Origin of the sequence: Streptomyces pseudovenezuelae, assembly GCF_001513955.1 — a bacterium.
Classification (GTDB): domain Bacteria; phylum Actinomycetota; class Actinomycetes; order Streptomycetales; family Streptomycetaceae; genus Streptomyces; species Streptomyces pseudovenezuelae.
On record NZ_KQ948151.1, the window covers coordinates 183,479 to 239,088 of the forward strand.

Annotated in this window: 52 protein-coding genes, 8 pseudogenes and 2 riboswitches (1 of these 62 cut by a window edge); of the genes and pseudogenes, 24 read left to right on the forward strand and 36 right to left on the reverse strand. The window is 68.8% G+C overall.

The annotated features are described in order from the left end of the window. Positions 1–218: 218 nt before the first annotated feature. Positions 219–467 (reverse strand): annotated as a pseudogene (locus tag AQI94_RS43435) (SOS response-associated peptidase family protein); the annotation flags it as partial. Positions 468–588: 121 nt separating this feature from the next. Between AQI94_RS43435 and AQI94_RS32635 the strand changes: the two are divergent. Further along, positions 589–867, forward strand: a complete 279-nt coding sequence (locus AQI94_RS32635; RefSeq protein WP_031048974.1) for a hypothetical protein — start codon at positions 589–591, stop codon at positions 865–867. 120 nt (positions 868–987) lie between these two features. Here AQI94_RS32635 and AQI94_RS32640 read toward each other — a convergent pair whose 3' ends face one another. Together AQI94_RS32640 and AQI94_RS32645 are read right to left on the reverse strand one after the other, a co-directional pair. Further along, positions 988–1,719 carry a dienelactone hydrolase family protein gene (locus AQI94_RS32640; RefSeq protein ID WP_031048975.1) on the reverse strand — a complete coding sequence of 244 codons (732 nt, stop codon included), beginning with the start codon at positions 1,717–1,719 and terminating at the stop codon, positions 988–990. A 158-nt stretch (positions 1,720–1,877) separates the two neighbouring features. Then, positions 1,878–2,276 (reverse strand): VOC family protein, encoded by a 399-nt coding sequence (locus tag AQI94_RS32645; protein ID WP_031048976.1) that lies wholly within the window; start codon positions 2,274–2,276, stop codon positions 1,878–1,880. Between the two features lie 93 nt (positions 2,277–2,369). Here AQI94_RS32645 and AQI94_RS32650 point away from each other — a divergent pair, with 93 nt between their 5' ends. Beyond that, complete coding sequence (locus AQI94_RS32650; RefSeq protein WP_031048977.1) at positions 2,370–3,362, forward strand: helix-turn-helix transcriptional regulator; 993 nt, start codon at positions 2,370–2,372, stop codon at positions 3,360–3,362. A 111-nt stretch (positions 3,363–3,473) separates the two neighbouring features. Beyond that, positions 3,474–3,595 (forward strand): annotated as a pseudogene (locus AQI94_RS46750) (IS630 family transposase); the annotation flags it as partial. 28 nt (positions 3,596–3,623) lie between these two features. On the opposite strand, the gene AQI94_RS32655 reads toward AQI94_RS46750, so the two are convergent. Then, positions 3,624–4,019: an Imm7 family immunity protein gene (locus tag AQI94_RS32655; RefSeq protein WP_031048979.1), complete on the reverse strand. Its 396-nt coding sequence runs from the start codon at positions 4,017–4,019 to the stop codon at positions 3,624–3,626. 176 nt (positions 4,020–4,195) lie between these two features. Between AQI94_RS32655 and AQI94_RS32660 the strand changes: the two genes are divergently transcribed. The 6 genes and pseudogenes from AQI94_RS32660 (at position 4,196) to AQI94_RS45990 (ending at position 9,817) form a co-directional block, all read left to right on the forward strand. Further along, the gene (locus AQI94_RS32660) at positions 4,196–4,597 is read left to right on the forward strand and encodes a hypothetical protein (RefSeq protein ID WP_031048981.1); all 402 of its coding nucleotides are present in this window, start codon (positions 4,196–4,198) and stop codon (positions 4,595–4,597) included. Positions 4,598–4,689: 92 nt separating this feature from the next. Further along, positions 4,690–5,508, forward strand: a pseudogene (locus AQI94_RS43440) (IS5 family transposase). A gap of 635 nt (positions 5,509–6,143) precedes the next feature. Then, positions 6,144–7,382 (forward strand): glycoside hydrolase, encoded by a 1,239-nt coding sequence (locus AQI94_RS32675; RefSeq protein WP_404817943.1) that lies wholly within the window; start codon positions 6,144–6,146, stop codon positions 7,380–7,382. Positions 7,383–8,341: 959 nt separating this feature from the next. After that, complete coding sequence (locus AQI94_RS32680; protein WP_031048990.1) at positions 8,342–8,545, forward strand: hypothetical protein; 204 nt, start codon at positions 8,342–8,344, stop codon at positions 8,543–8,545. Positions 8,546–8,653: 108 nt separating this feature from the next. Continuing rightward, positions 8,654–9,592: a TIGR03619 family F420-dependent LLM class oxidoreductase gene (locus tag AQI94_RS32685; RefSeq protein WP_078902802.1), complete on the forward strand. Its 939-nt coding sequence runs from the start codon at positions 8,654–8,656 to the stop codon at positions 9,590–9,592. A 42-nt stretch (positions 9,593–9,634) separates the two neighbouring features. Beyond that, positions 9,635–9,817, forward strand: a complete 183-nt coding sequence (locus tag AQI94_RS45990) for a hypothetical protein (protein ID WP_031048993.1) — start codon at positions 9,635–9,637, stop codon at positions 9,815–9,817. A gap of 200 nt (positions 9,818–10,017) precedes the next feature. Here the strand turns inward: AQI94_RS45990 and AQI94_RS32695 are convergent, their stop codons facing one another. Next, a complete protein-coding gene (locus AQI94_RS32695; RefSeq protein WP_225890368.1) occupies positions 10,018–10,710 on the reverse strand; it encodes a hypothetical protein in 693 nt (230 codons plus the stop codon). Between the two features lie 381 nt (positions 10,711–11,091). On the opposite strand from AQI94_RS32695, the gene AQI94_RS32700 reads away from it, so the two are divergent. Next, a complete protein-coding gene (locus AQI94_RS32700; RefSeq protein ID WP_062230069.1) occupies positions 11,092–11,898 on the forward strand; it encodes an SGNH/GDSL hydrolase family protein in 807 nt (268 codons plus the stop codon). Positions 11,899–12,260: 362 nt separating this feature from the next. Here AQI94_RS32700 and AQI94_RS32705 read toward each other — a convergent pair whose 3' ends face one another. The 8 genes from AQI94_RS32705 to AQI94_RS44820 form a co-directional block, all read right to left on the reverse strand. Continuing rightward, entirely contained in the window at positions 12,261–12,836 is a 576-nt protein-coding gene (locus tag AQI94_RS32705) for a PadR family transcriptional regulator (RefSeq protein ID WP_031058508.1), read from the reverse strand. A 40-nt stretch (positions 12,837–12,876) separates the two neighbouring features. Continuing rightward, positions 12,877–13,431, reverse strand: coding sequence for a hypothetical protein (locus AQI94_RS32710; RefSeq protein ID WP_037945234.1), 555 nt, complete (start codon positions 13,429–13,431; stop codon positions 12,877–12,879). Positions 13,432–13,955: 524 nt separating this feature from the next. Next, positions 13,956–14,285 carry a helix-turn-helix transcriptional regulator gene (locus AQI94_RS46455; RefSeq protein WP_318658127.1) on the reverse strand — a complete coding sequence of 110 codons (330 nt, stop codon included), beginning with the start codon at positions 14,283–14,285 and terminating at the stop codon, positions 13,956–13,958. Continuing rightward, positions 14,249–15,232 (reverse strand): AraC-like ligand-binding domain-containing protein, encoded by a 984-nt coding sequence (locus AQI94_RS46000; RefSeq protein ID WP_318658130.1) that lies wholly within the window; start codon positions 15,230–15,232, stop codon positions 14,249–14,251. Before AQI94_RS46000 ends, AQI94_RS46455 begins: the two co-directional genes overlap by 37 nt. A gap of 475 nt (positions 15,233–15,707) precedes the next feature. Next, entirely contained in the window at positions 15,708–16,838 is a 1,131-nt protein-coding gene (locus AQI94_RS32720; RefSeq protein WP_225890345.1) for a 2,3-butanediol dehydrogenase, read from the reverse strand. After that, a complete protein-coding gene (locus AQI94_RS32725; RefSeq protein ID WP_031058501.1) occupies positions 16,835–18,175 on the reverse strand; it encodes an MFS transporter in 1,341 nt (446 codons plus the stop codon). The genes AQI94_RS32720 and AQI94_RS32725 overlap by 4 nt, the downstream gene beginning before the upstream one ends. Positions 18,176–18,205: 30 nt before the next feature. Then, entirely contained in the window at positions 18,206–18,739 is a 534-nt protein-coding gene (locus AQI94_RS32730; protein ID WP_031058498.1) for a 2,4'-dihydroxyacetophenone dioxygenase family protein, read from the reverse strand. A gap of 1,055 nt (positions 18,740–19,794) precedes the next feature. Continuing rightward, a complete protein-coding gene (locus AQI94_RS44820; RefSeq protein ID WP_158806449.1) occupies positions 19,795–20,829 on the reverse strand; it encodes a hypothetical protein in 1,035 nt (344 codons plus the stop codon). Positions 20,830–21,155: 326 nt separating this feature from the next. Here AQI94_RS44820 and AQI94_RS43455 point away from each other — a divergent pair. Next, a pseudogene (locus tag AQI94_RS43455) lies at positions 21,156–21,290 on the forward strand (IS5/IS1182 family transposase); the annotation flags it as partial. A gap of 448 nt (positions 21,291–21,738) precedes the next feature. Then, the gene (locus AQI94_RS32740; protein WP_225890346.1) at positions 21,739–22,521 is read left to right on the forward strand and encodes a cytochrome P450; all 783 of its coding nucleotides are present in this window, start codon (positions 21,739–21,741) and stop codon (positions 22,519–22,521) included. A gap of 452 nt (positions 22,522–22,973) precedes the next feature. On the opposite strand, the gene AQI94_RS32745 is transcribed toward AQI94_RS32740, so the two are convergent. After that, a complete protein-coding gene (locus AQI94_RS32745; protein ID WP_031058480.1) occupies positions 22,974–23,690 on the reverse strand; it encodes an SDR family oxidoreductase in 717 nt (238 codons plus the stop codon). Positions 23,691–23,761: 71 nt separating this feature from the next. On the opposite strand from AQI94_RS32745, the gene AQI94_RS32750 reads away from it, so the two are divergent. Then, positions 23,762–24,577, forward strand: a complete 816-nt coding sequence (locus tag AQI94_RS32750) for a helix-turn-helix transcriptional regulator (protein ID WP_031058477.1) — start codon at positions 23,762–23,764, stop codon at positions 24,575–24,577. Positions 24,578–24,978: 401 nt separating this feature from the next. On the opposite strand, the gene AQI94_RS32755 is transcribed toward AQI94_RS32750, so the two are convergent. The 9 genes from AQI94_RS32755 to AQI94_RS32790 form a co-directional block, all read right to left on the reverse strand. Next, positions 24,979–26,397 (reverse strand): RICIN domain-containing protein, encoded by a 1,419-nt coding sequence (locus AQI94_RS32755; RefSeq protein ID WP_031058474.1) that lies wholly within the window; start codon positions 26,395–26,397, stop codon positions 24,979–24,981. A gap of 121 nt (positions 26,398–26,518) precedes the next feature. Continuing rightward, entirely contained in the window at positions 26,519–29,113 is a 2,595-nt protein-coding gene (locus AQI94_RS32760) for an alpha-L-rhamnosidase (protein WP_225890347.1), read from the reverse strand. Continuing rightward, the gene (locus AQI94_RS32765; RefSeq protein ID WP_031058469.1) at positions 29,110–30,006 is read right to left on the reverse strand and encodes a carbohydrate ABC transporter permease; all 897 of its coding nucleotides are present in this window, start codon (positions 30,004–30,006) and stop codon (positions 29,110–29,112) included. The genes AQI94_RS32760 and AQI94_RS32765 overlap by 4 nt, the downstream gene beginning before the upstream one ends. A 6-nt stretch (positions 30,007–30,012) precedes the next feature. Beyond that, the gene (locus AQI94_RS32770) at positions 30,013–30,897 is read right to left on the reverse strand and encodes a carbohydrate ABC transporter permease (RefSeq protein WP_031058467.1); all 885 of its coding nucleotides are present in this window, start codon (positions 30,895–30,897) and stop codon (positions 30,013–30,015) included. A gap of 51 nt (positions 30,898–30,948) precedes the next feature. Continuing rightward, positions 30,949–31,995: an ABC transporter substrate-binding protein gene (locus AQI94_RS32775; RefSeq protein ID WP_234438853.1), complete on the reverse strand. Its 1,047-nt coding sequence runs from the start codon at positions 31,993–31,995 to the stop codon at positions 30,949–30,951. A gap of 38 nt (positions 31,996–32,033) precedes the next feature. Then, entirely contained in the window at positions 32,034–32,246 is a 213-nt protein-coding gene (locus AQI94_RS46010; protein ID WP_225890373.1) for a hypothetical protein, read from the reverse strand. A 323-nt stretch (positions 32,247–32,569) separates the two neighbouring features. Then, a complete protein-coding gene (locus tag AQI94_RS32780) occupies positions 32,570–33,568 on the reverse strand; it encodes a LacI family DNA-binding transcriptional regulator (RefSeq protein ID WP_031058465.1) in 999 nt (332 codons plus the stop codon). Between the two features lie 505 nt (positions 33,569–34,073). Then, a complete protein-coding gene (locus AQI94_RS32785; RefSeq protein WP_031058463.1) occupies positions 34,074–34,724 on the reverse strand; it encodes a response regulator in 651 nt (216 codons plus the stop codon). After that, on the reverse strand, positions 34,721–35,866 hold the full coding sequence (locus AQI94_RS32790) for a sensor histidine kinase (RefSeq protein WP_037945226.1): 1,146 nt from the start codon (positions 35,864–35,866) through the stop codon (positions 34,721–34,723). The genes AQI94_RS32785 and AQI94_RS32790 overlap by 4 nt, the downstream gene beginning before the upstream one ends. A 132-nt stretch (positions 35,867–35,998) precedes the next feature. Between AQI94_RS32790 and AQI94_RS32795 the strand changes: the two genes are divergently transcribed. Both AQI94_RS32795 and AQI94_RS32800 read left to right on the forward strand, forming a co-directional pair. Further along, the gene (locus tag AQI94_RS32795; protein WP_031058459.1) at positions 35,999–36,724 is read left to right on the forward strand and encodes a class I SAM-dependent methyltransferase; all 726 of its coding nucleotides are present in this window, start codon (positions 35,999–36,001) and stop codon (positions 36,722–36,724) included. Beyond that, the gene (locus AQI94_RS32800) at positions 36,721–37,401 is read left to right on the forward strand and encodes a DedA family protein (protein ID WP_031058456.1); all 681 of its coding nucleotides are present in this window, start codon (positions 36,721–36,723) and stop codon (positions 37,399–37,401) included. The genes AQI94_RS32795 and AQI94_RS32800 overlap by 4 nt, the downstream gene beginning before the upstream one ends. Here the strand turns inward: AQI94_RS32800 and AQI94_RS32805 are convergent. The 3 genes from AQI94_RS32805 to AQI94_RS32815 form a co-directional block, all read right to left on the reverse strand. Beyond that, positions 37,371–38,027 carry a response regulator gene (locus AQI94_RS32805; protein ID WP_062230081.1) on the reverse strand — a complete coding sequence of 219 codons (657 nt, stop codon included), beginning with the start codon at positions 38,025–38,027 and terminating at the stop codon, positions 37,371–37,373. The genes AQI94_RS32800 and AQI94_RS32805 overlap by 31 nt on opposite strands. A gap of 70 nt (positions 38,028–38,097) precedes the next feature. Beyond that, positions 38,098–38,403, reverse strand: a complete 306-nt coding sequence (locus tag AQI94_RS46015) for an ATP-binding protein (RefSeq protein WP_031058448.1) — start codon at positions 38,401–38,403, stop codon at positions 38,098–38,100. A gap of 399 nt (positions 38,404–38,802) precedes the next feature. After that, positions 38,803–39,516, reverse strand: a complete 714-nt coding sequence (locus AQI94_RS32815) for a TetR/AcrR family transcriptional regulator (protein WP_031058446.1) — start codon at positions 39,514–39,516, stop codon at positions 38,803–38,805. Positions 39,517–39,644: 128 nt separating this feature from the next. Between AQI94_RS32815 and AQI94_RS32820 the strand changes: the two genes are divergently transcribed. Continuing rightward, positions 39,645–40,319, forward strand: coding sequence for an SDR family NAD(P)-dependent oxidoreductase (locus AQI94_RS32820; protein ID WP_031058444.1), 675 nt, complete (start codon positions 39,645–39,647; stop codon positions 40,317–40,319). A 340-nt stretch (positions 40,320–40,659) separates the two neighbouring features. Here AQI94_RS32820 and AQI94_RS32825 read toward each other — a convergent pair whose 3' ends face one another. The 5 genes and pseudogenes from AQI94_RS32825 to AQI94_RS46020 form a co-directional block, all read right to left on the reverse strand. Then, positions 40,660–41,049: a hypothetical protein gene (locus AQI94_RS32825; RefSeq protein ID WP_078902949.1), complete on the reverse strand. Its 390-nt coding sequence runs from the start codon at positions 41,047–41,049 to the stop codon at positions 40,660–40,662. Beyond that, the gene (locus AQI94_RS32830) at positions 41,030–41,851 is read right to left on the reverse strand and encodes an ABC transporter ATP-binding protein (RefSeq protein WP_031058439.1); all 822 of its coding nucleotides are present in this window, start codon (positions 41,849–41,851) and stop codon (positions 41,030–41,032) included. The genes AQI94_RS32825 and AQI94_RS32830 overlap by 20 nt, the downstream gene beginning before the upstream one ends. After that, positions 41,848–42,861 (reverse strand): iron chelate uptake ABC transporter family permease subunit, encoded by a 1,014-nt coding sequence (locus AQI94_RS32835; RefSeq protein ID WP_031058434.1) that lies wholly within the window; start codon positions 42,859–42,861, stop codon positions 41,848–41,850. Before AQI94_RS32835 ends, AQI94_RS32830 begins: the two co-directional genes overlap by 4 nt. Then, on the reverse strand, positions 42,858–43,946 hold the full coding sequence (locus tag AQI94_RS32840; RefSeq protein ID WP_062230070.1) for an ABC transporter substrate-binding protein: 1,089 nt from the start codon (positions 43,944–43,946) through the stop codon (positions 42,858–42,860). Before AQI94_RS32840 ends, AQI94_RS32835 begins: the two co-directional genes overlap by 4 nt. 54 nt (positions 43,947–44,000) lie before the next feature. Further along, positions 44,001–44,177: riboswitch (cobalamin riboswitch) on the reverse strand. Next, positions 44,175–44,691, reverse strand: a pseudogene (locus tag AQI94_RS46020) (short-chain fatty acyl-CoA regulator family protein); the annotation flags it as partial. (Overlaps the previous riboswitch by 3 nt.) Between AQI94_RS46020 and AQI94_RS43470 the strand changes: the two are divergent. The 3 genes and pseudogenes from AQI94_RS43470 to metE all read left to right on the forward strand — a co-directional run. Further along, positions 44,691–44,897, forward strand: a pseudogene (locus tag AQI94_RS43470) (malate synthase A); the annotation flags it as partial. The pseudogenes AQI94_RS46020 and AQI94_RS43470 overlap by 1 nt on opposite strands. A gap of 23 nt (positions 44,898–44,920) precedes the next feature. Continuing rightward, positions 44,921–45,139: pseudogene (locus tag AQI94_RS32845) on the forward strand (3-hydroxyacyl-CoA dehydrogenase family protein); the annotation flags it as partial. A 197-nt stretch (positions 45,140–45,336) separates the two neighbouring features. Next, a riboswitch (cobalamin riboswitch) is annotated at positions 45,337–45,561 on the forward strand. Positions 45,562–45,729: 168 nt separating this feature from the next. Next, positions 45,730–48,048, forward strand: coding sequence for a 5-methyltetrahydropteroyltriglutamate--homocysteine S-methyltransferase (gene metE, locus AQI94_RS32850; RefSeq protein WP_031058426.1), 2,319 nt, complete (start codon positions 45,730–45,732; stop codon positions 48,046–48,048). 474 nt (positions 48,049–48,522) lie between these two features. Here metE and AQI94_RS46025 read toward each other — a convergent pair whose 3' ends face one another. Beyond that, positions 48,523–48,687, reverse strand: a complete 165-nt coding sequence (locus AQI94_RS46025) for a hypothetical protein (protein ID WP_167364530.1) — start codon at positions 48,685–48,687, stop codon at positions 48,523–48,525. Between AQI94_RS46025 and AQI94_RS32855 the strand changes: the two genes are divergently transcribed. Then, on the forward strand, positions 48,679–49,665 hold the full coding sequence (locus AQI94_RS32855; RefSeq protein WP_051832898.1) for an alpha/beta fold hydrolase: 987 nt from the start codon (positions 48,679–48,681) through the stop codon (positions 49,663–49,665). The two genes, AQI94_RS46025 and AQI94_RS32855, sit on opposite strands and share 9 nt — an antisense overlap. 144 nt (positions 49,666–49,809) lie before the next feature. On the opposite strand, the gene AQI94_RS32860 is transcribed toward AQI94_RS32855, so the two are convergent. The 3 genes and pseudogenes from AQI94_RS32860 to AQI94_RS32865 form a co-directional block, all read right to left on the reverse strand. Continuing rightward, positions 49,810–50,091, reverse strand: coding sequence for a hypothetical protein (locus tag AQI94_RS32860; RefSeq protein ID WP_031058415.1), 282 nt, complete (start codon positions 50,089–50,091; stop codon positions 49,810–49,812). 262 nt (positions 50,092–50,353) lie between these two features. Then, positions 50,354–50,554 (reverse strand): annotated as a pseudogene (locus AQI94_RS46655) (leucine zipper domain-containing protein); the annotation flags it as partial. Positions 50,555–50,559: 5 nt separating this feature from the next. Further along, the gene (locus AQI94_RS32865) at positions 50,560–51,948 is read right to left on the reverse strand and encodes an MFS transporter (protein WP_051832889.1); all 1,389 of its coding nucleotides are present in this window, start codon (positions 51,946–51,948) and stop codon (positions 50,560–50,562) included. Between the two features lie 126 nt (positions 51,949–52,074). On the opposite strand from AQI94_RS32865, the gene AQI94_RS32870 reads away from it, so the two are divergent. The 3 genes from AQI94_RS32870 to AQI94_RS46030 all read left to right on the forward strand — a co-directional run bounded on the left by AQI94_RS32870 (position 52,075) and on the right by AQI94_RS46030 (position 54,923). Then, positions 52,075–52,710, forward strand: a complete 636-nt coding sequence (locus tag AQI94_RS32870; protein WP_031058410.1) for a helix-turn-helix domain-containing protein — start codon at positions 52,075–52,077, stop codon at positions 52,708–52,710. 572 nt (positions 52,711–53,282) lie between these two features. Then, a complete protein-coding gene (locus AQI94_RS32875; protein WP_051832896.1) occupies positions 53,283–53,924 on the forward strand; it encodes a DUF4142 domain-containing protein in 642 nt (213 codons plus the stop codon). 690 nt (positions 53,925–54,614) lie between these two features. Continuing rightward, complete coding sequence (locus tag AQI94_RS46030) at positions 54,615–54,923, forward strand: hypothetical protein (RefSeq protein ID WP_225890348.1); 309 nt, start codon at positions 54,615–54,617, stop codon at positions 54,921–54,923. A 262-nt stretch (positions 54,924–55,185) separates the two neighbouring features. Here AQI94_RS46030 and AQI94_RS46460 read toward each other — a convergent pair whose 3' ends face one another. Continuing rightward, positions 55,186–55,338 carry a hypothetical protein gene (locus tag AQI94_RS46460; protein ID WP_318658132.1) on the reverse strand — a complete coding sequence of 51 codons (153 nt, stop codon included), beginning with the start codon at positions 55,336–55,338 and terminating at the stop codon, positions 55,186–55,188. Here AQI94_RS46460 and AQI94_RS46035 point away from each other — a divergent pair. Next, positions 55,303–55,610 carry the 5' portion of an RHS repeat-associated core domain-containing protein gene (locus AQI94_RS46035; protein ID WP_318658131.1) on the forward strand. The gene runs 181 nt beyond the window's last position, so the window shows 308 of its 489 coding nt (coding positions 1–308); it begins with the start codon at positions 55,303–55,305; its stop codon lies off the right edge, out of view. The two genes, AQI94_RS46460 and AQI94_RS46035, sit on opposite strands and share 36 nt — an antisense overlap.

Consider the following 55,610-nt stretch of genomic DNA (forward strand, 5'->3'; position numbering starts at 1 on the left):
GACAGTTCTTCTTCTGCCCGAGGTCGGAAGGCGGCCCGTTGGGCCGCAGTGGTGATGATCTTGAACGGGCCGGAGCGGGTGTGCGGGAGACGGAGTGAGGCTGGCTCCGTCGCTACGGGGGAAAGCGACGGAGCCAGCCTGAATCCACCGTGCCACACCCGCCCAGACCGCGCTCGTCATCCGCGCGAACTCGACTGCGGCGCTCAAGAGCCGACACGTCACGCGGCGAGTTCCTCAAGCAAGCGGGGCCCGTTGCTGCGGACGCTGTTGACCGCGGCGGAGACGGGCCGGGCATGAAGGTGGCCCTCGGCCGACTGGCCGAGCAGGGCCCGCAACTCGTCGGGATCCTAATGGGCGGGGTCGAGCCAGGCGTCGTAGTGGTCGGGCGTGAGGGCGAGCGGCATGCGGGGATGGACACGGCCGCCCGCATCGGTGGCTTCGGTGGTGATGGTGCAGGTCATCAACCAGCGGTATCACGATCATTGTGTCTTTCCGATGCGTGCGGCACCTTCGACCAATCTCAAACTGCCAGGGTGAGATGAGGTGAGCACCTTGTCCCTCCGGACCCGCTCGTGCTCGGCTGGCTCCATGGCAGCAGAAGAATCCGAGCACACGCAGCTCATCCACCGCTGGCTGGCCGGCGAGGTGGTCAACAACCACGTCGGCATCAAGGTCGTCGGAGGCCCCTCCAACGGCCGAACAAAGATCATGAAACTCGGACCGGGCGGGACGCCTCCCGCCCAATTCCGCACCTCCGGCGGCCGGGCAGGATCCGACTGGCACCTCTACCAGGCAGTCCGCTCCACCGACGTCCCAGTCGGCTGGATTTACTCACACATCGGCATCGCCCCCACACCCACAGACTGAGACAACGCGATTCTCCGGCGGCCGGAGGGCGATGGCGCTTGATGGAAACGGCCACCTCCGACTCAGGAACAGCTCGGGCGCGAAGACCTGCGGAGGGCAGCCTGCGAGTACCAGGCGGCATCAGGCAAGGTGCCGGGCGAAGAACCCGAGCGTGCTCTCCGTCTCGAATCCCGGGACCTCACCGTGTCCGCCGGGGTTGGCGTGCAGTGTCTTCTCGGTCGAGGCGAAGGCGTCGAACAGGGCCAGGCTCTGGGTCCGGGGCACGCGTTCGTCGTCCCACTGCACGAGGAACTCCACCGGGACGGTGATCCGCGCGGCGGTCTCGGCCGACACCTCAGCACCGCTCAGGCCCAGCACCGCCGCCCGGACCCGCGGCTCGGCGGCAACCAGCGGGGCACCGATCACGCAGCCCAGCGACACTCCCCAGTAGCCGACCGGGCCAGTGCCGACATGGCTGAGCTTCTGGACCGCGTCGAGGACCGCCTGCCATTCCGGGACGATCTCACGGACAACGAGCGCCTGGAAGGCGGCGATCAGTGGAGCCAGTCCCCCACCGGCATCGAGCTGGGCCTCGTACTCGGTCGCGATGCGGCTGAACTCCTCATGTGCCGGCCGGTCACCGTGGCTGGGCGCATCGACCGCCACCACCGCGAAACCGCACTCGGCCACGAAACGGCGCGCAAGGCTCACCGTGCTGGAAGCCTTCTTGTCCTGACCGCCCCCGTGCCCCATTGCGATCAGGGGGCGGTCACCGTCGGCACCAAGTGGAGTCCACAGCACGCCGGGGACGTCACCGAGGAGGAAGAGCTGTTCAAGAACTCCACCGGACGACGTCTCAGAGGCAAAGCGCATAGCGTTTCAGGCCTTTCGGGATCTCCGCCGCGGGTTCTCCGCCGCGGGTTCTTCCGAGTGTGACGTGCCGTGATCGCGAGTCGACCACGCAGCACTGGGCGCGGGTGGGCTTCCAGGATCCACGCGTCGAAAGGAGCCACCTTCTTCTCCGAGTGGCGTCAGTGGGCGAACTTCTCGATGGCCGCCGGGGTGACAGGGGTGAAGAAGTTGACGAGGTTGCCGTCGGGGTCGCGGAACAGCAGCGACCGGTTGCCCCAAGGCATCGTGGTCGGCCCGGCGACGAAATCGGTGACGAAGCCGGTCAGGCTCCGGTGAACGCAGTCCACGTCGTCGACGAGGAACTCCGTGATCACGCTGTGCTTGTCCGCGGGGCGGGCTGAGCCCGCGGCGAACAGCGGGACGGTGCGGGTGCCGGCGATCGCGAGGGTGGCGTGGGAGGTCCTGAGTTCGGCGAAGTCCTCGGTGGCCCACGTCGCCCGCGCCCCGGTGGCCCGCTCGTAGAACTCGACGAGGCGCGCCACGTCGCCGGTGATGATGCGGATCGAGACGAAGTCCATGGAAATCTCCTTGGCTGTGGTGGAGGCGTGCAGGTCGCAGGCTAGGAGAGATAGTGGACAGAATCGGTCCTGTATTCGCGTTAGGCTGCGAACATGCCCAGACCGACCGCCCGCGTGCTGACCCTCCTGGAGCTGTTGCAGTCGGGCGGCACCCGGACGGTGGCCGAACTTGCCGACAGGCTCGGCGTCGAGGGGCGCACGGTGCGGCGGTACGTGGACCAGTTGCTCGACCTGGACGTGCCCGTGGAGTCGGTACGCGGCCGCTACGGCGGATACCGACTCGGCCCCGGGTACCGCTTGCCTCCCCTCATGTTCAGCGACGACGAGGCGCTGGCGGTGCTGCTCGGCCTGGTCGCAGGCCGCCGAGCAGGGCTGACGACGACGGAGCACACAGCAGCTGAGACGGCATCGGCCAAAATCCGGCGGGTGCTGCCCAAGCGCATCGCCCATCGGCTCGACACGCTCCTGGAAGCCCTCGCCTTCACGGATCAGCCCGGGGCGTTCGACACCCCGGACGCCGAGGTCCTCCTCGCCCTCGCCGACGCGGTGCGCAACTGCCGACCGGTCTCGATCCGCTACACCGACCGCGACGGACGGCACAGCGAACGCACGCTGCACGCATACGGGATCGTCGCCCACGCGGGCCGGTGGTACGTCACGGGCGAGGACCCCCGGATCGGCGAGGACCGAACCTTCCGCCTCGATCGCATCGCGGCCGTACGGACCCTGCCGGGTTCGTTCGAAGCACCTGACGGTCCCGGCCCGGCACAACGCGTGCTGTCGGCGTTCGCCACGGCCGAGTACCGGCATGAGGTGACTGTGCGCATCCACGGAACCGTCGGGCACATCCGCGCCCACCTTCCCGCCACCGTCGCGACCCTGGAGGAGCAGCACGAGCCCGTGTCGGGCGAGGAGCCGTCGACCGAGCGGTGGTTGCGCGTAGAGCTGCGGGCGGAGCGGCTCGACTGGTTGCCCGCGGTACTCGCCTCACTCGACCGACCGTTCGTCATCGAGCGCCCCGACGAGCTGCGCGACCTGGTCACCGCACTCGCCGATCGCCTCACGTCCTACGCCCGTCAGGTCTGACAGCGAGGCACCGGGGCCTGCGGTGTGGTGGCTTGAAGGTACGCGTGCTGGTTCGAGCCTGGGAAGGTCGGCCACCATAAGGGGCATCCCGGTGTAGGCGGTGCCCACCGCAAGCTGGTCAGAGCGCCGATCGTGCTGGTCGGGACCGCCTGAACACCCACGCCTCCCGCAGGATGCGGGAACCCGTCGCCGAGCGGGCGTGGCTGACAGTGTTCCTGCTCCCCGCCTCCTCACATCCAAACGTGATTCGTCGGAGACGCTTCAGCCGATGCAGGGATCTTCCACTGTCGGGATGCACGGAGACAGCAGCGCCTCCGTGTGCCGCGTGACCACGCCGCGAACGAGCCTGAGCACGCGTACCTCGTTTTCGTGGTCGGGTTCTTCGTCATCGCGAACGTGGAGGAGCCCGTACGAACCCGGGGCAACCACAGCCACATGCTCGAACAGTTCGACAACGTCAGGCGACGAGTGGTGATTGGAGTGGCCACCGAGGTGGATGTACGGCGAGCCGTTCATCCACCTGGTGTCAAGCAAGTACGGGCTGTCGATCTGGGCGATGCGAAGCCGAAGCTCATCGACGATCTGCTGCAGATCAGCCTCATCGTCGTCACAGGCTGCCGTCTCCCTGACCGCGATCCAACCGTGGTACTCGAACATCCCGTGATCGTAGTGCGATGGCCTGCTTCACCGCGGCGATCGCAGCATGATCCGCCGGACAGGCCTTACTGATCGTTTCACAATGAGACCTGCAGGACGGTGCGAGAGCCGAGGCACGTTGACGTGCCAGGGAAAAGTCGGGCAGGGACGCTGGCCGCTGCTGTACAACGATCGCTATGAGCTGGGTGGCTAACGTGATGATCTCGGTCGACGCGGCCGACAGTGCAAGTGCTGAGGCGTTGAGCGAGTGGTTGCGGACGGATGCCCATCGTCGTGGTCAACCAGAGGTGCATGGTGTCGGGTTCTTGAATCTGCTCACCAGTCCCGAGGCCAACCAATGGGGTGGTTGGAAGCACCCCGAGTGCGAGGTGTGGGCGGGCGCTTTGAACCATGCCGACCTCGACGCCCTCAAGCAGCGTGTGTTCGAGATGCCGTGGAGCGAGCCGAACCTGGTGCAACTCCTGATCATGGATCAGGAGGAGGGGTTCTTCCGCATGTGGATGATCAGGGGTAGCGAACTGCGGCAGTTTGCCCCCTTGCAGCCAAACGAGGAAGACGAGGGCTTCTACCGGGGCTGATGAGCTGGGTCTGTCGCTCACGCCGACTTCTCATGCAACGTCAAGTGCTGTTGCTCTTGTACTCGATGATCTAGGTCGGCAAGGTGTCAGATGTGCCTTCAGATCCTGTTCCTGACGACCTTTGGGAGCGGATCGCTCCGCTGCTGCCACCGGCACCCGAGCGGCGCCGCCGTCATCCAGGGCGGTTGCGTGTCCCCGACCGGACGGCACTCGCGGGTGTGATGTACGTGTTGCGGACTGGCGTCGCCTGGCGGGACGTCCCGGCGGAGACCATGGGGTGCTCGGGAGTTACGGCCTGGCGCCGACTGCGCGACTGGACCGAGGCCGGCGTCTGGCCCCGCCTGCACGCCGTCCTGTTGGACGAGTTGCGCCGCGCCGGCCTGCTGGACCTCAACGACTGCGCAGTGGACGGCTCGCATGTCCGAGCGCTCAAAGGGGGGATCATGTCGGTCCCTCGCCTGTCGACCGAGCCCGACCCGGCTCCAAGCACCACCTGATCGTTGACCGGCACGGAACCCCGCTCGCCGTGACGCTCACCGGCGGCAACCGGCGGCAACCGGCACGATGTCACCCAGCTTCTACCCCTGCTGGACGCGGTCCCGCCGATCCGGGGTCTGCGTGGACGGCCCCGCCACAAGCCTCGTCGGTTGTATGCCGACCGAGGCTACGACTTCGACAAGTACCGCCGCCTGCTGTGGAAACGCGGCATCAAGCCCTTGATCGCGCGACGCGGCATCGCCCACGGCTCCGGCCTGGGCAAAACCCGATGGGTCGTCGAGCGCACCTTCGCCTGGCTCCACCAGTTCAAACGGCTCCGCATCCGCTACGAACGCCGCGGCGACCTCCATCAGAGCCTGCTCGAACTCGCCTGCAGCCTCATATGCCTCCGCCGCCTCCGAGCCTCATTCTGAAACGATCAGTTAGGGGCTCCTCGTCGTTCAAGTTCGACCAATGGATCGTGGACGGGTGACGCACCGCCACCCGTGACCGTCAGGCTGTCCGCCGACTGCTCCGCGGCTGATCCGCAGCGCCGGAAGCGGAAGCCGTCGGCCATCGCACGGGCTAATCGACGATGCCGTCAGGCGTTCGCGGACGGGCCAAGGATTCCCCGAAGCCTTGACGTCAGAGAGTGGTGATCCTACGGTCCCTACACCACCTCACGATCGGTCACTCCACCGAAACATTCGAAGAAGAGGGGAGCGCTCCCATGAACTCGCATGTCAGGTCCAGACCCAAGCGGCACACTAGTCTGCCGCCCCGAATTCGTCGCGCCTCCCGCGTCCTTTGGATGTCTCACTGAGACATGCTCGAAACTTTCGGTCCTGACCAAGCGTCATGGTCCGGTGGTAGCCGATCGGGTCGGTGACACATGACCTGGGATGCCGGGCCGGAGAGCACGTAAGCGGAACCACATCGAAGTAGCGAAGCGCAGACCAGAAAGCCCACATCAGCACCACATCCAGATGGAGGAGCAATGTCGGTGCACGGTAGCGATTCCGGCAACACAGGTCCGTTGCTTCCCAGTCGGCGGGCCGTCCTGGCGACCATGAGCGCCCTGCCGGTCTTCGCGGCCGCGCCACCGGCGGCAGGAGCGACCCGAACTCCGTCCCTGACAGCCGCCACCGTGACCGTCGACCCGTCGGTGACCCGGCAGACGATCCGGGGGTTCGGCGGCATGAACCACCCTCTCTGGATCGGTGACCTGACATCTGCCCAGCGCGAGACGGCGTTCGGTAACGGTGACGGACAGCTCGGATTCTCCGTGCTGAGAATCTTCGTCTCGGAGGACAAGGCGAACTGGAGCCGTGAGGTCGCCACGGCCAAGCGGGCGATCGAGCTGGGAGCCACGGTCTTCGCCTCACCATGGAATCCCCCCGCCCAGATGGTCGAGACCTTCGTGCACGGCCAACAGACCAACGCGAAGCGGCTCCGGTACAACATGTACGGCGCCTATGCGCAGCACCTGAACGACTTCGTCGGGTTCATGCGGAGCAACGGCGTGAACCTGTATGCCATCTCCGTGCAGAACGAGCCCGACTACGCTCAGGACTGGACCTGGTGGACTCCGGCCGAGATGACCAAGTTCCTGCGGGAGAACGCCGGGTCGATCAGTACCAGGGTGATCGCTCCGGAGTCCTTCCAGTACGTCAAGAGCTTCTCGGACCCGATCCTCAACGACCCGGCAGCCCTGGCCAACCTCGACATTCTCGGGGCGCACCTCTACGGCACCTCGTTCCAGAACTTCCCCTACCCGCTCTTCAAACAGAAGGGCGCGGGCAAGGAGCTGTGGATGACCGAGGTCTACTACCCCAACAGCAGCGATTCGGCCGACCTCTGGCCGCAGGCGCTGGACGTGGGGGAACATGTCCACCGAGCGATGGTGGATGCCGAGTTCCAGGCGTACGTGTGGTGGTACATCCGACGCGGTTACGGCCCCATGCGCGAGGACGGCCGGATCAGCAAGCGCGGTGCCGCCATGGCGCACTTCTCGAAGTACGTCCGCCCGGGGCACGTGCGGATCGCCGTGACCGCGAACCCCCAGCCGAACGTCTACCTCTCGGCGTACAAGGGCAGCGGCTCCCGGGTGGTCATCGTCGCCGTGAACAAGGGGGGCTCACAGGTGAGTCAGCAGTTCACCCTGCAGAACAACCCCTCGTCCGGAGTGTCTTCCTGGCTGACGGACGCAAGCAGGACGCTCGCCTCCCAGAGCAGGATCACCATGTCCAACGGCTCCTTCACAGGGCAGCTGCCCGCGCAGAGCCTGACGACCTTCGTGACCGGGTAAGGCCTCGCACTCATACCCCGCCGCCCGGATTTTGACGGGCCCGGGCGGCGGGGTCCCGTCAGGTCAAGGTGCCAGCCGCCAACTGCCAACCGCCAACCGCCAGTGTGCGATGTACCCGACGTCGATGGGCGCCCGGTCCTGCACACCCGGCTTTCAAATGCCCCTCACCGGCGGCGACGCCAACGCCTCCGCAACGTCGGGTCGTCAAGCGGAACTCGCGGCCACGTAGACCGGCTGATCGACGGACCTCACCGTCCGCATCTCCCCCACCGGCGGCGGCTATTTCTTCGCCCCCGTCATGGCGCTCGCAGATCTGCTCCGTTCATGGCCTCCGGGTGGCACGGTGCACGAAAGCGGGCGGCAGGTTCGCCCCTACAGCCTTCGAGCGTTCCAACTGATCGCAACGGCAGGTCAGTTCGGCGGTGAAGTGACGGGCGGGCGGGGCCCAGGCCGCATGCACATAGGCGAAGATAGTGAACCGCCCGCCGTGTCAGGACCTACTCCATCCGCCTCTTCAACCCTGAGTCTGTAGCGCTCTTCGACGAAGGGCACAGATACGCCCCTACGCCAGCGCCGCATGGCAGCTTCTCTTCGGCGAGGAGAGGCCGCGGCCGGCGATCCTCGCCATTCCGGAACACGGCGACGCGCTACCCGCCGAGGCGTTTCTGGTAGTTCCCGCCCGCGAGAACATCCGTCACGGCGTCACCGAGCCTCCCGGCACCACCGTCCACCGGCTGCCCCGCAGCGAGCCCATGGCGCATGTGGGCGACGGCCAGGACCGGTTGGCGCAGGCCGCCCCCACAGCGTGCCGTTGCCACCTCACTCCCGCACGACCTTCTGCAGGCCCGAGACCTGAGACACCCGCAGCCCGGTGATTTTTTGCGAACACCCTCTTGCCGGACAGCGACAGCCTTCCATATCGTTCGACCTCAAACGACTATTTCTGAGGGGAGACACCGGTGCACTCATCCGACGCGAACAACGTACGCCGGCCCAGGAAACAGCTCTCCAGCGACGGCATCCACGTGGTCCACACCACCTATCCCCACAGCGACGGCACCGACCGTTCCCGCCACGCACTGCTCGGCCATCTGCCCGCAGCTGTGCACTCCCACTTCGTCAACAGCGTCAGGACGCTGCCGGTCGAGGTCGCCCTCACCTGACCGTATGCCTCAGCCGTCCGAATGGCTGCGGCCCCCGGAGCGCCCCGGCCCGGACGAGCGGCCGCACCTCACGTCCGCCCTCACACACCCCTCCCGAGGATCGCCGCGATGACCACTCCCCGTATGCAGCTCGTCCTGAGCGAGAACTGGACCATGACCGGCGGCCGCGCGGATCTGCCGACCGTGATCCGCTGGGCCCGCGAGGCCGAGGACGCCGGATTCGACTCCGTCATGATCAGCGAGCACATCGTGCTCGGTCCCGACGCCGGCGCCAACGGCGTGATGGGCAACCCCCGCGACTACGCCCTGCCCGGCAACCAGGACCCCCATACCCCATGGCCCCACTCGCTCATGCTGCTCAGCGCGATCGCCGCTGTCACCGAACGCCTGCGTCTCGCCGCGTCGGCGGTCATCGCTCCCCTACGGCATCCCCTGCTCCTGGCCCGCGAGCTCGGCACCCTCGACCTTCTCTCCGAGGGACGACTGATCGTGCTGCCCAACGTCAGCTGGAGCCGCGACGAGTACGCGGCACTCGGCGTCCCGTTCTCCCGGCGCGGCAAGCTCCTCGACGAACACCTCGAGATCTGGGCGAAGTTGTGGGGCCCCTCCCCCGTGTCCCACAAGAGCGAGTACTACACCTTCCAGGACGTCTACTTCGAGCCCAAGGCACACCGCCCCGACGGCCCCCGACTGTGCTTCGGCGGTGCGGGCATGCACGATGCCATGGTCCGCAGGATCGTCCGGTACGGCCACGCCTTCAACCCGCTGGGCACGGTAAGGCCCGAGGAAATGCAGACGCTGAAGACCGCGATGACCGCCGCGGGCCGCGACATCGCCGATCTGGAGATGATCGGCAGCACCCGCGCCGTGTTTCCCGACGACAACTCGTGCGCTGACCTCGCGTCGGCCCTTGAACCCATCCCCGAGCAGGTGGCCCAGGGCTTCTCCACCTTCTGCATCAAGCCCTCGCAGTTCACCGACGATCCGAACGCCGTGGGCGCGTTCTGCCGCGAGGTGATGCGTCGCGTGGAGTCCATGACCTCCTGATGGCGGCCACCGTTCTCCCTCATCGCAGCCCGAGCAGCCCGCTTGGCCGAGGATCGCGGGCAGAACAAGACCTGCCGCCTGACGGCTCCCTTGGCCCACGAGGGCGGGAGCCTGATGCTGTCGGCGGCCGCATTCATCGACCACGAGAAGCGCAACGGAGCCGGGCACGGCCGTATCGACCATGTCGCCCCGAAGTCCGACGGCTCGCATCTCCTGGAGCTGTGAGCCGTGGGGCAGGCGGCGCGGCTTCTACCGGCCGGGCGAGGAGACCACCCCGACCCGATGCGCCATCTACGACTTGACCGAAACCGCACAGGCGACACGCGATACGGAACGCAACAGACCACGCGGACTCCCCGCCACTACCGGGGCCCGACGGCTCAACCTGGCACCAGACTGCCTGGGGCCCGTCGTCCGACCAGCGGTCAGCTGATCGCCTTCACAGTCTCGGAGCGGATCTGGAGCGTGGTCCTGGCGGCTGACTTCAGGTCGAGATCGGCGTTCGCCGCACCGAAGGTCATGTTGGCTGTCAGAGCGGACGTGTTGCCGTCCGCCCAGGCGCAGACCGGGTAGGTGATCGTCAGAGTGGGCCGCTTCCGGCTGAGCACTTCGCAGCTGATTTTGACGGCCGACCCCGTCGGGGTGACGTCCCTCGGCGGTACGGCCACCGTCACGCCGTCGGCCTCGCCGTCGCGCTTCAGTGCGATGGCGCGGGTCTTGTCCGCATTCTTGAACCGGCCGTAGAAACCCGTGACCAGTAGCGCGCCCTTGGTTGTGTCACCGGCAAGGCTGTACCGGCCAACGACGCCGTGGGTGACCTTGGCATCCCGGATACCGGTCGATTCCTTCTCGAGCCTTCGGCCCAGGGTGTGGGACAGGTCCTTGGTGAGCTCGTAACGGCCGTCGAGCAGCGTCCTGGGCAGGACCAGGGCGAATTCCGCCTCGGGAAAGCCACTTTCGGCCTTCGCTTCGATCCTCACGAGCGTCAGCAGGATCGCCAGGACGATCACGAACACGCCGCCCACGATCCCGGTCACCAGGCCGACCCGGCTCTTGTCCGGGGGCGGCGGGATCGCGGGCGGCACACCAGCGCAGGGCGGCTGGGGCGACGTAGGCATGGACACGCCAGCACAGTAGTGCATGTGGGCGAGTTGAGTGATCGTCTTCTGCCCTGCGGGCTCCATGCGCGATGCGAGGCACTCAACCTTCGCTGCGCCACTCCACGTGCGCGAGACGGTTGATGACGCGGACACGATCCTGCAGCGGTGGGCCCCATGGCCGCCCCGGCGGACGTGTCCGCTCCCTCGTGACGAAACGCGGTAGGGGGCGTCGCCGCGCTCCGCGCAACGCGGGACTCTGACGCGCCCCCGCGCATGGTGATCGATTTTGCGGGGTGAAGCTCGCAGGCTATCTTCTAGTCAACAATGCACCTAGGTGCCTAGTTTGCTATCTATGGCTGGTTGCCACTTCACCAGCGGCGCGCGAGAGGCGGTCGGCCCATGTCGAACAGTGCGTATCTGCGATACGTCGCCCTGGGCGACAGCCAGACCGAGGGTCTCGGTGACGGGGACGACGCCCACGGCCTCCGGGGTTGGGCCGACCGGCTCGCCGAGGAGGTCGCGCGGACCAGCCCTGGCCTGCTCTACGCCAACCTCGCCGTGCGCGGCCGCAAGGCCGGTCAGGTGCGCGCCGAGCAGCTCGCCCCGGCGCTCGCGATGCAGCCCGATCTCGCCACCGTGGTCGCCGGGGTCAACGATGTGCTGCGTCCCAGCTGCGACCTCGACGAAGTGGTTGGCCATCTGGAGGCGATGTTCGCCGCTCTGACTGCTCAGGGCGCCACGGTGGCGACGCTCATGTTTCCCGACGTCGGGCGCATCACGCCGCTGGCTCGCCCGATCGGCAACCGGGTGCTCGCGCTCAATGAACGCATTCGGGCGGCGGCCGAGCGCCACGGCGTCGTGGTGGCGGAGACGGCGGTGCACGCGGTGGCGACCGACCCACGGCTGTGGAGTACCGACCGCTTGCACGCGAGTCCGCTCGGGCACGCCCGTATCGCGGCGGCCGTGGCCCACACCCTCGGCCTGCCTGGCACCGACGACCGCTGGACGCTGCCCCTGCCCGCCGAGAGGCCACAGGCCTCGGCTTGGCGGGCCGCGGCCGCCGAGCTGCGCTGGGCCGGCACGTTCCTCGGCCCCTGGCTCGTCCGCCGCCTGCGCGGCCGCTCCTCCGGTGACGGCCGCCAGGCCAAACGGCCCACCCTTCTTCCGGTGGGCTCGCCCGCCGAGGACGCCCCCTCGGCCGTGTGAGGCTCCGGCCTGGGACGACGACGCCGTCGGTTCCTCCTCCAGCAGACCTCATGTTCGGACGGGGCGCAGCGGAATATCGCCCACCCCTTCCGCGTACTGCGCGCGAAGCGTGTGTGGCTCGTCAGCGACGTGACCGTGGGCGCCCTGGCACTCTTCCGTTCGAGTGGACCACGCGCCTGGCCACACCCGCAGCGACCTGGACCCGCAGCAAGTTCGAGCCCTTGCGCCAGCCACCTGCGCCGCCTACTCGATTCCACCACTACGACGCCCCCGGCGACTGACTTATGACCCGGGACCGGGTGATGCTGGGCGTGGGACTCGCAGCCGCCTGCGGCCATTCTCATCGGCCGCCGACAGGCGAGCTAGCCGTCGGCCTGGAGGGCGGCACTGCGTTGGTCGAGCCTGCGCAGGGCCATGTCCCCCCACTGGATATTCTCCCGCTCGAACGACATGCCCCGCAGCAGGGTGAGATACGGGCCGATGCGCTCGGCCTCCGCGAAGTACGCCTCCTCCGAGCGCCCGTCGAGCAGACGCTGGCGGAGTCGTTCGTAGCGGGCGAGCTTGGCGCCGGCCCACTCCATGCGTTCGCTGACAGCCGTTCGGACCGCGTCGACGTCGCCGGCGTCCAGGCACTGCACCTTGACCATCAACTCGTCCCGGATCACGGAAGGTTTGCCCAGCGGCTCGGCCGTGTAGGCGCGCACGGCCTCCCGTCCGGCCGGCGTCAGCGAGAACAGTCGCTTGTTGGGCCGGCGCTCCTGCTCGATGACACGAGCAGCAACCAGTCCCTCTGCCTCCATGCGCTCCAGCTCCCGGTAGAGCTGTTGGGGTGTCGACATCCAGAAGTTGGCCACCGACGCGTCAAACGCCTTGGCGAGGTCGTAGCCGGACGCCTCGCCCTCCAACAGCGCGGCCATCACCGCGTTCCGCAAAGCCATGAGTCCACGCTAGCACCACGGTGATTAATCAACGAAGCGACTAGAAGCCTGGCCCCCTGCCCCTGCGCGGCTTACGTGGCGCGTTCCCCCAGGGCCCCGCAGGCCGCTCCTGCCGAATCCTTGCAATGAACTCGGCACGGGTCGGGACGGATCGCGGCTGCGAGCGCCGGACCGATCCCGCGTCCCACGGTTCGACATCTGTCCATCCGAACCCGAGGACGATCTCGTCGAAGACCGGTGCGAAGTCCGCACCGACCAGATCCGGCATCTGGTACCGCAACCCTCGAACCCGAGCAACGAACGTCGCGGGCAACGGCACGTGATACGCCTCCAAATAGTGCGCAAAATCCGCGCGCCACACCCACATGCCGTCGGTGACCAGCGACGAGCAGCCGTCCGTGTGCCGGTGAACCTCTCCGGTGACGACATCGACTCCCGCCTCCATGAAGTACGTGAGGTGATGGCCGACGTCGAGATACTCCACGATTTCCGCTTCATCCGGTTCGCCGGATGCCTGCACCTGAGCCTTCAGCGGACCGGTAGCCAACGCGCTCGGGTAACCGAAGTCATCGAAGAAGCCGAGCAGCCTCAGCATGCGCACCCCTGTCGTCCTCTCTGCGCAACAATCGAGGCGAGCATACGCAGGCTGGCGGGGTCGCCCTACCGGACTATGCGTGAGCACGCTCGTGCTCACGGCCCGACAGTGAGCGGCTAACGCGTCACGCCTACAACGGCCGCCCTTTTCATCGGCCAACTCCCCACGCGTAGCCTCCGTTTCGACCGGATAGGCCTCGCATTCACCCCCCGCCGCACCTACAAGCGCACGGGTCTCGTCGGCGGCGACCGATTGGCCGGCCCGAGGCGGCGCGGGGCGAGGGGCGGTGGGACGCGGAGGAGGCACAGCGAGAGCGGGCAGCGGAGGACGTCACCGAAGACCCGTGGGCTGCCCAGGACACGAGCGTGAGGACGGTGCAGGCCGTGGGGGTGGCTGACACCGGATCCGGATCAGCCGTGGGGGCGTCCGGTACGCGGACGTCGAGCCGACGGGCGGCTCGGAGTTCGCCAGTCGCGGCCAGGTCGTCGTTGAGCCACACCCCCGCCCTTGACGCATCCGGGCAGTCAGGTGATGAACGGGCGCGTCTCGCCAGGGGTGCAGCCGAAACAGCTCCGGAACACCCGGGTGAAGTGGGCCTGGCTGGCGAAGCCCCAGCAGTGGGCGATCTCAGCGATCGTCAGGTGGCGGGAACCCGGATCCGCGAGCACTTGCCGGGCCTTGTCGAGGCGCTGCTCGAGAATGTAGCGGGACGGGCTCACCCCCGTCGGCTGGAAGATGCGGCTCAGGTGCCGCGGCGACACCCCGATCGCTCCGGCGACCCGCCCTGGGCTCAGCGCGGGGTCGGCCAGGTGTCGGGCTATGAAGTCCTTGGCCACCGCCAGCTGGGAGAGCACGGCGGGCGGCGCGGAACCACCCAGCTTCGGCGCCGCGAGCGTTCGGACGAGGTCGAGGACGGTCGCCTGGATGCTGAGCGAGTCCTCCCCACCACGCCCCGTGGCCCAGCCGGCCAGTACCGCCTCCAGCGCGGAAGCCTGCGCGCCCTCCCCGCCGAGCCCGTGCCGAGCAGTATCGGCGCGGACACCTCGCCGGGGGCACACTGCGCGACGAACACCTCGCGGGGGATGTCGACCAGCAGCTGACGCATCGGCGAAGGGAACCCGAACAGATAGGGGCGGCGAGTGTCGTAGAGGATCAGGTCGCCTGTCCGGAGGGTGACGCAGCCGCCCTCGTGGAAGAAGACCCCGCAGCCCGCGGTCAGCAAGGTGACGAAGATCGAGTCCTTCGGCAGGCTCTGGCAAGTCCGCGGGGTCCGCTCGACGACGTGCTCGTTTCCGGAGATGTCGGCCAACCGCACGTCGCCCAGATCGACGTTCGTCTCCGCGGCCAAGAGGCCTTCCTGCGAGTACGACGAGCAGGTCAGACCCACCAGGGCCCGCCGATTGTGTTCCTCCCAGAAGTCGATGCGGTCCGCCGGAGCGACCGACCGTGTGGACACGCGGGAGACGATAGGCAAGGTCACCTGAATCTCCTTTCCAGCCCCCACCGTGATGCGCGGGGGCACGACCAGCCTGCCCTGGAGGGCGAAGAGTCGACGCGACCTCTGAGCTGGGCCTCGCCCTCTGGCGTGCGGGGCCGTCAAAGGTGCCTGCCGTTGTCGCCCCGTGAGCGTACCTCCGGTGTACTGCCTCGTCACGGGTCGCGCAGCGAGCGAAAGGCCGCCCTTCGAGTTGGTGGGGCGGCCCGTCGGTGGGCCGGAGCCCGTTCGGTCCGGAAAGCACGCGGCCCACGCCGACGGAGGACTCCGACGGTCCGAGGACGCCTCGCCCATACCTCTGCCCATGGCGCCCTCACCGACGAGCACGCCACGGGCAGAGAGGGCGTCAGCCAAGCCAGCCGCCCGTCTGCGGCGGTGTCGTGACCGGCGCGATCGATGGCCCGGGATGGGTCGTCCGGCAGCAGCGGCATCGGGTGTAGGTTCCCCGATACGCCGACGTGACCGCGACTTCCAGCACCAGGACCCGCGAAGCGTGACCGTATGCGTCAGGAGCCGCTGACACTGTGCAGGGGCGGAGCAAGGCACCGTGGTCGTACAGCCCGCTCCCGGCGCCGAGACCGCGACGATGCGTGCAGAGCTGCCCGGTGAACTGGACCCGCCTGCGGGACGGCACCGCGTGAGCACGGGGCGGCGAAGAGCCGGGGGCGTGCGCCCTTCGCCTCCCGCTCGGCCGACGCAGGCACCGCACCAATGCCGGGGGTTGCATCGGCCCTCGACGCGCCCTGATGGCCGGCCACGGCGCAGATGAGTGCCGCTGTCATCACCGACCCTCACTCCTGCCGGCCGACGGCGTGAGGAGTGGCGCCTCGGCACGGTGTGCCAGCGGGTCGACGATGATCTTGACTTGGTTTCCCGGGCTCTTCAGCAGCGCCTCGAAGCCACTGGGGATCAGGGCGTCGAGGCCGATGGTCGAGGTGACCACCTGTGTCAGGTCCAGTCTCTTCTCCGCGACGAGCCGGATGAGTTCCGGATAGGTGTCCCGGTAGCCGACGCTGGAGATGATCGACTGCTCGTTGTTGACCAAGGCGAAGGTGTCGAGGGACACCTTCGGGGCCAGGCCGATGAGAACGACCCGGCCGCCGCGCCGGGTTGCCCCCAGGCAGGTACGCAGGGCGGTCTCCGATCCGACCGCCTCGAATGCGACGTCGACGCCCTCCCCGTCGGTCAGCTCACGGATCCGCTTCCCGGCATCTCCTTCCAGCCCCGGATCGATGAGTCCGGTGGCACCGAACCCCGCCGCGCGTCGCAATCGAGCAGCGGAGACGTCGACGGCGAGGATACGAGGCACTTTGCGTTCCGCCGCGAGCAGGACGGTGAGGAGGCCGACCGGACCCAGGCCGACCACCGCCACGGTCTCGGGTGTGGTCCCGGCACGTCGCAGCGCGTGCAGGGCGACCGATGCCGGTTCGAAGAGCGCGGCCTGCTTCAGCGACACGGAGTCGGGGAGGCGGTGCGCCATGTAGGCCGGAATGGCGGCGTACTCGGCCATGCCGCCATTCCCCATCAGCCCCGCGAAACCGAAGTGCCGGCAGATGTTGTACTCACCTGCCCGGCACCGCGGGCACGCCCCGCACCGGTAGTTCGGCTCGACCGCCACCCGGTCGCCCATGGTCAGTCCGGTCACCGACGGTCCGAGGGCCGCCACCGTCCCGCAGAATTCGTGGCCGAGGATGAGCGGAGCCGTGGCGCCGGACCCCGGGTGCGGCTCGGCGACGGGGATCGCGTGCGGCCCGTCGGCGTACTCATGCAGGTCACTGCCGCAGATGCCGCAGTACGCCACCTCGACGAGTACCTGGCCTTCCTGGAGGGTGGGTACGTCCACCTCGGCGATGCGGACGTCCCTGGGGCCGTGCCAGACGGCGGCCTTCATTCGCCGCTGTCCGGCTCTCATTCGGCCGCTCCGGACATCACTGAGCCGGAAGCGACCCCGACGGCTCGTGCGGCCCGCCGTCGCAGCACCCGCGGTGCGGTCTCCCGCAAGCCGAAGGACAGCAGGACGACGGCGACGGCGCCCCCGCTGGAGATGAACATGGCGGTCTGAAGGCCCCAGACGTCCGACGCGCGCCCGGCGATCACCGGGGCGAGGAAGCCACCGGCCAGCTCGCCGACTCCCATGACCAGGCCCAGGGCAGTGGCCAACGCGCCACGGGGCACCGTCTCGGCGGGGATCGTGGCCATGAACAGGGTGAAGCAGCCGAGCCCGGTGTAGGTCAGCACGATCAGCAGGCCCAGCGACACCGGATCGTCGACGTACACGATCGCGAGCGGACACAGGGCCGCCGTCGCGGAGAAAGCGATCATGGTCGGCTTGCGGCCGATGCGGTCGGAGATGGCGGGGGTGAGAAACCCCCACAGCACCCACCCCACGCCCAGGCAGGTCATCACACCGCTCATCGTGCCGGAGGAGAAGTCCTTGACCGTGAGCAGATACGTGGGAGTGAAGGTGACGATGACGATGAACCAGGTGAGATAGCAGCACGCGGCCGCCATGCACACCACGATGTTGCGGTGCCCCAGCACCTCCCGCACCGTCGGCTTGGGGCCGGCCGCCGTCATGTCGACGGCCTCGGGATCGACGACCTGGGCTCGGCCCCCGGGCGGCACCTCCCTGACCGACCTGGCGATCCAGGCAGCGATGAGAAGGCCGGGCACGATCGTCACGAGCAGGGCCGTCCGCCAGCCATGGAGCTCGGCGAGCCACACCACTGCGAGCGGGGCGACGATCCCGCCCATGAGGCCGGCCGACGAGCCCTGAAGCAGCCCCATGTTGAGGCCACGGCGGCCCTCCCGGGACGCCTCCACCATCAACGACTGCGCCAGCGGCAGTACGGCTCCCTCCGCCACGCCCATCAAGGCCCGGGCCGCGAGCAGACCGAGGAAGCCGGTCACCAGCCCGCCCGCCGCCGAGAAACAGGAGAACAGGACCACAGCGGTGATCAGAATCGGCTTGCGTCTGCCGAGTTTGTCCGCCAGCCGGCCGGCCACCAGCCCGGACAGCGCCCACGTGAGGGCCAGCACACCGGACAAGGTGCCCAGCTCCGTGTTGGACAGATGGATTTCCTCGCTGATGAACGGGGCCAGGAACGGCAGAGCCTGGCGGTCGAAGAAGACGAATCCGAAGGCCAGGAAGAGGATCAGCAGCAGCCGGTTCTCATAGCGGGCTGCCGCGCCTTCGGCGGCCTCTGGCGCCGCACCATCCAGCCGGACGCGGGTACGTATACGTGACATCGGAACCTCGTTCGCGCGCGAAGACCGGTGTCACCGGAAGAGGGAGTTGACGTAGTCGGCACCGATGCCGACCTTGTCGTAGTGGTTGCGGCACAGCTCGATGTAGTCGTGGACATCGAAGTAGCCGATGGTTCCGCCGTCCTCGTCCAGCCAGATCAACGGCCCCTTGACGATGAAGAACGCCTTCATCGGCTCGTCGCTTTCGTAGGCCACCAGCGTGTGCCCCTCACCGGGGGCCTCGTAGACGAAGTCACCGGCCTGAGCGGTCCAAGGCCGTTCCAGATATCCCCACTTGCCGGAGATCGTGTAGGCGAACACCTCGTGCGGGTGGTAGTGCCGGTTGACGAGACCTGCCTCCTTGGCGCAGAGGATGTCGGCCCAGGAGTTGTCCTTGACGTTGATCCACAGCGGACGTGATCCGACCGTCTCGCTGAGCGGCGCGTAGTACCGGTCGTCGTCGGTGGCCACCTGGGACAGGTAGACCTCGGGCTGCGCGTCGGGCTTCACCGAGTCGGTGATCGGCTTGAGGCCCTTCCAGAATTCCGACCTGGCTTCCTCGGGCATGTTGCGGCTCCTTTTCGTCGAGGTGGCCGACAGTGAACCGCGAGAGCCGAGCGCGGGTCTTTCCCCTGGGAGACATGAGGGATTGCCTGTTTGGGACATGTCCGCGCCGCATGCGTCGCTCCGGCGGCGCTTGCCGCTGAGCGATCTTGGTGACGGGCCCGGTCACCGCCACGGCAAACGAAGGACGGGGTCTGCTTGGATACGCCGGGTTCACCATGCCGGACGCGCTGAGGCGTTGAGGCGTGCTGAAGCGGAGGCCGAAGCCACTCAAGCGTACGAGGAGCGCGGTCGGCGAGCGGGGCGCAGCAGGCTTCGTTCGGTGAGCAGCTCAGCCACCGGAGCGTCGCGACGGGATACGAGCGGACACGAATCAGGTACCGCTCCTCTGTGGGAACGTACTCGGACTCGCTCTCCAAGCCACGTAGCCACGTACGAGCGGGTGACTTCGTCTGGCGCGGCGTGCTGGCGGACGCGCTGCCTCTGTCCAGCGCCACAGCGGTCTGGACGGCCCGCTCCCCCCGGCACCGGGATGACCGCCGAGTTCCCGCTGCCGATCCGGACGACGTCCCGCTGGGAGCGCGCGTGGAGTGCGACCGGGTCGACGACGGCAAGGTTGACTTCTCTCACCAACACGGTCGGCACGAAGTGACCGTGCGGGTACTGACCGGCCGTGTCGGACTGCTGCTGTGGATCTCGAGCGCACTGTCGCAGTCACCGGCCATCCGGGATGCTCCCGCCGCAAAGGCCCCGGAGGAGCCGTGAACCCTGCCGCAAGCGACAGCGGAGAAAACTGAGAAGTCAAGGGAGACCCTTCACAGGGCGGCTCCGACATCAGGAGTTGGTGTCAGCCGGCGGCTACGGAGGTGGACTTGATGATCTGAATGCGGGCAGCGACCTCAGAAGCAGCTTGAGCTGCTGCGGGACCGCGTCCTGTCGTTGCCGGACATGCTCGGATGTCATCCGCACGGATTGCTCTTACAGACTGTAAGTACTTCCGGTGCAGAAAGGGACGTAAGCCGATGCCGTCCGAACATGTAAGGAGGTGCGTGTCCACGTCAAATGTTGGCTTGACAGGCGGCTCGTGCCAGGGTCTGCATGTCATAACCCGCGGAGTTCTTGGACTGCCTTACGGGATTCTCTCCGCTGGCAATGTCGAAGGTGGCGACTGCCGCAGTGCTGACATCGGCTGGAAGGTTGTCAGCAATGCACGGGATCGCCATCACCACGACGCTGGCCTTGGCGGCCGACCCTCCTGGTCGCTGCGTTGACAGTCTGGGCAGCAGCGACTTGCTGTAAGTCCAGGTCACTGACTTGGTGTTGCCTCGCTGCGACGGCACAGCTCCGGGGTTCTGGGCGGCAGGGAGTGAAGGGTCGTAAATCGGCAGATAAGACCCGGGCTCCCGGAAGCCCTGACCAGGTGGGAGCCACACGGCAAAGCCGATGTTCACGGCATGGTCCGCCGTGGCCGTCAAAGCCTGCCGAGCCGAATCGAACTCCTTCAGCTTGGCTCGGGAAGGCGCACGGTAAGAGCTGGGGCAGTTTGCGGGTGGCGCTAGCGGCAGATCCTCGTAATTCGACTCAGGGATCACATACGCGTCGGAGATGAACTGCGGCTCACTGGTCTCACCGGAGAGGTACTTGGCGAAGGAGGATTTCCAACCGGTCGGCTGCTTTGCGACGCGCAACCATCTGCTGGTGAACCACTGTTGTTGGTCGGATGATCCCGAACTGTCCAGGATCGGGTCGCCGATACAGTATTCAGAGAAACCTATAGAGCAGTCAGCCGAGAATCTGCCGTTCGCGGGGTAATGTCGCGCAGGGCCGCTTCTACTGTTGTTGCCGAACTCTCCGGCGGTAATCCCTATGTAGTTTGCTTTGAGGGTACGCGAGCCGGTACACGAAGGTTTGGAGAGGCCCACTTTATCTGCGGGAACAAAGAGATTAACTGCCGAGATGAGTAAGAGCACCGAGCCGGCGATCGCAGTGAGGAGCCCCGCCCGATCGACGAGTGACTCGCCCGAACTCGGAGCTGTCCTGGCGACGATCGCGGCGACCACGCCGATCCCGAAGCTGGCGACGATGCCGTCCACGCGTGAGACTTGGGTGCCGCCGTAAAGGATTCCCTGGTGCACAAAATATATGCGTGCTGCCAAGGCGACGACTGCCAGAAAAAGCAGGGAAACCAAGACTGCAGGATTTTTCAGCACAGTGCCCCCCACTGGAAATAACCCGTGGCTCAGGATAGCCCCGCAGAGTGGCGACCGGGGGCTGCAAACAGAAACCAACAGCATGAGCACACGGAACTCTTTCAGAGCGGCCTCTGATCGGGTGACGGGCGAGTGTCCCGCAACGCACGAGACTCCTGTGCCGTTGAGAGAGGTGTTCGACGTCTCAACTCAGCAGCGCAGGAGCCTCGTTGGTTCCCTATCCTGGCTCACTCGACCTCCCTCACGTCCTCGCCGAGTGGGTAACCATGCTCATCGTCACCGGTGAGGGTGACCGCCGCTGCAAGCTCCCGCCCCATCAGCGTGCTCTCGTCGCCTTGATCCATACCGTGACAGTCTGCGCCGACTGACACGGCGACAGTCGACCTTGGAGCCGATGATGCCCTCCACGACCCTGCCCTCAAGCGACCTCGACCTCTTCGCCACGGACACACTTCTCGATCCGTATCCGGTGTATACGCGTCTGCGGGAGGCGGGGCCCGTGGTGCGGCTCAGCCGGTACGACGCGTGGGCGTTGCCGCGCCACGAGCAGGTCAGCGCCGCGTTGCGTGATCACGAGACGTTCAGCTCCGCGTCCGGAGTGGGCTTCGCGGAAGGGCTGAACGAGCTCATGGCCGGCGGCGTGCTGGCATCCGACCCGCCGCACCACAGCACCCTGCGTGTCATCCTCTCCCGCATGCTGATGCCGCGGTCGCTGCGGGACCTCGGCCCCTCGGTGACCGCCGTGGCGGAAGAGATCGTCGACCGCTTGGCGGACGGGGGCAGTTCGACGCGGTGTCCGACCTCGCCGAAGCGTTCACTCCGAGGTTCGTCGCCGATCTCATCGGTCTTCCCGAGGAGGGCCGCAGCCGGATCCTGGAGTTCGGCGCCGCCACCTTCGACGGCCTGGGCCCGTTCGGCGAGCGGACGCCTGACGCGTTGCGACAGCAGAAGACTCTGCTGGACTACGTCAGTACGACCGCCGCCAGGGACCGGCTCGCCGAAGGAGGGCTCGGCGCACGCGTCTGGGAGGCGGTCGACGCGGGCGACATCGACGAGGCCGCCGCGATCACCCTCATGATGGCCTTCCTCGTCACCGGTATGGACACCACGATCCTCTCGCTGGCCGCAGCCGTCCGACTGTTCGCCGAACACCCCGCCCAGTGGGACGCGCTGCGGTCCGACCCGTCGCTGGTGCCCGCCGCCTACCTTGAGGTCCTGCGCATCGCGTCTCCGGTCACCGTGTTCAGCAGGGTCACCACGAGGGACTGGGAGTGCGACGGCGTGACCATCCCAGCGGGCGATCGTGTGGCCGTCATGTTCGCCTCCGCCAACCGCGACGAACGCAAGTGGGGCGACCCTGAACGGTTCGACATCACCCGGAACCCCGCCGATCACCTGACCTTCGGCGTCGGTATCCACGCCTGCGTGGGCCAGAACCTGGCCAAGCTGGAGGCACAGGCCCTCCTGACCGCACTGCTCGCAAGGATGCGCCGGTTCGAGATCGGCGAGCCCGAGTTCGTCGTGAACAACACCCTGCACGGGCTGAGCAAGCTCCCCTGCCGGATCGTCACCTGAGCGAGCCACCACAACTCGGCCTGCAGCGCGGGCATGACCCGCCGCTTCATCACCCTCGGACCCGCCTGGCGCCACCAGCTCGGGCCGGCCGCGTGAATGTCACCGAACCCCTGCGGGCACCCCCGGCACGACCTCCATCAGGGGCGGACCGAGGTCCTCTCAGCGCGGTGGCAGGAGCCACAGTCGGGGTCTGACCCCGGCGATCGGGCCGCAGAGGGCTTCCGCAGCGGGCAAGTTCAGCGGTGTGGTCGGACCCGCCCACCGGACGCTCCCACCGCTGTGGACGCGGCTGCCGCAATAGGTGGAAAGGGCGCTGACGATTCCGAGGCCGCGGCCGTGCACCTTTTCGACCTCGCCGACACGATCATCACCGTGCGCTGTCCGATCCGGCAGGCATGGACCACACACCGCTGGGACACCCGTCCTCGACGCTCGACGCCGCCCATCACTGATCACCAGGGCACGGGTGTTCCGTCCCAGGAGAAGAAGCCACCGGTGGGGCCGTCGTCCGGCAGCAGGGCCAGGCGGAGGGCACCCTGCGCGGCCTCGGCCGGGTCGCCGCCGGCAGCGGCGGCCCGGGGGTTGAGATCGGTGGCCCGCAGGCCGGGGGCGAGCGCGTTGACCTTGAAGCCGTCCTCGGCCAGCGTCTGGGCATAGAAGACGGTGAGGGCGTTGAGGGCGGCCTTCGACGACCGGTAGGCGGCGCCACCGCCGCTTCCCGGGGTGAACTGGGGGTTGGGCGTGGTGCTCCAGGTCAGCGACGCCGTACCACTGGAGATGTTGACTATGCGCGGGCGCGGGGACCGGCGCAGGGCGGGCAGGAAGGCATTGGTCACCGCCACCACCCCGAACACATTGGTCTCGTATGTGCGCCGGTACTCCTCGACGCCGGTGTCGGCCGGCGGGGCGAGTGACGGCGAGATGCCGGCGTTGTTGACCAGTACGTCCAGGCGGTCCAGCTGGGCCGCGGCCTGTGCGACACCGTCGGGATCTGTCACGTCGAGGACCAGCGGACGTGCCCCGGCTCCGATCTCCTCGACGGCCCGCTGCCCGCGCCCGGGGTCGCGGGAGCCCACGTACACGGTGAGGCCCTCGGCGGCGAGCAGCCGGGCGATATGCTTGCCGATGCCCTTGTTGGCACCGGTGACCAGAGCTGTGCGTTCGTTCATGGCGACCACACTTCCCTGGCCGTGAGTGCCCTGCCAGGGACAGCCTGTACCAGGCAGCCTGAGGAGGTGACATGGCGCGGCAGGAGCTGGCCCACTACCTGCGGGACCGCCGGGCGGCCCTGCGTCCGCACGAGCTCGGCTTCGCGGCGACGGGCACCGACCGCCGCACACCGGGTCTGCGCCGCGAAGAGGTGGCGGAGCTCGCCCACATGTCGGTCGACTACTACACGCGGCTGGAGCAGGCCCGGGGGCCGCGGCCATCGGCCCGGATCCTGGAGGCGCTGGCCCGCGCGCTGCGGCTCACGCCGGCCGAGCGCAGCCATCTGTTCCGCCTGGCGGGTTCGAGCGCGCCGCCTGGCATCAGCGCCGTGCGGCGGGTGCGCCCGCACGTGGCCCGGATGCTGGAGCGGCTGCCGGAGACCGGTGCCATCGTCACTGACGCGGCGTACGACGTCGTCGCCTGGAACCCCCTGGCCCGGGCACTGCTCGGTGCCGACCGTGGAGGCGGGACGACGAACCTGGCCCGACGGCGCTTCCTGGGCCACGGGCGGATGTACGGGAGCTCCAGCGCCGAGGAATTCGGGCACATCGTGGTGGCGCGGCTGCGCCGGGCCGCGGACCGCTACCCGCATGACCCGCAGCTGGCCGCGCTGCTGGCCGAACTGCACGCCGGCAGTGAGGAGTTCCGGCAGATCTGGGAGACGCGTCCGGTCCACGCACCCGGGCATCGCACCAAGACCCTTGATCATCCGGAGGCCGGTGCGCTGCGGCTGAACTGCGACGTCCTGCTCGTGCCCGAGGACGACCAGGAAGTCGTCCTGATGACGGCCGACCCCGGATCACCCGCCGTACGGGCCCTGCGCAGGCTGGCGACGCAGGCGGCCTGAAACGAAGGATGCGTCGCAGTGCCGCACACCGGACGGCGCAGCCCATCGTGCGGCAGGCCGCCGGCTCGGAGGCGACACGCTTCGGGAGACCTGGGGCACCGTGGAGGAGCCGAGCAAGGCGCGGGGCGACGAGGTTCACCTGGCGGTACGAGGCGTACGGCATTCTGATCGGCGCCGGTGACGGCCTCGCACCGGACCGGATCCGCGCGGCAACGCGGCCGGCCGCCCGGACATGCGAGCGGCCGGGGGCGATGCCCTCTTGTCTCCAGGGAGAGCCACGCGCCGGCAGGAGCATGGTGACAGGCGCAGTTGGGTTCCCGCGTGAGCGAACAACTGGTGGGTGTCGAGGCAGTTGACGAATCAGCGCGCCTCGCTCCAGCCGGCTGCCGTGCTCCGGCGCCTCAGACCACCATCCACTGCTGGTTGACGCCGGAGGTGCAGGCCGCCTGGTCCAGGGGGGCGCCGTTGGCTGTGGAAGCGCCGGCGACTTCGAGGCACTTGCCGCTGTTGACATTGGTGAAGGTGACGTAGCCTCCGATCACAGCCGTCCTGGTCCACAGCTGATGCGGGGCGCCGGTGCATGTCGACTGGACGGCCACCGCCCCGTCGGCGGTGGAGGCACCGGAGATCTGCAGGCATTTGCCGCTGTTGACGTTCACGAGCCGGTAGTTGGAGCCGACGGCGGTGGGCACCCACTGCTGGTTGGCCCCGGAGTTGCAGTTGCCGGAGTTGACCGCTGCGCCGTCCGCGGTGCTCAGGGACCAGACGTCCGCGCACTTGGCGCTGTTGCGGTTCAGCAGGTGGTTGTTCGCGGCGCCCAGCGGGCCGGCCATCACGGGCCAGCCGCCCGCGAAGGTGACCTGGCGGATGTCGAGGGTCTCCTGACCGGAGTTGTCGGCGTCGTAGTAGTGGTAGGCGAGGAACTTGGACGTGCCGTCGTCGTAGGCGTCGGCGCCGCCGGCGGCCACCTTGGGATAGGCACCGGTGAGGACGGTGGTCCCGCCGCCGGAGGCCATGTCCGTGCCGTTCTGGTCGAGGTAGGGGCCGGTGATGCTGGTGGAGCGGCCGACCACGGTGTAGTAGGTGCTGTTGGTCCCGCTGCAGCACAGGCCCTTCGACCCGAACAGGTAGTAGTAGCCGCCGTTGAGGATGATCGTCGGGTTCTCGATGCCTACGGCGATGTGCCAGAGGTTGTTGTCGGTGGTGGACAGCTTTCCGGTGGACTGGTCCAGGACGTGCATGTAGGTGCCGCTGCCGGTCCAGGAGCCCCAGGAGATGTAGAGCCGGCCGTCGGGGCCCCAGTCGACGTTGGGGTCGATCGGGTAGTTGACGTCCGTGACCATGCCCTGGTCGGTCCAGGGACCCTCGATGTTCGTGGCCGTGGCGAGGCCCATCACGGCGTAGTTCGTGCCCCAGAGCGAACCGGCGTAGTACAGGTGGTAGGTGCCGTTGAAGTACTTGATGTCCGGCGCCCAGATGTTCGGCGGGGTCGAGCCGAGCTTGGCGGTGATCCAGGACGGGGTCGACTCCCAGACGTTGCCGACCTTGGTCCAGCCGGACGCGGCGGTGCCGCCGCACGTCTTGCGGATGGTGATGGACCCGCTCGGGTTGAGGGAGTCGTGCTCGAACCCGGTGGAGAAGCCGTAGTAGCAGCTGCCTGCCTTGATGACGCTGGGGTCGTGCATGCGCAGATCACCGCTGAGAGCCTGTGCGGGCGAGGCGGTGACAAGGCCTACAACGGTCAGCAGTGCGGCCACGATCGTGGCGAGGACGGGACGCCGCCTGTGCAACCTGCCTGTGCCGGGGTGCTGGTTGGTCACGCGAGACTCCTTTGTGTCGCTGTTACTGGTGGCCCGAACGTGCGGTTCGCGTTGGGGCTTCGACTGGGGTCGGCCCGATGTGTCTCGTGGACGGCGGATCCGGAGCGTGCCCGGATGGCCATCACCTGTCGGCCGGGCCGGCGGCCGGTCGCGAAGTGGTAGTGCTCCCGGTCGGCAGTTGGGTCACGCTTCCGTCCGGCCACTCGATCCGGGCCGTCGCTCCGACCGGCACGGTCGTCTCCACGGTGAGCTGCGACTCCCGCAGCTCCCACCGGATCGCCACTCGCCCGTACGGCGACTCATGGGCGGCGCTCGCCCAGGTGACGCCCCCGCCAGGACGGGGGCGGAAGACGATGTCGCGGTAACCGGGCGCTGTCGCGTTCAGCCCGGCGACCGTGGTGTGCAGCCACTGCGCGACGGCGCCGAGGGCGTAGTGGTTGAACGACGTCATCTCGCCCGGGTTCACGGTGCCGTCCGGCAGCATGCTGTCCCAACGCTCCCAGACGGTGGTGGCGTCGTGCTTGAGTGCGTACAGCCACGACGGGCACTCCTGCTGAAGGAGCAGGGCGTAGGCGGTTTCGTCATGGCGGGTGGCGCTCAGCGCGGGTGCCACCAGTGGCGTGCCGATGAAACCGGTCTGGATGGTGTGCCCTCCCGCGGCGACCAGTTCGACCAGACGCCGCCCGGCCGCGGCCCGGGCCGGTGCGTCGGGGAGGAGGTCGAACTGCAGGGCGACGGCGTAGGCGGTTTGGGTGTCACTGGTCATCCGGCCGTCGAGCAGCACGTACGCGTCGACGAATGCCCGCCGGACCCGCCAGGCGAGATCCTCGTATCGGTCCCGGTCGTCCTCACGCCTCAGCACACCGGCGGTCCGCGCCACATGGTGCAGCGACCACGCGTAGTACGCCGTGGCGATGAGGTACCGGTCGGTGCGGCCGGCTCCGGGGTCCTCCGGGGGTGCGAACGGGTCGAGCCAGTCGCCCAGTTGGTACCCGTGGTTCCACAGGCCCGAGGGGTCGGCGAGTTCGGTGATGAGGTCCACCCAGCGCCTCGCGCTGTCGTACTGAGCGGCGAGCAGGCCCGTGTCCCCCGAGGCCCGGTAGAGATCCCATGGAGTGAGGGCAACGACATCGCCCCAGCCGGCGCCCGGCCGGGCCGGGGTCCACTGTTCACCGCCCGGGATCTCGGGCACGTACCAGGGGACGGTCCCGTCGGCGTGCTGTTCTACGGCGACGTCGCGCAACCAGGACGCGAGCATGCCGTGGCAGTCGTACAGGAAGGCGGCGGTGGGCGCGAAGACCTGGATGTCGCCGGTCCAGCCGAGCCGTTCGTCGCGTTGCGGGCAGTCGGTGGGGAGGTCGACGAAGTTGCCGCGCAGACTCCACACCACGTTCTCGTGGAGCCGGTTGACCTGCTCGTTGGAGCACTCGAACCAGCCGGTGCGGGCCATGTCGGTGTGATGGACACGGGCGACGATGTCACGGTACGGGTCGCCGCCGCGCCAGCCGCTGACCTCGGCGTAGCGGAACCCGTGAAGGGTGAAGCGCGGCTCCCAGGTCTCGGAGCCGCCGCCACGCAGGGTGTACCGGTCGGTGGACGCGGCGCCTCGCAACGGGCGCACGCACAGCTCGCCGTCCTGGAGCACCTCGGCGTGGCGGATGACGACGCTGTGCCCGGCCGGGCCGTCGACGGTGATGCGGATTCTGCCTACGAGGTTCTGCCCGAAGTCCACCAGGAGTCGGCCGGCGTCGAGGGCCGCCACCTGGACCGGGCCGATCTCCTCGGTGCAGCGCACCGGCGGGCCGGTGGGCGCGACCAAGGTCGCCGGGTCCCGTTCGACGACGTCCACCGGTGACCAGTCGGCATCGTCGAATCCGGGTTTCGACCAGCCGGGCGGTTCGCTCCTCGCATCGTAGGTCTCGCCGTCGAGGAGTCCCGAGGACAGGATCGGCCCCTTGGCGGCCAGCCAGGAGGTGTCGGTGCCGATCACGGTGAGGGTTCCGTCGCGGTGGAGGATCTCCAGTTGGGCCAGGAGGGCGACCCGGTCGCCGTAGAGGTCGGTGTGGCCGCCGCCGAAGCCCAGGCGCCCGCGGTACCAGCCGTCGGCCAGCCAGGCGCCGATGGCGTTCGCTCCGGCGCGCAGGTGTTCGGTGACGTCGTGGGTCTGGTAGCGCAGCCGGTGGTGGTAGCTGGTCCAGCCTGGTGCCAGTGCGTGGTCGCCCACCCGTCGGCCGTTGATCTCGATCTCGTAGAGACCGTGGGCGGTGACGTACAGACGGGCGCGCTCGATGTCCGCGGCGGCGGTGAACTCCTTGCGCAGCAGGGGCGGACGCCGGTCGCTCCCCCGCGGTGAGACCGCCCGGGCCGTCCAGTCGTCGGGTGCCAGCAGGCCCGCCTCGATGTGCAGGGGCGGGCTCCAGTCACCGGCCTGCTCGTCGGCCCCGCGCACCCGCACCCGGATCGCGCAGTCCTCCCGGGAGCTCAGGGGCGGCAGCGGCCAGGGGACCAGCACGGAGTCGGGAGAGGTCACCCAGTCCGTGTGGTACGTCCCGTCGGCGCGCTTCGCCTCGATCTGGTACGCGTGCTGGGTCCAGCCCGTCGGCGCGGTGGTCTTCCAGGAGAGCCGGGGCGAGGACTCGCCGATGCCGAACGGCTCCCGGTGGTGCTCCGCGGTCGGCGCGGCCGGCGTGGGTATGAGCTCAGGGGTCAGGGTCATCCCTTCACCGCCCCGGCCGTCAGTCCCTTGATGATGCGCTGGTTGATGAGCAGGTAGAGGACCAGGGCACCGACGACGTTGATGCTGATCGCGGCGAACAGGGGGCCGAAGGACGTCTCCCCGTACTGGCCGGTGAAGTTGAGCAGACCCACCTGGACGGTGCGCAGGTCGTCGTTCGTGGTGAAGGTCAGGGAGACCAGCAGGTCGTTCCAGATGAAGAAGAACTGCACCAGCGCGACGGTGAAGACGGCGTTGCGGACGACGGGGAACCCGACCCGCCAGAAGGCGGTGAGCATGCCGGCTCCGTCGAGGGTGGCGGCCTCGAAGATCTCGCGCGGGACCGCCCGGAAGTAGGTGGCCATCATGAACACGGTGAGCGGGAGGCCGACCGCGGTGTAGGTGATGATCAGCGGCCACAGGGTGCCGGACAGCCCGCTCTGGAAGTACACCCGGAACAACGGGAGCAGGATCATCTGGCTCGGCACCATGATGCCGAGCAGGAAGACGAGGAGGACCTGGTGGCGGCCGCGCCAGATCATGACCTCCAGGGCGAAGCCGGCGGCGGTGCCGAGCAAGACGATGAGCGCGAGCGAGGGCACGGTGGCCAGGAGGCTGTTGCGGAGGTAGAGGGCGACGTGGCCGGTCGTCCACGCGTCGGCGTAGTTGTGGAAGTCCCACTTGCCCGGAAGCGACCATGCGGGGTCGTTGACGAACTCGGACTGGGTCTTGAAGGAGCTGAGCAGCAGCCACAGCAGGGGCGTCACCTCGACGACCACCAGCAGGGCGACGAGGAGGTTGCGGGTCAGACGCCGGGCGGCCCCGCGCTTGCGGACAGTGGCCGGCCGTGAGGTGGGCAGGAGTTCCCGCGGCGGGGCCGTGAGGGTGTCGGTCATGGGGGTTCAGCCCTTGGTCAGGTCGCGGCGCGAGAAGCGGAAGACGACGAGGGTGACGCCGAGGCAGACGACGGTGAGCAGCGAGGCGATGGTGCTGCCGTAGCCGTAGTCGCCGTAGGAGAACGCGGTGCGGAACATGTAGAGGGTCAGAGGCGTCGTGTCGCTGCCCGGCCCGCCGTTGGTCAGGGCGAGGACCGAGTCGAACACCTTCAGCGTGCCGTTGATGCTGAACACCACCGACGACAGCAGCACGGGCGCGGACAGCGGCAGGACGATGTGCCGGATCAGCCGCCAGCCGGTGGCACCGTCCAGCCGCGCCGATTCGAGCGTCTCCTCGGGGATGTCGAGGAGCCCGGCGAAGATGAGGACACCGTAGAAGCCCATGGAGCGCCATACGTCCATGACGACCAGGACGACGAAGGAGCCGCCCGCGCCGGCGAACCAGTCGCCGTGGTGGATGCCGAGCCCTTCGAGGGCGACGTTCGCCAGGCCGTTCTGTGGCGCGACGGCGAAGAGCTTCTGGAACATCAGGGCCACGGCGACCGTCGGAAGGATCACCGGGAAGAACACCAGGGTACGGACGACCGCGGACGACCTGCGCAGGACGAACACATAGAGCAGGGCGAGCAGGTACCCGCACAGGACCTGCCCGGCGCTGACCGCGATCGCGTACTTGAAGGTGAACCACAGCGCCGAGTGGGCCTGCGGGTCGTTCCAGAGCTTGGTGAAGTTGCCGAGGCCGCCGAAGGTGAAGCCCTCGATGACGTTGCCCTTGAAGAAGGTGTAGCCGAGGGACCAGCCCATCGGCACCAGCATCACCAGGGTGTACACCAGCAGTGCCGGGCCCAGCAGGACGGTGATGGCACGGCGGTCTCCCAGAACTGAACGCATCTCGGCTCTCTCACGAAGGGGGTTGGTGCGGATCTCGGTGGCGCGACAGGGTCAGCCGTTGTCGAGATCGGTCTGGATCTTCTGCATGAAGTCCTTGGCCGAGAGGGATCCGGTGACGAGCGGCGCGGCGTTCGTCTGACTGGTCTCGGTCGCCTTCGTGTTGAACAGCGCCTCGAACCACAGGGTGCTGGTCGTGGTCTTGGTGATGGTGTCCTGGACCGTCTGGGTGAGCGGCGGGAGGGTGCCGGTGTCGCCGTTGGGCTTGAACCCGGAGACGGTGCCCTGGTCCTTCAGCGAGGCGGCGCCGTAGTTCTTGGTGATGCAGGAGAGCCAGTCGCCGACCTCGGCGTTGTACGACTTGGCGGAGACGGCGACGGGAAGGCCGACGTTGGCGGGGATCTGGTCCGCGCTGCCCTTGCCGCCCGCGACGGTCGGGAACGGCATGAAGCCGACGTTGTCCGCACCGATCTTGTTCTTGGTCTTGTCGTTGAAGTCGCCGAGCGCCCAGCTGCCCATGTAGAACATGGCGGCCTTGCCGGTCAGGAACTGCTGCGTCGCGGTGTCGTAGTCGATCGATCCGACGCCCTTGCCGAAGTAGCCGGCCCTGCCCAGGTCGGCTATGGCCTGCGCGGCCTTCACATAGGCGGGATCGGTCAGCTTCGCCTTGCCGTCCGCCACCGCCTCAAGGGCGTCCGGGCCCAGTTCGCGGTAGAGGTAGCCGCTGACCAGACGGGTCAGGGGCCACCCGTCCTTGCCGTCGGCTGCGAACGGGGTGACACCGGAACGCTTGAACTTCGCGGCAGCCGCGACCAGTTGGTCGTAGGTCGTCGGGGTGGCGAGGTGCTGGTCGGCGAAGAGCTTCTTGTTGAACCAGATGCCCTCGATGTTGAACTGGTAGGGCATGACATTGAACTTGCCGTACAGGTTCTCGACAGTCTTGATCGCCGCGGGCTGAAGGTCGTCCCACACGCCGAGGTCCTTGAGTGTCTTCTCCAGGTCCAGGACCTGGCCCGCCTTGTCCAGGGTCTTGGTGAGCTGCGGGGTGCCGCCTGCCGCGAACTGCACCGGCAGCGCGTTCTGCCCGGCGAGCAGCTGCACCTTCTGGTCGACGTTGCCTATCGGCAGCGTCTGGATCTTCAGCGGCAGGGCCTTGTTCTGCGCCGCGCACGAGCCTTGCCCAGGGTGGTGAGCTCCTGCTGAACGATGTGGTTGTCGTCGTTGATGGTGAGGCTGAACGTCTTCACGTCGCTGCCGGAGCCGCTTCCGCCGCCGCAGGCGCTCAGCAGCAGGCTCGATGTGGCGGCAGTCGCCATCAGGGCGATACGGCGGGTTCTGAGGGTCTTGTGCACGGGTGCTCCTCGGCACACAGAGCGTTGAAACGCTTCAATAGAGGGTTGCCGGGAACCTATGACCCGTTCCGGTGTGTGTCAAGGATCTGTCGCGGATGTTTCCGAACCGCTCCCGAGGGCCTCCGGGGCCGGCAACAGGAGGGGCCGCCCCGAGCAAAAGGCGGAGAACTGCTGGTCAGCGCGGCGGACGGAGCCGCGGGGCGGCTCAGACCCCGGTCCGGGCCGTCCACCCCGGCCGACCCTGACCATCAGCTCCGCGCGCCGCGAACGCTCACTCGACGCGCAGGCCCCGGACGGTCAGCGTGGCGCGCAGGCCCGGACGGTCAGCGTGGCGCGCTGGCGCGGACGATCAGCTCCGGTTCCAGCACGACGGTGGCATGGCGGTGCTGCTTTCCCGAGGCCACCTCGTCCATGAGGAGCCGGATCGCTTCCTGCCCCATCATCCGGCCCGGCATGTCCACCGCAGTGAGCGGCACGGCTGAAGTGCCGGCCCCGCGGTTGTTCTCGCAGCCGACGATCGCAACCTGCTCGGGCACGCGGACCCCGGCCAGGATGTGCAGTTCGTGGATGATGGCGTTGGCCAGCGCATCGGTGACGACGATCAGGCCGTCCGGCAGGTCACCGGGCGCTCGTCGGGCGAGATCCCGCCCGACCGCATGCCCGTGGGCCGCGGTCAGGCCGACGCTGTCGATCTCCTCCAGAGTGACACCGGGACCCGCCTCCTCGACCGCCGCGCGCACTCCCCTGCGCCGGTCACGAACGGGCTGGTAGTCGTCGTGCGCGACCACGTAGCCCAGCCGCGTGCGCCCGGTGTCGATGAGATGCCGGGCCGCCAGGTATCCCACGTGCTCGTTGTTGACCAGCACCGAGCAGCACGTGCCCGGTTTCGGAGCGTAGTTGAGGAGCACGACCTGGCGCCCGTGCGAGCGGATGCGGGCAATACCGGACGAGGAGTCCTCCATGGGAGCCAGCAGCACACCGGTCACCCGGGACTCGTCGAAGAGGTCCAGGTAGTCGTCCTGAAGCCGCATGTCGCACGCCGTGTTCGCCAGCAACAAGTTCTGTCCGACCGCCCGGGCAGCGTCCTGGGCACCATGAGCCATGTCGATGAACAGGGAGTTCTCGATATCGGCGAGCACCATGCCGACGCTGTTGGTCGACCCGGACACCAGCGACCGGGCCGCGTCGTTGCGCACGAAACCCAGCCTGCCGATGGCCTCGCGGACCCGCTCGGCCGTCGCGGGACTCACCTTCGCCGGGTGATTCAGGACGTTGGAGACCGTACCCACGGAAACGCCCGCGGCGTCGGCGACATCCTGCATGCTCGGACCCGCATGCCCCTGCACTCGCGGACGGGCGGTTGCCACAGCGCTCCTCGACCTCCGGTCTCATTCAGCCCGGGACCACAGGGCACTCAGAGTGACCAGGCCATCGCGGACAAGCGGCACAATACATGACGCGTCTTGAAGCGCTCCAAAGTCTAGCGTCCGGCCGTGATCCCTGCGATGCAGTCGGCCAGCGATACATCCAGGTCACAGGCTCCTGATCCAGTCCGCCGCCGTTCCTGCGCCCCAGCCGGGTCGACTCGTCGGGGGCGACCGTTCGATGCGCCAAGGCGCCGGACAGCCGCGGGTTTGATCTGGCACATCGCAGCGGGCAGCTTGACGTCCCCCGGGCAGCATGCGAGTCTCCCACCGCCTGCCTGATTGAAACGCATCAATAATGCTGGGTACCGATGGGCCGGCGCCTAGCCCGCAGCAGCGCCCCGTAAGGCGATGACCGCACACCCCCACGCCGTGCTCCTTGCGTGTTCCCGGTCTCCGCCCGTCAGGCGGTGAGTCCCGCGTCGCGGGCCAGCAGGGCGGCCTGGACACGGTTGGTGACTTCCAGCGCGGCCAAAATGCGGCTGACGTGGGCCTTGACGGTGCTCTCGCGCATGGCGAGGCGGGTGGCGATGTCGGCGTTGGTGTCGCCGTGGGCGAGCAGGGCGAGCACGTCGCGTTCGCGGGGGGTGAGCCGGTCCAACTGGGCCTGAGCAGTGGCGACTTGGGGCTGGTTGGTGGCATGGTAACGGTCGATGAGGCGGCGGGCCGCGGTGGGGTGGAGCATGGCCGAGCCGGCAGCCACAAGGTGGACGGCGCGCAGTATTTCGGCGGGGTCCGTGTCCTTGAGGAGGAAGCCGTCGGCTCCGGCGGCGAGGGCGTTGTAGACGTACTCGTCGAGGTCGAAGGTGGTCAGGGTGATCACCTTCGGGGGGTGAGGCAGGGCCCTGAGGCGGGCGGTGGCGGTGATGCCGTCCATGCGAGGCATACGTACGTCGACCAGGGCGACGTCGACGCGGTGAGCGGTGGCCTGCTCGACGGCCTGCAGTCCGTCGGCGGCCTGGGCGACGACCTCGATGCCGGGGTCGCCGTCGAGGAGGTCGGCCAGGCCGAGGCGGACCAGGGCGTCGTCGTCGACGATCATGGTGCGGATCATGTGCGGGTGCCGTTCTGTTCGCTGTCGGCGGGGTGGGGGATGCGTGCGGCCAGCCGCCATGCGCCCCCGCCGGCCGGACCGGAGTTCAGGTGCCCGCCGAGGGCGGTGACGCGTTCGCGCAGACCGACGAGTCCGTACCCGCTGCCGACGGTGTCCGTGCGGGGAGTGCCAGGGGGGTTGGTGACCTCGACGAGTGTGGCGGGCGGCCGGTAGTCGACGCGGACGGTCACAGGAGCGCCGTCGGCGTGCTTGCGGGCATTGGTCAGTGCTTCCTGGACGATGCGGTACACGGCCAGACGGTGGGTGGTGGGAGCCCGCTCGGGAAGGCCGTCGGTGATCAGCTGAACGTGCTGGCCGGCGGCGCGGGCCTCGTCGGCCAGTTCCCCTACCTCCCTGATCATCGGCGTGAGCGCGTCGCCGGACGGCGTGGCTTCGGGGTCGCGCAGCACACCGAGGACGTCGCGCAGATCGGTGAGGGCCTCGACGGACGTCGTGCGCAGCAGTGCGAGCCGTTCGGCGACCGGTGCGGGCAGGGTGTCGCCCTTGGTGGCCAGGACACCAGTGTGCAGGGCGATCAGACTCAGGCGGTGGGCCAGGACGTCGTGCATCTCGGCGGCGATACGGGACCGTTCCGCCACCCGGGCCGCGTCCTCGCGCAGCTGCGCCTCGACGCCCAGATGCTCGACATCGGCTGCCAACGCCAGGAGCAGGCGGCGTCGGCTGCCCAGCCACAGCCCGACGAGCACGGCCAGCACCGGCAGGAGCAGTGTGGACGCGTAGGACTGGCCCGTCCACAGGGAGGTGGGCCGGTAGCCGAGCAGGTTGGCGCCGAGGGCGGCGACCGCACAGCCCACCGCGATCCGCGCCTTGCGGTTCACGGCCAGGTCGTACAGGACGACTGCCAGCATGGGCAGCAGCAACGTTCCCCACCATGCCGTGGCCACAGTGACCACCACCGGCGCAGCAGGCCATCGCAGCCGGGGTACGAGCAGGGTCGCTGCGCACACCAGTGCCGTGGCCATGACGGCGGCGATTTGGCGCCCCTGGAGTGCCACGTCGTTGAACACGGCAGCCAGTGCGCACACGGCCACCAGAGCCCCACGCCCACAGGCCGCCCACCTGCGGCTTCCTCTGCTGCTCACCTGGGCCATCCTAGGCAGCCCCCCGCTCCCTTCCATCTGACGATCAGCCATGCCGTCCCCCTACTTTCGTAGGGGGACGACGTCGCAGAACGATGGATTTGATGCCGGGCGAAGCTTTCTAGCGTCGATTCCATGAACGACCGGACCACCTCCCCCGACCGTGCCCTGGCGCAGCGCAACGCCGAAGGATGGATGTTCCTGATCGAAGCGGGCCGTGACCTGCGCACCACAGGAGCCATAGCACCCAGCAGCAAAGCGCTGGCCCGCGCGCTCACCGACCCGGTACGGGCGCAGGCGCCCGGCCCGCTGGCAGTCCTGGAGGCCGGCGCCGGCACCGGGCCGGTCACCCAGGCCCTGATACCCGACCTGCCCCGCGGCAGCCGCCTGGACATCGTCGAGGCCAACCCGCGTTTCGCCGCGCGGCTGCGCCACCTCGTCACCACGCACCCGCACCTGGCGGCCAGGCCCGCGCAGGTGACCGTGCACCAGACCTACGTCGAGCAGCTCGACACCGACCAGCGCTACGACGTCATCGTCTCCGGGCTGCCGCTGACCAACTTCACGCCCGCGCAGGTCGAGCGCATCATGGCCCGCTACCTCGAACTCCTGCACCCCGGCGGCACGCTGACCTACTTCGCCTACCTCGGCACCCGCAGGGCCCGCGCCTTGACGGCGTCGCGAGCCGAAGCCCGCCGCCACGCCGCCGTGGACGAGATCATGGCCGACTACCAGCGCACCTACGCCACGGGCCGCTGGACGGTATGGGCCAACGTGCCCCCCGCCTACGTCTGGCATCTGCAACGCCCCCTCGCCGCCACGGACCAGCCCACGCCGCAGTTCGACGGGGCGCGACGATGAACGTGCTCTCCGACCTCCTCGGCCACCTCCCGCCACTCGCGGCGTACACAGTGGTGGCCGCCGCGGTCCTGGCCGAGTCGGTCCTTCTCGTCGGCGCTTTCATCCCCACGCTGACCCTGCTCCTCACTGCGGGCGCGCTGGCCCGCACAGGCCAGATCAGCCTTCTGCTGGTCATCGGGGCCGCGGCCGGCGCCGTGGTGGCGGGCGATTTCCTGGCGCACCGCACCGGCCGGTTCCTCGGCGACCGCCTGCGCGGCGGACGCGTGAGAGCACGCATCCCCGAGGTCGCCTGGCACCGGGCCGAGACGCTGATGACACGCCATGGCGGCCGAGCGGTCTTCGTGGCCCGCTTCCTGCCCGTGGTGCGCACCCTCGCCCCGCACTCCGCGGGCGCCACCCGCCTGCCCTACCGCCGTATCGCTCCCTACAGCGTCATCGCCGCCTGCGCGTGGGCCGGCGCGGAAGCGGGCGTCGGGTACGCCGCCGCGACCTCTTTGCAGCGCGTCCTCACGCTGGGCGGCCCAGCCCTCGCCCTGGTCGCGCTGACGGTGATCGGGGGCGTGCTGCTGTGGCGAAGAAGGCGCCGCCCCACCCCTCCGGCCCAGGAACCGGCGTCCGAGCCCGCCACGAAGTCCTGCGGCCATGCTCAGACGGGCCTGACGAGGCCGGTGTCGTAGGCGAAGATCACGGCCTGGACCCGGTCCCGGACCCCGATCTTGGTGAGGATGCTGCTCACGTGGGACTTGACGGTGGACTCGGCGAGGGAGAGGCGTTCGGCGATCTCGGTGTTGCTCCAGCCGGTCGCGATGGCGGTGAGTACCTCGCGTTCGCGGTTGGTGAGGCGTCCCAACTGCCGTTGCTGTTCGGGCGTGTGGCCCGGCAGACGGCTGCCGAAGGCGTCGATGAGCTTGCGGGTCAGCCCCGGCGAGATGACGGCGTCCCCGGCGGCCACCGCGCGGATGCCGGCGACGAGTTCCTCGGGCATGGCGTCCTTCAGCAGGAACCCGGACGCTCCGGCGCGCAGGGCATCGTAGGCGTACTCGTCGAGGTCGAAGGTGGTCAGAACCAGGATGCGCGAGCGGCCCCCGGACTCGACGATGCGTCTGGTGGCCTCGATGCCGTCCATGCCGGGCATGCGGACGTCCATGAGGACGACGTCGGGCTTCAGCTCGGCAGTCTTGCGGACGGCTTCGACGCCGTGGGTGGCTTCACCGATGAGGGTGAGGTCGGGGTGCTGCTCCAGGAGCATGCTGAAGCCGAGGCGTTGCAGGGCCTGGTCGTCGACGATGAGGACGGTGGTCAGGCGCGGGGGTTCTCCGTTCCGGTGGTGAATGGGGGTACCTCCCTGCACACGGGGAGGTAGGTGTCCACAGCTAAGGGGCGGGCGAGGTGGTCAGGAGGCTTGCGTGGACGCTCCAGCCGCCTTCGCGGTTGGGTCCGGCGGTGACCTGGCCTTGGTAGATGGCCGCGCGTTCGCGCATGCCGACCAGGCCGCGGCCGTTCGCCGCGCTCCGTCTGCGGGCGCGGGGTGCGCGGCGGGGGCCGGTGTCCTCCACGTCGACGTGGACCGTGCCGGGCCCGACAGTTACCCGGACGCTGACGGAGGTGTCGGCGGCGGCGTACTTGAGGGTGTTGGTGGCCCTGGTCTGGAACGCCGCAGCCAGGCGGCCCGCACGCACCGCACGTTCGCCACACGCCCCGCCCTGGACCGACCACCCGGCCGACCCCGGGCGGGAACAGGCGCATCCTGGCGAAGCGGCGGTCCGACGCCACGGCCAGTCGCAGAAGCCGTCGACGCGCCGAGCGGCAGCAGCCTTCGGTGCACTATGCCTCGACCAGCCGCACCTCGTGCGGCTCGGAGGCGGCAGCGAGAGGGCCGCCGGGCACCAACAGATACTGCGGACCTTCGCCCGGACCATCTGTACATGCGTCAGCCAGGATGTCCCTGCCATCAATCAGCGCCCGAACCTCCGACCGCTGAGGCAAGTTCTGTGAGGTTGCCAAGCGGATCCGACCACCGCCAAGACGACTCCTATGTACGGCCTCATCGCCGTCGCACTGCCTCACCGGTCGCTGGTTCAGCGTCGCTTTCCAGTCTCGGGGGCGGTGGCGCTCTGGCTGGTGCGGCGCATGGCCTCGTACAGCGCAGCGTCTTCCGGCGGGTCCGGCAGCGGGCCGCGGGCCGGGGCCTGGAAGGACTGGATCATCCAGGCGACCAGGCGGCGCCAGGCGTCCGGGGCGGCATCGGCAGTGGCGCTGAGGACTCCGGCGTTGGCCATCAGTAGCAGCACGAGATCGCGGCTGGTGAAGTCCTCGCGCAACTGCCCGCTGTTCTTGGCGCGGCCGATGAGTTCGAGGAAGCCCTCGTATGCCTGAGCGTGGTACGTCTCCAACTCCGGAACGCCCGGGAAGTTCATGGTCAGGATGTCCGCGAAGCCGCGGTCGGCGGCCTGCATCGCGCAGACGTCCTGGATGTAGCCGGTGAAGCCGTGCCACGGGTCCGGCTCCGCCAGGGCTGCGTCGGTGGCCTGCGCGTACGCCTTCATGCGGTCGGCGAAGACCGCGGCGAGCAGGTCCTCCTTGCGGGGGAAGTGGCGGAAGAGAGTGGCGATCCCGACGCCGGTCTCCCGTGCGACCGAGGCCATCGACGCGTTCAGCCCGTCGCGCCCGAAGACCGTGCGCGCGGCGGCGATGATCCGCCCCCGGTTGCGCTCTGCGTCGATACGCCTGGACTGACCCGCGGAAACAGCCGCGTCGGCGCTGGCTTCGGTGTGCGGGTCTCGGGGGCTCATGACGCCAGACTAGCAAACCGGAATGCCTTATCCGATTCTCGTGTTACGGTGAGCGGCGAACCGGATAGGGCTTTCCGGAAGTGAAACGGATAGCCCTATCCACCACCCTTCCTGGGAAAGGCTCTCTCATGCCCACCATCGCCATCGTCGGTGCCGGCCCTCAGCTCGGTCTCGCCGTTGCCCGCACCTACGGCACTCACGGCTACGACGTCGCACTGATCGCCCGCAACCGGGCCAAGCTCGAAGTCCTTGCCGGCGAGCTGGCCGCCGAGGGCATCACGGCCGCCGCCTTCCCCGCCGACGTCCTCGACCGCCCCGCACTCACCCAGGCACTCAAGAACGCGGCTGCGCACTTCGGCGGCATCGACGTCCTGGAGTACTCCCCGGTCGGTGGCCTCCAGACCGTCATGACCACCCCGGGCACCACCAGGCCGGCCGACGTGCAGCACGAGATGGAGTTCCAGCTCTACGGAGCCATCGACGCCACCCGTGCGGTGCTGCCCGCCATGCGGGAGGCCGGTGCGGGCACCCTGCTGTTCACCACCGGCGCCGGCTCCGTCGACCCCGTGCCGCAGGTCGCCAACGTCAACGCCGCCGCCGCGGCGCTGCGCAACTGGGTGATCAACTTGCACAAGGAGCTGGACGGCACCGGTGTCCAGGCGGCGCACGTCGCCATCAACGTGTCGATCGGCACGCCGGCGATCCCCGGATTCCCGACCGCCCGGCCCGAGGAGATCTCCCCGGTCTACTGGGACCTGCACACCACCAAGCGCGACCAGGCCGAACTCGTCTTCAGTCTCTGAAGCCCATCAGCCACCCCCCGTCCTCCTGACCTCCCGGTATCTACGCCGCGCACTTCGTCATCAACAGCTGGCCCGGGGGCGGGCCCGAAAGCATTCCCTCGGGGCCGCTCCCGAGCAGGTCGCGCGCCTTTCCCCGGACCCGACCTAGGTGCGCGAGCCGATGTCGCAGCTGTCGGCATTCAAGCGCCCGGGTGAGCCGGAGGAGGTCGCCGACCTTGGCTGGCCGCCCGCTCCGTCCCGTTCCCCTCCTCGCTCTCGTCCCGCCCGATGCCCGTATCGCCACCCGCTACGCCTATTACATGTAGGCAGGTGAAAGGCCCGACCGGACTGGCTTTCGCGCTCATTGCGCCCTGCGTGGCGGGGTGAAGACGTAGAGGTCGAGAATGTCCGGCAGCGAGGCGATGCCGGGGCCGCCGGCCTGTACCCAGGCTGCGATGTCTTCGGTGGCGTCGGGGTCGTTGACGAGGCCGAGCCAGACCGGGCGGGCTCCTGCGGCACGTGCGGCGGCGGAGGGCTGGACGACGATCACGTTGGCGTGTTCGCACACGTCGAGGCAGTCCGAGACGCGTACGGGTACCTCCTCGGCCAGGCGGGCGAGTTGCCGGTCGTGGTCCACGCCGGTGACTTTCGGGGTTCCACAGCAGCAGTCCCGGCAGACGACGACGCGGCACGGAGCCGGTTCGGCGGAGATGTGCTCCGTGCCGGCCGCTTCAGGGCGCTGTTGAGGCATCGTTCCTCACACTTCTCTCCAGAGGGGATCCGTCTCGGGTTGACGGACGCAGGAACCGGATCACGGGGTGGCCGGGGTCGTGGGTGACCTCGGTGCGGACGCCGTAGACCTGTTCGACGAGGGCGGGGGTGAGAACCTCGGCGGGGGTGCCCTCCGTGACCGCGCGGCCCTCGCGCAGGACGAGCAGGCGGTCGCAGTACATCGCGGCGAGGTTGAGGTCGTGCAGGGCGATCACCGTGGTGACCGGCAGGCCGGAGATCAGTTCCAGGAGGTCGAGTTGGTGCTGGATGTCGAGGTGGTTGGTGGGCTCGTCGAGGAGGAGTTCGCGGGGTTGCTGGGCGAGGGCGCGGGCGATCTGGGTGCGCTGGCGTTCACCGCCGGAGAGGGTGTGCCAGGACTGACCGGAGCGGTCGGCCAGTCCGGTGCGTGCGAGGGCCTCGGTGACGGCTTCCGCGTCGGCCGTCGTCGGGGGCGTCCAGGCGCGGCGGTACGGGATGCGGCCGAGGGCGACGACGTCCCGGACGGTCAGCTCGGTCTGGGTGTCGGCGTGCTGCTCGACCGTGGCGACACGGCGGGCGGTGGCACGACGGCCGACCTCGGCGAGCGGGCGCCCGTCCAGGGTCACGACTCCGGAGGTGGGGGCGAGGACCCCGGCCAGCAGCCTCAACAACGTTGATTTTCCTGAGCCGTTGGGGCCGAGTAGGCCGATGGTCTCGCCGGGGCGCAGGGTGAGGGTGACGCCGTCGACGACGACCTTGTCGCCCAGGCGCCGTACGACGTCGTCCGCGTTCAGGCTGCTCATGTCCTTCTCCGTCCTCGGTAGAGCACGACCACGAACGCCGGTACGCCGATGAGGGACGTCACCACGCCCACCGGTACCTCCTGGGGGTCGAGGACGGTACGGGCGAGGGTGTCCACCCACACCAGGAAGACAGCGCCGGTCAGCGCGGTGACCGGCAGCAGGCGGGCGTGCCCGGATCCGGTGAGGGCCCGGGTGGCGTGTGGGAGGACCAGGCCGACGAAGCCGATCGCGCCGGCGCAGCTGACCAGGGCGGCGGTGAGCAGGGCAGTGGCGCAGAGCAGGATCAGGCGGGTACGGGTGACCCGGACCCCGAGTCCGGCGGCGGCATCGTCGCCGAAGGAGAACGCGTCGAGCGTACGGGCGTAGCCCAGGCAGACGACGAGCACCACAGCCAGGACGGCGGTGCAGAGCAGTACCTGTCCCCAGTCGGCGCCGGTGAGCGAGCCGAGGAGCCAGAACAGCACGCCCCGGGTGGTTTCGGCGTCGGCCGAGGTCAGCACGGTGAACGAGGTCAGCGCCGAGAACAGCTGCATGGCCGCGACGCCGGACAGGACGACCCGGTCGGTGCCGGCTCCGAGGGTGTGGCTGAGCAGCAGCACGAGGGCGAAGGAGAGCAGCGCGCCGAGGAAGGCTCCGGCCGACAGGGACACCGCTCCCCCGCCGACGCCCAGCACGACCACGGCGACCGCTCCGGTGGACGCGCCGGAGGAGACACCAAGCACGAACGGGTCGGCGAGCGGATTGCGCAGCAGCGACTGCATGACTGCGCCGCACACGGCGAGTCCGGCCCCGCAGACAGCGGCGAGCAGGGTGCGCGGCATCCGCAGGTTCCACACGATGCCGTCCCGCAGCGGCGCCAACCCGCTCTCGCCGAAGCCGAGATGGGCCGCGACGGACGCCCAGACGTCACCGGTGGAGATGTCGGCGGGGCCGATCGTCACGGCGACGGCGATCGACACGAGCAGCGCGGCCAGGCCCCCGCCCGTCAACAGCAGCGAGCGGAAGCTCACTTGGCGAACCCGAAGTCGCGCAGCCCGGCCGCGACCTTCTCGATCCCCTCGATCGTGCGGATGGACGGGTTCATCGCCTGCCCGCTCAGCAGCACGTACCGCTTCTTCTTCACGGCGGTGAGGTTGCGGGTGACGCGGTTCGTCTCCAGGAAGCGGATCTTCGCCTTGGCGGTTTCGGCGGTCTGCTGCCTGCGGGTCAGGTCGCCGATGACGATGACGTCCGGGTCGCGGTCGGCGACGGTCTCCCAGTTGATCTGGGGCCATTCGTCGTGGGTGTCGGCGAAGGCGTTCTTCGCGCCCACGGCATGGGTGATGGCACCGGGCGCACCGCAGCAGCCGGCGAGGTAGGGCGACTGCGAGTTGGCGAACCAGTACATGAGGGAGACGTCTGAGGCATGCAGTCCGGCAGCGGCTGTGTTCACCCTCTTCTTCAGCGAGGCTACGAGCTCTTCGCCGCGCTTTTCGACGCCGAACGCCCGTGCCAGGTCGCGTATCTCCCCGTACACAGCGTCGAGCGTGAGGGGTGTGGAGCGCGATCCGTCGCCGCCGCTGTCGTTGTCCTTGCCCGCCGCGCAGTCGGACGGCGAGACGTAGGTCGGCACGCCCAGCTTCTCGAACTGCTCGCGGGTGGCGACGCCGCCCTGGCCGAGGGTGGAGACGAAGGAGGCGGTGACGAAGTCGGGTTCGGCGTCCAGGACCTTCTCGAAGGAGGGGTTGTTGTCGGCGAGGCGCGGCACGGTGGCGTTGGCCTTCTCCAGGCCCTTCATCACCGGGTCGGTCCAGGTCGCCGTGCCCGCCATGCGGTCGGCCAGGCCCAGGGAGAGCAGGATCTCGGTGGTGCCCTGGTTGAGTGAGACGGCCCGCTTCGGGGCCGACTTCATGGTGACCTTGTACCCACAGTTGTCGATGGTGACCGGGTGGCCGGTGGCCGCGGCCTTCTCGGTCTTCGCGGCGTCGCCGTCGGCGGAACCGCAGGCGGTGAGCAGCAGGGCGGAGGTGAGAAGCAGGGCCGGGGTACGGAGGAGGGCGGGGGTGCGGAGGAGGGCGGGGGTGCGGAGGAGGGCGGGGGTGCGGAGCACGGGCATGCCTCGGGGGTCGGGGCTCGTTCGCGGAGCCTGGCCTACGGGTGTCCCCCGCGCCGGGGCGCGGAGGTGCCAGCAGGTCTTCGGACTCGGGTTCGTCCGGCCGGGGCGCCTTCCCGGTCTCCCAGTGGCGTGCGTGCCCCGCCCGTCCCCCTCACCGCTGCGCGTCAGTTCCGGATTCGCACCGGATTCCCTGGCCTCGGGTGTGGCTCGACTGGCTCGTCGAGGCTATCAAGCCCGTCGTACGGTCAGATCGTGCGCTCGGTCACGGGGTTCGGTCACGGGGTAGGGAACAAAGGTGCTGGTGTTCTGATCGATCCGCAGCGACTGACCGAGCGGCGGCGCGTCCCGCTGGGGGCAGTCGAGGCGTTCGCAGACGCGGCAGCCCATGCCGATGGGGGTGGCGACGGAGTCGCTGGTGAGGTCGAGGCCGTCGGCGTGGACAAGGCGGTGGGCGTGGCGGGCCTCGCAGCCCAGGCTGATGGCGAAGGTCTTGCCGGGTTCGCCCCAACCGCCGCGGTGGCGGTTGATCGAGCGGGCGGTCCACAGGGGCCCGTGGGACGTGCAAGCCGGTGGCGGACTGGCTTTTGGACATGTTGCCGACGCGGACGAACGAGAACGGGACGCCGCGCAGCCGGGGGCGTTGGAGGGTACTCAGGCGGTGGCAGACGGTCTCGTAACCAAGTCTGTAGCGGTCGGTGAGGAGTTCGATGTCGGAGCGGACCTCCTCGGCCGCGGTGTGGAACGCTGCGCCACCGCGTCATCGACCGCGACACCGCCATGCGCCTGCTCGACGACGAGGCCGCCGCTCTGGGCGCCCGATATCCGTGGATGCCGGTCGACGACATCCGCGCACTCTTCGAACGTACCGCCATGAGCGGCGAGTTGCCGATGTTCTTCACCTCGGACGCCTTCTCCCGCCACCTCGTGCGACAGACCGAGGAGCAGTCATGAGCGAGCACGGCATCCGGCGCGTCGGAGTGGTCGCAGGCGGGCAGACGGGCGCGGGCATCGCCGAGGTGTGTGCCAGGGCCGGTCTCGACACCGTGGCCGGCGAGGTCGACGCGATCGCCGATTCCCTCTACGACGAGTGCCGCGAGCCGCTCTACGCCCCGCCGCCGCTCCAGCGAATGGTGGAGGCCGGTCTCCTCGGGCGTAAGACCGGCCGGGGGTTCCACATCCACGACCAGGATTGAGGGCCTGGTACGACGCGGGCTGAGGGGCCCGCGACGCCGCCGCGGGGTGAGGGTGCCGCGCGGCGCGGGCAGGGGAAGGGGCGGCAGACGCGTGCAGGCTCTTCCCGCCCTCGGTCCGTTTCACACCCGTCACCCGCGTGCACCAGCTCACCCTCCGAATCATGGACACGGCCCTCCGAACGCGTAGCCAGCCCCTTAGGCTGGCAGGTGCAGCTGGTTCGCCCCGTCCGCCAGACGGGATGCGTCGCAAGAGGGAACCCGGTGGGAATCCGGGACTGCCCCGCAGCGGTGAGCGGGAACGACCGCCGTCATACGCACTGGAACCGAGGTACAGGGTCTGGGAAGCGACGGCCAGTAGGTGTCCTCCGGACAAGGAGGGCGTGCCCGTGAGTCCGAAGACCTGCCACCTGCCCGTGTGCGGACGACTCCGCGCGCGGACATCCCGGTGACCTCGTGGGCGGGTCGGCGTACATACCGAGCGCACGACCGCGCTGTGCAGCGCAAGGTCGCCTCCGCCCGGTTCCGTCACCCCTTCGCGCTCGCGTCCCGTCACCGGGATCTCAGGGATTCGTCTCGCGAAGGAGATCTCCGTGACCACCAAGTCCGCAGCCGCGGCAGCCCGGGCCACCGTGTACGGCTACCCCCGCCAGGGACAGAGCCGGGAACTCAAGAAGGCGATCGAGGGCTACTGGAAGGGCCGCGTCACCGCCAACGCGCTCCAGGACACCGCCGCCGAGCTGCGCCGCAGCAACTGGCGGCAGCTCGCCGACGCCGGCATCCACGAGGTCCCGACCGGCGACTTCTCGTACTACGACCACGTCCTGGACACCAGCGTCATGGTGGGTGCGATCCCCGCCCGCCACCGGGCCGCCGTCGACGCCGACGCCCTCGACGGCTACTTCGCCATGGCCCGCGGCACCCAGGACGTCGCACCGCTGGAGATGACCAAGTGGTTCGACACCAACTACCACTACCTGGTCCCCGAACTCGGCCCGGACACCGTCTTCACCGCCGACACGACCAAGCAGGTCGCCGAGCTGCAGGAAGCCCTCGCTCTGGGCCTCACGGCCCGGCCTGTCGTGGTCGGTCCGGTCACCTACCTCCTGCTGGCCAAGCCCGCCCCCGGCGTCCCCGCCGATTTCGAGCCGCTCACGCTCCTCGACCGCCTGCTCCCGGTCTACGCCGAAGTCCTCGCCGACCTGCGCGCGGCCGGTGCCGAGTGGGTGCAGCTCGACGAGCCCGCGCTCGTCCAGGACCGCACCCCGGCCGAGCTGAACGCCGCCGCCCGCGCCTATCGCGACCTCGGCGCCCTCACCGGCCGCCCGAAGCTGCTGGTCGCCTCCTACTTCGACCGACTCGGCGACGCCCTGTCGGTGCTGGCGAAGGCGCCGGTGGAGGGGCTGGCCCTGGACTTCACCGAGGCCGCCTACGCCAACCTCGGCGATCTCGCCTCCGTGGGCGGACTGCCGGGCAAGCGGCTGGTCGCAGGCGTGGTCAATGGCCGCAACATCTGGGTCAACGACCTCACCAAGTCCCTGTCCACCCTCGGCACGCTGCTCGGGCTGGCCGACCGGGTCGACGTGGCCGCCTCCTGCTCCCTGCTCCACGTCCCGGTCGACACCGCCGCGGAACGCGAAATCGACCAGCAGATCCTTCGCTGGCTCGCCTTCGCCCGCCAGAAGACGAGCGAGATCGTCACCCTCGCCAAGGGCCTCGCGCAGGGCACAGGTGCGATCACCGGCGAACTCGCCGCCAACCGGGCCGATCTGGCCTCCCGCGCGACCTCGCCGATCACGCACGACCCCGCCGTACGGGCCCGGACCACCGCAGTCACGGACACCGACGCCCGCCGCTCCCAGCCCTACCCCGAACGCGCCACCGCGCAGCGCGCGCACCTCGGACTGCCGCTGCTGCCGACAACGACCATCGGCTCCTTCCCGCAGACCGGTGAACTGCGTACCGCCCGCGCGGACTTGAGGGCGGGCCGGATCGACACGGCGGGCTACGAGGAGCGCATCAAGGCAGAGATCAGCGAGGTCATCTCCTTCCAGGAGAAGACCGGCCTGGACGTCCTGGTGCACGGCGAGCCCGAACGCAACGACATGGTCCAGTACTTCGCCGAGCAACTCACCGGCTACCTCGCCACGCAGCACGGCTGGGTCCAGTCCTACGGCACCCGTTACGTCCGCCCGCCGATCCTGGCCGGCGACATCTCCCGCCCCGAGCCGATGACGGTCCGCTGGACGACGTACGCCCAGTCCCTCACCTCACGACCGGTCAAGGGCATGCTCACCGGACCGGTCACGATGCTCGCCTGGTCCTTCGTCCGCGACGACCAGCCGCTCGGCGACACCGCCCGCCAGGTCGCCCTCGCCCTGCGCGACGAGGTCGACGACCTTGAAGCGGCCGGGACTTCGGTCATCCAGGTCGACGAACCCGCCCTGCGCGAGACACTCCCCCTGCGGGCCACCGACCGCCCTGCCTACCTGGCCTGGGCGACCGAGGCGTTCCGACTCACCACGAGCGGCGTACGGCCGGACACGCAGATCCACACCCACATGTGCTACGCCGAGTTCGGCGACATCGTCCAGGCCATCGACGACCTCGACGCCGACGTCATCAGTCTCGAAGCCGCCCGCTCCCATATGCAGGTCGCGCGCGAACTCGCCGCCCACGGCTACCCGCGCGAGGCGGGACCGGGCGTGTACGACATCCACTCGCCGCGTGTCCCGAGCACGGAGGAGGCCGCCGGACTGCTGCGCACCGGGCTCAAGGCCATTCCCGGCGAACGGCTGTGGGTCAACCCTGACTGCGGCCTGAAGACCCGCGGCTGGCCCGAGACCCGCGCCTCACTGGAACACCTGGTCACCGCCGCCCGCACGGTCCGCGAGGAACTCTCCTCGTCCTGACCGCAGGCCCCGTCGGCCGGGGAAGGACGCACTCGGCGTCCTTCCCCGGCCCCGGCATCGGCATCGGCATCGGCATCGGCATCGGCATCGGCATCGGCATCGGCATCGGCATCGGCATCGGCATCGGAGAAAGCATGAGCCCATGGCTCTCGGTACGCCCAGCACCAGGGCAGTCAGCGCAGTGTCCATCCGTGGCCTCCTCCAACAGGGAGGCCGCTCCTACTCGTTCGAGTTCATTCCCGCCCTCGGAGACGCCATAGGCGCCGCGCCACCCCCGGCTGACGGGGCCGGCGGGCGAGCTGACCGCCGACGCGCGGTGGCGCTGCGGCTGTCGCCGGTGCAGGACCACGAGCCGGAGCAAACCGCCGCCGGTACGGAGAGAGTGCACGTCACACGACTGGTCGCCTGCTGTGGCGCGGACGACCCCTCCCATCGAGCGTGGTCTGGGCGGGCCAACGACGGCCCCGTCGGAGTTCACAGAAACGGATCCTCATGCCCGTCACCGTGAAAGATCACCGGGTACCCCACAAGTCCACCGTCCCCGCGAACAAGGACGAGAACGTCGAACTCTTCGTAAGGGAGCGCGACGGCACGTCCCTTGGCCACCTGGACGAGCGCACGGCCGTCCTGATGCTCCACGGCCGGAGCGTTCCGGTGCTCGCGGGCTTTGATCTCGACTTCAAGTCGTACAGCTGGGCCGATGCGCTGGCGAAGGCCGGTTACGACGTCTTCATGATGGACCTCCAGGGCTCGGGGCTGTCGCCGCGGCCGAAGATGGACGACCCTCACAACGTCAACCCCGCCCAACAGGGCCTGCTGAAGCCGCGACCTCCGGGTTTCACGCCGGGGCCGCCGAACTACCCGTTCCAGCTGACCAACTCGATCAGCGACCGGGACGACCTGAACACCGTCGTGGACTGGATCATCCACGAGCGGGGGGTGAAGAAGGTCGCCTTCATCGGTTGGTCCGCTGCCGCGTTCACGATGGGGCCGTACGCGGTCAAGAACCCGGGCAAGGTGTCGAGCCTGTTCCTGCTGGCGCCGATCTTCCCGCCCGAGGGCACGTCGAACGTCCCCGCCCCGCTGCCGCAGCCCGGCTTCCCGACGTTTGTGAGCACGAAGGACGGAACCTGGAACGGGTGGGGCAACGAGGTGCACTGCGAGGGCCAGCGCGAAGATGCGATGCGCGACCGGGTGTGGAACGCGATCATGGAAAGCGATCCGGTGGGCAGCACGTGGGGCAAGGTAGGTGAAGGGCTCAATCGCATCAGGAACTTCGTACGGTGGGGCTGGAACAAGACCACCGCGGCACAGGGCGGCGTCCTCGGCGGCAGCGTGCCTGTCCTCATCGCGTACGGAGAGTACGACAGGCAGGCGAACACGTCGAGCGAGGATCCGGAACTCAATTTCTCGGTCCCCGCGCTCTACAACGCCATCGCCGGCGACCACAAGCTGATGGTCAAGCTGGACTGCGCCGGGCATTCGGTGGTGTGGGAGATGCAGCACAACAACGTGCACAACCTCTCGAAGCACTGGCTCAAGCACCTGAAGGTCGACGGCAAGAGCCAGGGCATATTCACCATGAACACCAACGGCGACATCAGCCCGGCTCCCTAGGAGGGGGGCGCGGGGGCGAAGCATCAGTTCGCATCGTCGGCACGGCAGTACGGCGAAACCCCTGACGCCGCCCTTCTGGGCCGACTGCGGCCGCCCTCGACGCCAGGGCTCCGAGCGCCCATTGGGTGGCGAGGTTTCGCCGGACTACCGGGCGGGCGACCCGTTCTGGGTGTCGGACGCGGTCTGCCACGCCCTCACACCCGCTCGAGACGCTTCTTTGGCCTGCTCCCATTTCGCGACCGCCTGCTGGGTCGGGGACACCTCCATGTCGCGGATCATGCGCCGACCTGCCGTGAACACGGCCAAGGCTCCGATGGCCAGGCCGGTGCTCGCCACCACGGCCCCGGCCGCGGTGAGCACGACGCCGATCTTGACGAGCCGGGTGTCGATGTCGATCATCCGATGGGACTGCTCGTGATGGTTCATGACTCCACGATCCAACGGGCAGAACCGACTCGCATCCCGACCGACGACTCAAACGGCCAGGTGGCCGCCAAGACGCTCTGCCTGGGGAGATACGTCATGCGCGAAGGGCGCGGTCCCGGATACGAGGCCACGCCCTGTCGCGACGCACACGTCCGTTCGACGGTCAGTGCAGGATCTTCTCCTTGGCCCCCCGCTGCTCCGCCTCGTTCGCGCACACCCAGAGCCACCGCGTGGACCTCGACCTGGGCTACTACTTCCCCTGGGTGGCCGTCGGCTGGTGTTGTGGCGTCGAGGAGCGGTCCAAGAGCCGATCTCGCCGAGTCTGCGGTAGCGGTTCACCCACTTCGAGGCACCGGCCCAGGAGATTCCCATCTCAGCGGCGACGTGAGCAAGGGGGCCCGTTCGGCAGCGCTCGACGAGGCGGCGCCCTTCAACGGACAACGGTGGCGTTGCGGTGAGTCACGCGGCTCACCGCGCTTGCGGGGAGGCGAGGCCCATGGTCGCCTCCTGCGGCCGTGATACATGGGCGACGAGGAAGACCAGCACGCCACAGGTGGCGACCAGGATCCAGCCCGGGCGGGACGCGTGTGCGAGCTCCGTCGGGCTGGTGGCCGTGACCAGGCCACCGGCGAGAGCGATGCCGAGGGCGGAGCCGAGCTGCCGTGCGGTGGAGGTGATCGCCCCGGCCACGCCGGCACGGGCGGGCGGCAGTCCGTTGACCGCCGTATTGGTGATCGGGGCATTGGCGAAGCCGAACCCGACGCCGATGAGCAAGTATGCGGCCAGCAGCAGGAACACACTCGTGTGTGGAGTGAGCCGGACCAGGCAGAGCCCGCCGGCCGTGATGAAACCACCGGCAAGGAGCAGCGGCAGCCGTGGGCCCGTGCGGCCGACCATGCGGCCGGACCAAGGGGCGCAGACAGTCGCTCCGACGGCCAGGGGCAAGGTCGCCACTCCGGCGGCCAGCGGCGTCCATTCCCGGGTGTTCTGCAGGTAGAGGGTATTCAGCAGCAGTGTCATGGTCAGAGCGACGAAGACCGCCACCGCGCCCAGGACAGCGCCGCTGAAGACCGGGCTCCGGAAGATCCGCGGATCCATCAGCGGCTCACGTCGGCGGGACTCGACCCGCACGAATGCGGCTGTCGCCACAGCAGCCCCCGCGTATCCCGCCAGCCCCGCAGGCGACGTCCAGCCGATGCGAGGCCCTTCGATCAGGACGCCGACCACGACCGCAAGGACCACGGTCAGCAGGACCTGGCCGGGCAGGTCGAGGCGCCGGGCTCGCGGCGCCCGGGACTCCGGCACGAACATCGCACTGAGCAGCAGAGCGGCCGCGATGACCGGTGCGTTGATCCAGAACAGCGAACGCCAGCCGAGCCCCGCGAGCAGCGCACCGCCCGTGACGGGACCAGCGGCCATGCTCAGCCCGAACACTGACGCCCAGATGCCGATCGCCTGCGCCCGCTCCCTCGGGTCCGGCATCGCGTTCACCACGATCGCAAGCGCCACGGGGCTGAGCATCGAGGCGCCGATGCCCTGCAGGGCGCGGGCCGCGATGAGTACGCCTGCCGACGGGGCGAGCGCACAGACCAGCGAGGCCGCGCCGAACGCGGCCAGCCCGCACTGGAAGACCCGGCGGCGTCCGAAGCGATCCGCCAGTGCGCCGGAGGAGATCAGGAGACTGGCCAGGACCAGGGTGTAGGCGTCCACGATCCATTCGAGACCGCGCGTGTCGACATCCAGGCCGCGCCCGATGGCCGGCAGACCCACATTGACGATGGTGGTGTCCAGGCCCACCAGGAACATGCTCAGACAGCAGACGGCCAGTACCGTCCAGCGTCTGCGCACACTCAGCATGGGTTGAGCAGGGGGTGTTGTCGCGGTCACGGTCTACCTCTGAGGTCCGGGAACAGTGCCCGGCAAGACTCAGCCCGAACGACAGCCGCAGCCCATCAATTTTGCGAACACTGCAAAAATGAATCCATGAACACAGGAGCCAGGGATGCGGAGCTGGAACAGATTCTCGATGGCATCGGGCCCCGGCTGCGCATGCTGCGCCGGGAGCGGGGACTCACGCTCGAAGGACTCGCGGCCACGACCGGGATCTCGGTCAGCACACTGTCCCGGGTGGAATCGGGCAAACGGCGTCCGACTCTGGACCTGCTCATCCCGCTGGCACGGGCCCACCACGTCGCACTCGACCAACTGGTGGCGGCCCCCGCCAGCGGTGACCCTCGGGTGCACCTGCGGCCCCTGCGCAAGGAGCGCGGCAGCATCCTCGTACCCCTGACGCAGTACCCGGGTCGAGTGCAGGTCTTCAAGCAGGTACTGACGCCACGCCAGCCGGAACTGGTCACCCACGAGGGATACGAATGGCTCTATGTCCTCGCCGGTCGGCTGCGCCTCGTTCTCGGGGCGCAGGACTTCACGCTGCGCCCCGGCGAAGTGGCCGAATTCGACACCACCGAGCCCCACTGGTTCGGCCCCGCGGATACGAACACTGTGGAGATCCTGCACCTGTTCGGCCCACGAGGAGACCAAGCCATCGTCCGCACCGGACCGTCCACAACGGATCTCGCCCCGCCGACCGCCCCAAACCCACCGTCAACAACGTCATGACTCACAACGCCTGGACTCCCTCCGACCGAGCAGTTGGCATCACCTTCCTTGCCCGCCCACGGCCACTCGTTGGTGTGCGGAAACGGCGTGGCAGGAAGCCCACGCGCGCCGGAACGGCAACACTGAAGAACCTCACCCATCCCGACTCGTCAGCGCGTTCGCTGCGCTCCTTCCGGACAATTGATACGCCGATGACAGCGTCGGCCGGCCGGGAAGGACCGTAAGTGCGGGATCGGACAGGCCCTTCCCGGCCGCCGCCCCATGATCGGCCAAAAGGCACACAGTCCGGATAGGGCCCAATGGCCCCTCAATGGATCCACCGATAGGGCCCAACGGCCCCTTTCCGCCTGCCCCTTGGCGCTCCAGAGGCATCACACCCCTGCTCGATTCTCGATTTTGCACAGTCGTTGCGATCCCAAAAGGCCCCGATGGGCCCCGAGTTCGTATGACCGTAGGTGCGGGATCCGAATGTCGGATCAGGAGTCACGGTGCATTTTTCACGAACCGCGGTGGGATCGCTCTTTCTTGGTGGTGCACTCGCTGCCACCCTGGGGTCCCTCCTCTACCCCGCCATGCTCGGAGTCCAGAAGGCCAGTAGCGCGCCCGATCGGATCATCGCCGCGCCAAAGTCAGGAAAGCTGTCGGAAGCCGATCGAGACTTCGTTGTCAAGGTGCGCGCGGCCGGACTGTGGGAGTATTCCGTCGGCCTCATGGCCCTGCAGAAGAGCACGACGAAGTCCATCAGGACCGCTGGTCAGCAACTGACCGCCGAGGACGCATCGTTGGACGCTGCCTGCCGCAGTACGGCCGGCCAGTTGGGCATCACGCTGCCCGACCAGCCGTCCCCGCAGCAACAGGGCTTCGTGTCCCGGTTGAACGCAGACAGTCCCGAACAGTTCGGCGCCGACATGGCGACCACCGTGCGCGCCGTGGACGGCCAGTTACTCATGACGATCGCCAGTGTGCGCAGCACCACGAAGAACTCACTGATCCGCGCTCTGGCCGCCGAGGCCAACCAGACGGTCCTGGACCACATCAGGGCCGTGGAGAAGACCGGCCTCGTGGACTTCGACCAAGCCGTCTTCCAGGAGACCTCGCCGCCCTCACTCCCCGCCCATGACCTCACCCCGCCGCCTCCTGCCGCGGGCCAGCCACAGGTCATCCTCACTCCCCCGGCCGACAGCACGGTCTCGCCGCGTTCAACGGTGGATTGATCCATTCACCGACGGCCGGGGCTGGGTGCGGATCTCCGATGTCCCAGGAGCTCGCTGTCTGTGCAGGCTCCTGGTCGACCTCGCACCCGCCCCGGCCGACAAGGACGCCGCCGGCTTCGGCACACGGCTACGGCGGCTGCCTGACGGCGACCGTGCCGAACTGAAGACCGGCCGTCGGCACCGGCACGCCCTCCGTCCGAAGGCGGTCCCGTGCCCCTCGGCATGCCGGCCCAGCGACAACCTCACCGCCAGTTCCAATATGGGAAGACTGCCGTGTTCTTCAGCCATCTGGGCAGGGGATCGACAGCCCTCGTGCTGACGGCGCACCCCGACGACGAGGTGTTCGCTCATGGTGCGGCGATCGCCATGCCAAGCCAGCAGGGAAGCCACGTCGTCCTGCGTACCGCTTCATGCGGGGGGGGCGCCGCTGTCGCAGGTGAGACCGCGCCGCACTGGTCCCATGGACGGGCGGGATGGGCGGGGCGCGGATGCGGCAGGGATGGGGCCACGCGCACCCTGTTGCACGTCGGCTCCCCGCGGCCCCGCGCGAAGTTGAACTTGCCCGCGCGGCACCGACCCACCACGACCCGCCGACGGCTGTGAGGTTTTCTTGGCTCATCGGTGACGTTGAGAGTGCGAAACGGGGGCACAGGAATCCGGCACGGTCCAAGCGTCCGGCGGGAGGAACCAGTGGCCGGTCATGAGATGTACGCCGCCAGCGCGTTGTCGGCGGTGGCGGCGATCCTGCTCGCGCGATGGTGGCCGGCGGGCCGAAACAGCAGCACACGTACCGCCGCCGCATCCCGCCGAGCCGCACGTCGGGCGATGCTGAGAGCAGCCTGGCGCATGGGCTCCGCCACCGCCGAAGCCGGCCAGGGCCTGCCGACCTCGGCGCCGTGCGCTCGGCGGGCGGTACGGGAGGCCGAAGACCTCGTGCAGGGCTACTGGCGTCAGATCAGTCCTCTCTACCTGTCCCAGGACGATCGCCATCAGCACTGAACTCCGGAGTCCGACACACGCCCGGGTCCCACGGCGCTGTCCGGGTGGCCGAAGGATCTGACGATCCTGGTTCCGGATCAGACGTGACTCTCTCGCGTCCAGGCCGCGGCCCGGGCCGCCTGAAGGTCGCGGGCTTGAACCCCTTCACCGGACTGACGGGCCGTTCCGGCTCGGCGACGCCGTGGTCGTACAACAAGCTCGGCAACGAGACGGCCGGCGGACACGTCGCGGCTTCCGCGCGCACGAACGAGACCTGGACGGACTACAGCCAGATGTCCGCGGGCACTGACAACTCCGAACGCACCAAGTTCGGTTCGACGTGGTTCCACCACACCGCGCTCGGCCTGGCGTCCACGACCACGAACGGCGTCGACACCGCATTCATCCGCGAACCGGCGGGCATCTTGAACTCCATGACCACTGGGGCAGTCCTACTACTACCTCACCGACGGCACGGCGCTACAGCGGCGCCTACCTCGACCCCACCGGCCTGTACAAGATGGGCGCCCGCTACTACGACCCCCATATCGGCCGCTTCACCCACCCCGGCCCCTCCGGGCAAGAAACCAACCCCTACCTGTACGCGGCGGGCGACCGCGTCAACCAGACCGATCCCACGTACCTCGCCAGCCTCTTGGGCGCTGTGGGAGGTGCCGCCGTCGGCGCTGTCGCGAGCACATTGCTTGA

Coding starts and splice junctions, on each gene's coding strand:
- AQI94_RS32635 (WP_031048974.1), top strand. CDS start 589: ATGGCAGCAGAAGAATCCGAGCACACGCAGCTCATCCACCGCTGGCTG.
- AQI94_RS32640 (WP_031048975.1), bottom strand. CDS start 1,719: ATGCGCTTTGCCTCTGAGACGTCGTCCGGTGGAGTTCTTGAACAGCTC.
- AQI94_RS32645 (WP_031048976.1), bottom strand. CDS start 2,276: ATGGACTTCGTCTCGATCCGCATCATCACCGGCGACGTGGCGCGCCTC.
- AQI94_RS32650 (WP_031048977.1), top strand. CDS start 2,370: ATGCCCAGACCGACCGCCCGCGTGCTGACCCTCCTGGAGCTGTTGCAG.
- AQI94_RS32655 (WP_031048979.1), bottom strand. CDS start 4,019: ATGTTCGAGTACCACGGTTGGATCGCGGTCAGGGAGACGGCAGCCTGT.
- AQI94_RS32660 (WP_031048981.1), top strand. CDS start 4,196: ATGAGCTGGGTGGCTAACGTGATGATCTCGGTCGACGCGGCCGACAGT.
- AQI94_RS32675 (WP_404817943.1), top strand. CDS start 6,144: ATGAGCGCCCTGCCGGTCTTCGCGGCCGCGCCACCGGCGGCAGGAGCG.
- AQI94_RS32685 (WP_078902802.1), top strand. CDS start 8,654: ATGACCACTCCCCGTATGCAGCTCGTCCTGAGCGAGAACTGGACCATG.
- AQI94_RS32695 (WP_225890368.1), bottom strand. CDS start 10,710: ATGCCTACGTCGCCCCAGCCGCCCTGCGCTGGTGTGCCGCCCGCGATC.
- AQI94_RS32700 (WP_062230069.1), top strand. CDS start 11,092: ATGTCGAACAGTGCGTATCTGCGATACGTCGCCCTGGGCGACAGCCAG.
- AQI94_RS32705 (WP_031058508.1), bottom strand. CDS start 12,836: ATGGCTTTGCGGAACGCGGTGATGGCCGCGCTGTTGGAGGGCGAGGCG.
- AQI94_RS32710 (WP_037945234.1), bottom strand. CDS start 13,431: ATGCTGAGGCTGCTCGGCTTCTTCGATGACTTCGGTTACCCGAGCGCG.
- AQI94_RS46000 (WP_318658130.1), bottom strand. CDS start 15,232: ATGGGCAGAGGTATGGGCGAGGCGTCCTCGGACCGTCGGAGTCCTCCG.
- AQI94_RS32720 (WP_225890345.1), bottom strand. CDS start 16,838: ATGAGAGCCGGACAGCGGCGAATGAAGGCCGCCGTCTGGCACGGCCCC.
- AQI94_RS32725 (WP_031058501.1), bottom strand. CDS start 18,175: ATGTCACGTATACGTACCCGCGTCCGGCTGGATGGTGCGGCGCCAGAG.
- AQI94_RS32730 (WP_031058498.1), bottom strand. CDS start 18,739: ATGCCCGAGGAAGCCAGGTCGGAATTCTGGAAGGGCCTCAAGCCGATC.
- AQI94_RS32745 (WP_031058480.1), bottom strand. CDS start 23,690: ATGAACGAACGCACAGCTCTGGTCACCGGTGCCAACAAGGGCATCGGC.
- AQI94_RS32750 (WP_031058477.1), top strand. CDS start 23,762: ATGGCGCGGCAGGAGCTGGCCCACTACCTGCGGGACCGCCGGGCGGCC.
- AQI94_RS32760 (WP_225890347.1), bottom strand. CDS start 29,113: ATGACCCTGACCCCTGAGCTCATACCCACGCCGGCCGCGCCGACCGCG.
- AQI94_RS32765 (WP_031058469.1), bottom strand. CDS start 30,006: ATGACCGACACCCTCACGGCCCCGCCGCGGGAACTCCTGCCCACCTCA.
- AQI94_RS32770 (WP_031058467.1), bottom strand. CDS start 30,897: ATGCGTTCAGTTCTGGGAGACCGCCGTGCCATCACCGTCCTGCTGGGC.
- AQI94_RS32780 (WP_031058465.1), bottom strand. CDS start 33,568: ATGCAGGATGTCGCCGACGCCGCGGGCGTTTCCGTGGGTACGGTCTCC.
- AQI94_RS32785 (WP_031058463.1), bottom strand. CDS start 34,724: ATGATCCGCACCATGATCGTCGACGACGACGCCCTGGTCCGCCTCGGC.
- AQI94_RS32795 (WP_031058459.1), top strand. CDS start 35,999: ATGAACGACCGGACCACCTCCCCCGACCGTGCCCTGGCGCAGCGCAAC.
- AQI94_RS32800 (WP_031058456.1), top strand. CDS start 36,721: ATGAACGTGCTCTCCGACCTCCTCGGCCACCTCCCGCCACTCGCGGCG.
- AQI94_RS32815 (WP_031058446.1), bottom strand. CDS start 39,516: ATGAGCCCCCGAGACCCGCACACCGAAGCCAGCGCCGACGCGGCTGTT.
- AQI94_RS32820 (WP_031058444.1), top strand. CDS start 39,645: ATGCCCACCATCGCCATCGTCGGTGCCGGCCCTCAGCTCGGTCTCGCC.
- AQI94_RS32825 (WP_078902949.1), bottom strand. CDS start 41,049: ATGCCTCAACAGCGCCCTGAAGCGGCCGGCACGGAGCACATCTCCGCC.
- AQI94_RS32830 (WP_031058439.1), bottom strand. CDS start 41,851: ATGAGCAGCCTGAACGCGGACGACGTCGTACGGCGCCTGGGCGACAAG.
- AQI94_RS32840 (WP_062230070.1), bottom strand. CDS start 43,946: ATGCCCGTGCTCCGCACCCCCGCCCTCCTCCGCACCCCCGCCCTCCTC.
- AQI94_RS32855 (WP_051832898.1), top strand. CDS start 48,679: ATGCTCCACGGCCGGAGCGTTCCGGTGCTCGCGGGCTTTGATCTCGAC.
- AQI94_RS32860 (WP_031058415.1), bottom strand. CDS start 50,091: ATGAACCATCACGAGCAGTCCCATCGGATGATCGACATCGACACCCGG.
- AQI94_RS32865 (WP_051832889.1), bottom strand. CDS start 51,948: ATGCTGAGTGTGCGCAGACGCTGGACGGTACTGGCCGTCTGCTGTCTG.
- AQI94_RS32870 (WP_031058410.1), top strand. CDS start 52,075: ATGAACACAGGAGCCAGGGATGCGGAGCTGGAACAGATTCTCGATGGC.
- AQI94_RS32875 (WP_051832896.1), top strand. CDS start 53,283: ATGCTCGGAGTCCAGAAGGCCAGTAGCGCGCCCGATCGGATCATCGCC.
- AQI94_RS46460 (WP_318658132.1), bottom strand. CDS start 55,338: ATGGAGTTCAAGATGCCCGCCGGTTCGCGGATGAATGCGGTGTCGACG.